Origin of the sequence: Acinetobacter sp. ANC 4558, assembly GCF_002135375.1 — a bacterium.
Classification (GTDB): domain Bacteria; phylum Pseudomonadota; class Gammaproteobacteria; order Pseudomonadales; family Moraxellaceae; genus Acinetobacter.
On the sequence record NZ_NEGH01000013.1, the window covers coordinates 57,672 to 105,399 of the forward strand.

The window sequence follows — 47,728 nt, forward strand, 5'->3', positions numbered from 1 at the left end:
AGGCAGACCGTCAGAGTCTGAAATGTTGTGATCGTGGATGCCATAGAAATCCCCATACAAAAACCTAAAAATAGAAGAAAAGCGATAATGGCAAGAAAAAAGCGCATACATTTAAGGTGCTAGCGATTATTCACAGTAAAACTCAGCAAATATTGAGTTTATGCATGAGCAAAGGTGCTGTACATGACTTTGAATTGTTCAAACGCAATCTTCATAGGGTATTTATAAAGTGTGTCCAAATAGCCTAATCCCACTAAAAGCAAAAAAGATATAAATTGGATCCTGCACTAAAAACTTATGATCAAGAAATTAATAAAAGAAGAATAGGTATTGAGCATGTATTTGGTAGTTTAAAATCCTTTCGGTGCATTATCGAAACCGTGGCAAAAGACTAGGTTTAAGATTCAATCTAATTACTGAAATTTACAACATGGAATTGAGTGATAAATGACTTATGAAAGAACTCTATTGGAAAACCAATTATTTAAAAACTATTTTGATAATATTGGAAAAAATATAAAACTAGATTGACTCAAAATACAAGGGAAAATATTGCAAGTCTATATAACTTAAAAAATGAAATTATAAAATTAAGTGATGGTAAAACACCCCCTATAAAGAGTCGTATATGGTCTTGTAGATGATTTTTGAAATATGGAAATATAACTAGCCATAATAGTGCTTTTATTAATAAGGGTGCCGAGTTAATTAATATTTTAAATTTTAAATTTTTGTTGGAAAAAATGAGTATAATCTTTAACCAATATTGCTTTTCAAAGCAGATGGATGTTTGAAAAACTTAAATAAGTGAGCTTTTTATTATAAAATAATGTGTTATTTATCATATTAAAAGTTAAATATGATAAATATTTTGTATGAATTTACTTCTGTGTTAATTTATTAAGTAAATGACTACTTAAAATTAAAATAAAAAATGATCACGAATATCTTTGCTATTTTAGAAAAAATAGGATTAGGCACACAGCGTCGTGCATTACATGTTCAATTTTCAAATATAGAACTCAATCATCAAGTCCTGTTACAACGGATTGAAGGCACACATGCCATTAATGATGGGCTTTTTTGCTGAACTGATTTGTTTATCCACCAATCCTTATCTTTCATTAAAGCAATTCATTGGTTGCCAAGTGGCTGTGGATCAAGTCACTGACTCAGGTCAATTGTTTCGAACATCGGGGATTGTGACTGAATGTGCCCAGGGTCATTCAGACGGAGCCTTGTCTATTTATTCAATCCGTATGCAGGATGCAACGGCACTTTGGTATAAACGACGCAATAGCCGCGTGTTTATGAATAAAACGGTGATTGAAATTGTTGAAACCATTTTCAAAGAGTGGCAAGAAAAAAGTCCGCTATTTGCTGCCAGTTTACAACTTGATCTCAGTGGTTTAACCCAAGAGTATGATGTTCGACCTTTTTCGATGCAGAGCTCAGAGAGCGAAGCAGAGTACGTATTTCGATTGTTCAGAGAAGCAGGGATTTCCTGGCTCATTGATGAAGCTAACTATTTGGTGGCCAGTCCATTACACAGCATAGAAGCACAAAAACTCCGGCTGATTGATGACAATGCACAGTATACTGCTTTAAATCGACGCGTGATTCGTTATCACCGCTCCAATGCCACAGAACAATTCGATAGTATCACCAGCTTTGTTGCACAGCGTCAATTACAACCCACGGCTATTCATGTACAACGTTGGCAAGCAGATGCCTTGGTGCAAGAAGATGGAGCAGGATCTGTCATCAGCTCACATCAACACAGTAGCCAACAAGGCAATGACAGTTTCAGCCTAGAACAGGCTTGGAATATTTCTCCAGCATGGATTAGTGATTTAAATGGCAATGATCAAGCGACAAAATCCAGTAATGCGCAAATTGAGAAACTAAATACCCAACTCAATCAATATCAAGCCTTACAATCGAAATATTTTAGTGCTTATAGCAGTGTTCGAGATACACAAGTCGGCTATTGGTTCCAACTCACAGAGCATCCAGAACTCGATCGAAACCATAATGGGCAAGATAAAGAATTCCTGATTCTCAGTAAGCGTTTTTATAACCAGAATAATTTACCGAAAGACTTACAAAACCAATTAGAAGGTTTACTCAAATATAGTCATTGGTCCAGTAGTAAAGACAGTGAACAAGAACGCCAAGCCAATGAATTGACCTTAATTCGTCGTAGCATTGATGTTGTGCCAGAATATGATCCTTTAAAACATCGTCCCACAGCGTATGTACAACGTGCACGTGTGGTGAGTGACGGTGAAGAAATTTATGTGGATGAATGGGGGCGAATTAAAGTGCGTTTCCTATTTACCCGAGCAGACGACCATGCTCATGATAGTGGTGCAGGAAGTAATAACAATGATACGGACTCCGCTTGGGTGGATGTACTCACGCCTTGGGCTGGTGAAGGGTATGGAGCACGTTTTTTACCGCGTAAAGATGAAATCGTCGTTATAGACTTCTTTGATGGCAATATCGATCGCCCATTTGTCACTGGGCGTATTCATGAAGCACAAAGAAATCCAACTAAGTTTGATATTAAGGGACAGTTACCCGATACCAAAAAACTCAGTGGTATTCGCTCTAAAGAGATAGATGGAAAAGGCTTTAACCAACTACGTTTTGATGATACGACAGGGCAAATCAGTGCCCAACTACACAGCAGTCATGGGGCAACACAGCTTAATCTTGGAAATCTTAGCCATCCGAAAGAACAAGCACAAAGTGATGGTCGAGGTGAAGGTTTTGAACTCAGAACGGACCTTGCAGGTGCTATACGAAGTAAAGGCTTGTACATTTCAACGTTTGAACAAACTCAAGCACAGAATACTCAATTAGAAGTTAAAGAAGCTTTAGATCAAGTTACAGAAAGCTTGGATAGTATGAAAGTGCTTTCAGAGTATGCAGAAAAACAAAAGGCTGAACCTGCGGATATGCTCAAAACCATCGAAAGCTATATCAACAAAGTAGAATCTCAATGGGCTGATTTAAAAGCAATGAAAGATGCAGTCATCTTTATGGCTTCACCTGAAAGTGTTGCTGTTGTGGCAGGTAAAGACATTCATGTAAATGCTTTAGAAAGTATTACGCTTGGCGGTGGTAAATCCATTAATGTCAGTACAGATGAGAACTTGATTATTAATGCGAAAAAGAAAGCAAGCATATTTGTTGGACAAGAAGATTTAAAAATATATACAGCGAAAGGAAAAATGGATGTTCAAGTTCAAGACAATACTTTAGATGTCGCTTCTCGATTAGATCTTAGCATTACATCATCCGAAGGTAAGGTTGAAATTAATAGTCCAACCGAAATTATATTAAGAGCAAGAGATAGTGCAATTCGTATAGATGGCAATGGCATTACCATTATTACGCCTAGAGAATTTAAAGCAAAAGCTGGGCAGCATCTCTTTGTTCAGGGTGCAACCGAATCCCCAAAACTTCCAATTTTCCCTAATAATATTTGTTGGGAATGTTTAGCAAGACGCGCAACACAAAAAGGAGCATTTATTAATAAAGGTGAGGGTATTTAATAATGATTAAAGAATACACGACTGTAGAATTGCTTGATATATTTACTACAAAAGTTTTAGAAGATCCTAATTTAAATATTTATGTTCTAGCAGATGCTGCACAAGAGTCTAAATTTCTTAAAGCATTTACACACCTACGCCAAAAGTGTTTAATTATTGAAGCTGCTGGAGAAAAAGCACGAGCTGTATCGCCACATCTTTTACAAATGCCAATAGATTTTTTTGCAAATGAGTGGCAGTGGATTCAAAAAAATGCTGCTGGTACGAGTATTATAACAATTATCGTATCAGGATTATCTTTTAAATCACTATTCGATCATTTAAGGTGTTTTTTAGAGATTCAGCTTGAAGGTGGGTTAGATTTATTTTTAGCGTTTTGGGACCCAGCTATTTTAGCAACATTGGTTGGAAATAAAGAAGATACAAGTTTATATGTACAAGGTTCTTTATTCAATGAAAAACAAATACAGGATCTATTAACACCTATTCATAGTTGGTGGTATTGGAATAGGGTGGCGCAATTACAAAAAATTATAGGATTTAATCAATATCTTGAAAAACGACCGATCATTAAAACTCCTATACAGTTTACTGTAGAACAAGAAGAGCAAATGATTGAGGCAACTTTACCAGATAATCTAATTTATTATTTGAAATTGAATAATGGCTTTTTAGTTGATCATCTTGATACACAAGCTTTATATAAAATGATTATAGATAATTTACCTAAGGCGAGAAAAATAGGTCTATCAGGTACTCGAGATCTCGTGAATTTTATGTGTTTAAAACTTGTATATAAGGATCAATTTGATACTGACACACAGTTGCAGAGTATTTTGAATGATGTAGAGAAGGCTAAAATATCAATGGATGATGCTATGCAAAAAATAATGAATATGAAATGAGAGAATAAAAATGAGTTTAAAAAAACGATTACTTTTACCTGTAAGTTTAGCATTGAGTATTGCTGGCTGTGCAGGAATTGGACCGAATGCGACGTATTATATGGCCACAACTTCTTTTAATTATGATCCAAGATATTCTGATTATATGTTAAAAGTAAATGGGCAAGAAATTGGAGGTGGATTTGGGGGAGCTATATCTACAAATTCTATAAAATTAGGTCCTCAAAAAATCACATGGAAAGATGCTAATACTGGGGAATTACACACAGCAAAAAATGAGCTTGTAATTAAAAGAGAACAATTAAAGGGTAAAAAATATTTAGCATTACATATTTATCCCGACGATACCGTTGAAATAGTTACCTCGATGAATTGGCCTGATGAAACTGAAAAGGGAATTAAATGGCGTGAAAAAATAAGGAATCAGAATAAATAATATAGGTTAAATAGCATGAGTGAAAATATTGGTCGTATCTTAGAAACTAATAGTGATATCTCAAATGAACCTCCTACAGTGAAGCAAGACTGTGCAGATGTAGTTCATATCTCTTTATTTTTTGATGGAACTGGTAATAATAAGGATGTGGATGAAGAGAAGAAAAAATGGTCGAATCCAGCACGTTTATGGCGAAATATGAATATATTAAAACTGGACATAGAAAAAAATGGAATTAAAAATATTTATCCAATATATATTTCAGGTGTTGGCACAAAATTTAATGGTGAACTTAATATTTTTCAACGAGTGTTGGCATCTGCTGAAGATAAAGTAATGGGATTAGGGGCAGGAACAGGTGGTACACGGCGTTTAGATTATGGTAAAGATCAATTTAATGATGCATTATCTCAAGCATTAATTCATGAAGCTAAAAAAGCCAATATAGATCTTGGGAAATATACAAATGAGAAAAAAACTATAGCTTGAGTCAAATTGATGAAAAAGTTGGAGCGCATCGACTGATTAAAAAAATCAATTTTTCTATTTTTGGTTTTTCACGTGGGGCTGCATTAGCCCGTGCTTTTACCAATCAATTGATGTGGAAATGTGAAGATGATAACGGGAATCTAACCTATGGCAAAAAAGGTCAATACCCAATGGAATTTAAATTTTTAGGTCTTTTTGATACGGTTGCATCTTTTGGTTTACCTGCAACAAATTTAAATAATAACCTAAGTTATGAAGGTCGTGATTTAGTTGTGGATGATCGAGTCAAAATGTGTGTTCATTATATTGCAGGTAATGAGCTTCGTTTTGCATTTCCTGTAGATCTAATAGAACAAGATGGAAAACTTGCAAAAGGGAATTGGAAAGAAGTTGTTTACCCAGGAATGCATTCAGATGTTGGCGGTGGATATATCCCAGGTAGTCAAGACGTTAATGATAACTATGCTCGGATTCCCCTTAAAGATATGCTTACTGATGCAATTAATGCAGGGGTAAAAATGTATAGTTATGATGAATTAAAAATTAAGCACAAAACTATATTTAAAGAGCAATATGAAATAACATCTGAAACATTACAATTTTATGAAGCAGTCAAGAAAGCAGTTTCATCATCAGGCGCTTCCATTAGAGACCAAATTAAAGAGCATATGAAAGTTTATTATAGTGCGTATGGCACTATGAATAAAAAAGGTATTGACTCTGTTAGCCAGCGAGCTCGCCAAAAAGATACAATTCGCAATTTTATTCCTTGGGGACCTGCAGATATGGCAACTGAAATGAAGCGCTTACAAACATTAAAACAAGGAAGTGCAACGTATAAAGTAATTTAGCCTGTTTCTACAAGTTATCATTATGCCATTCAAATGGATTCTTGGATTTTAGATAGTTGGAATAAAAATGCAGATGATGGAGTCATGAAATTTTATTTAGATTACATTCATGATTCTAAATATGGCTTTTTAAGTAATGTTGAACCTTTTAGTTATTTTCGTCAAAGGACCGTTTATGAGTCTAAACGTAGTTACAAAGGAAGGAATGTGGATAAAAAGCGTCAGATGAATTAACTCTAATAACTATGTAATATTCAGAAGTAAATTAAGACTTCTTAAAATTAACATAAGATGCATTATACAAAAAAATGGGAGCTATAAACTCCCATTTATTATATTAAACATGTTCCTTATAGAACTAGATCCAACTAAAACTGATTTTACCATTTAGGGCAAGTAGGGAAGTCTTTTAAGGATATTTCGGTTAGTAATAAAAATGCCACCAGTAGATATTACAGTAGGTTTAGGTATCGGTGGGTCACTCCAAGTTGGTACAGCTACAGACTAATAAGGAAATATTGGCGTTTTTATAACGTTAAATAGGTAAGCTATTGCAGCAGGTTCTCCTGATAGTGTACTTGATGGCGGAGTAATACTAACGAATGCTAAAAGCATACAGATCTAGTTGCTCAAAGTTATTCTGTTGGAGCAAAATTACATTTATTGGAATTAAATGAAGATTGCGTTTGAACAATTCAAAGTCATGTACAGTGCCTTTGCTCATGCATAAACTCAATATTTACTAAGTTTGACATGATTTTACTGTTATTACCCCAAAACCTTGATTCGATTTCAAATCTAAGATCAAATACGGAACATGAACTTAAAGCAAGTGTTTACAGGAATATATTATATCAATTAAGTATTCTAAAGGATTTTGAGGAAATATCAGGCAATCAGTTTAACGTTAGTGAAAAGATTATTAATAATGCACCGATGACAGTTAATAGATACTGTTTATTGAATAAATTTGTCCTTTCTTATGGAGAAAATATTCAAGTAATTCAACGTTATTTAAAGATGAAACAGTCAGTTGGATTAGTGAAAATCAAAAAAAGAATATTGCAAAATCTGAAAGAAAAGCCAATTTCATCATCATTAAATATAGCGAAGTTGAATTCAATCTATAATTTATACGGTGGTTTTAGACTCTAGCTAATAAAACATTTAGCTTTAACTCAGTCAAAAAATTAGTGCATATATTATTAAAATCGCAACATCTTATTTTAGTACAACATTTGTTTTTAAGTTATTGATATTTATTGAAGACACCTTAGGGTGCCTTTTTATTTTTAAGAAATCCTGCTTCTTCAGAGTTTGGATACTTTTTAAGTAATTCAGCTTTGTATTTATTCGCTAACGTTGAGTTTTGATCGACATTGAGTGAAATGCTATAAAGTCGATAAACAGCATTAGCAGCTTTTGAAGAATTTGGATACTTATTCATGACAATTTCAAAATTCTTTTTGGCTTCAATATAATTGGTTGGTTCTATTGCCAAATAAAATTCCGCAACCCAAAAATAAGCATTACTGATATAAACACTATTTGGGTTGTTTTTAATAAAATTTTGCATCGGTGCTAATGCTTTTTTTGCACCACCTTGTTTATATGCTTCTAGGGCAACTGTATAGGCCGCTTTATCTAGTTCAGCATCTGATGCCTTAGGCGATGCTGTTGCAGCTGTAGAAGGTGGGTTTACAGTTTTCTGTTGAGCGTTGTTGTTTATTGATACTGTCGGTGATTTTTGTGTTGTGGCTGCAGCTGTAGATGGCACTATGGCATTTTTTATGGGTTCTTTTGTGGGGCTGGGAGACTTATCTTTTTGATTATCCTCCTCTGATATTGTATCTTCTGTATCAGATTCCAATTTTTGTAATACTAATTCTAAGCGTTGATCTAAATCTGTATAGCGATTATTTAATTCATTCTTAAGTTGATTAATTTCATTGTCTTGTTCTTCAATTTTTCCTCGTAAGACACGAATATCATTTTCGAGTTGTTGTGCTTTTTGAGTTAATTGCCAATTAATATTTGTTGGAACTTCAGTCGGTGTATTTGGAATATTAATTGCTGTCGCAGTGTTATTGTTACTATATACAGATGGATTACTTAAACCTCTAGATTCAATAGGTACGTTTGCGTAAATAGACGATGAGCATAGCATAATGAAAATGCTTAAAGAATTTTTCAGCATCATAGTGAAACTTCCATTTGTAACTGATATTTCGTAGTGGGAGTTAACAAGTATTGTTATAAATACAATTCAAATTAGACATTAAAAACATCTCTTAGGGAAAAAGCAATAAAAATTTATGATCTAAGTAAATATTTTAATTTATTTTAACAACAATAAATGATAAGTCATAAGTCACTAAAATAGAATTTGTTTTAATAATAAACAAATGAAAAGATAATTGAGTTGAAAGGGGTTTAAGCACTTGCAACTTGAATAAAAATCTCTATACTCTGTTCCTGCAATGGTAGCCCTGCTGGTTACTTCGCAATTTTGCTCTACAAACCCCGCCAGGACCGGAAGGTAGCAACGGTAGTAGAGTTAGGATGTGCCGAAGTCTTGCTGGTGGGGCTGCCACCATAATTATAAAATTCTAACCTAATTCATCTTCATCAAATTTTCTGTTAATTGCCTGAATAATAGTATCCATTTCGAAGCCTCTGTACATTAAAAATCGAATTTGTTTTGCTTTTATTTTAGGGTCTTTTTCTACGTTTGTTCCAAATTTCTTGACTTTCAATTGATAGGCTTGTTCAGCCCAATTGGTTTCTTTAAGTTCTTCTTGTATTAATTGACTATCAATTTTTTTAGTTTTTAATGCAAGTTTAATTCGATTTGGACCTTTCCCTTTACGTTTTTGACTGGAAAGTACGATTTCAGCAACTCGTTGATCACTTTGATAGTGTTGATTCGATAATTCATCAACAAGTTCAAGGACTTCTTGACGATTCTCAGCATATAATGCCAACTTTTCTATTAATTCTGCTTTTGAATACTCCTTTCTTGTAAGTACGGCAAAAGCATATGAACGTAAGCGAGATCCTTTTAACCCAGGTTTTTGAGTGCTTTCTTGAGCATTAAATGATAAGGCGTCATCTGTATGACTGAATGGGTTTTGAGATGAGGGTTCATTTTCGCCATATTGTGCTTTTAAAGCTTCATAGTCGATGATTTTAGAGAATTTGGAATCGGTCATAGTTTTTGCTTATATCATTTAAAAACGCCCCATAGGGCGTTTTATTGAGTTAGTATGAAGAGAAGGGATTACTCGATTTATACATCTAATAAATCTGGCTCTTCTTCATTTTTATCTTCTATAGGTGCAGCGGTTATGGTTAATAAATTATCACGAATAATTTTCTCAATCGCTTGTACTATTTGAGGGTTTTCTTCAAGGTGACGAATGGTATTATTTTTACCTTGACCAATTTTGCTTCCTTGATATGAATACCATGCACCAGCTTTTTGTACAATTTCTTGTTGTACAGCTAAGTCTACAAGTTCGCCAAGGTGATTTACGCCTTTACCATATAAAATTTGGAAGACAGCTTCTCTAAATGGGGGCGCCATTTTATTTTTAACTACTTTAACTCGGGTTTCTGAGCCAACAATTTCATCCCCTTCTTTGACTTGTCCAATACGACGAATATCAAGACGAACAGAGGCATAGAATTTAAGCGCATTACCACCAGTAGTCGTTTCAGGGCTACCAAACATCACCCCAATTTTCATACGAATTTGGTTAATAAAAACCACCATACAATTTGAGCGTTTCGCATTACCCGTAATTTTACGTAATGCTTGACTCATTAAGCGTGCTTGGAGCCCCATGTGAGAGTCACCCATTTCGCCTTCAATTTCAGCTCTTGGTGTTAACGCTGCAACGGAGTCGACAACAATCATATCAATTGCACCAGAACGGACAAGCATATCGGCAATCTCTAAGGCTTGTTCACCATGGTCTGGCTGTGAAACCAAAAGATTATCAATATCTACACCAAGTTTACGTGCATATTGTGGATCTAAAGCATGTTCTGCATCAATAAAAGCACAGGTTCCACCCGCTTTTTGACATTCAGCAATAGCTTGTAATGTCATGGTTGTTTTACCTGAAGATTCTGGACCGTAAATTTCAATAATACGCCCTTTGGGTAAACCACCTATACCTAATGCAATATCTAGCGTTAAAGAGCCAGTAGAAACAGCTTCAACGGCTTGAACGGTATTGTCGCCTAAACGCATCACCGTGTTTTTACCAAATTGTTTTTCAATTTGACTTAAGGCTGCAGTTAAGGCCTTGCTTTTATTTTCATCCATCTTACAACCTCAAAACGATGTCACATAATACTTAGCGGAGTAGGTGTATTGATTGTAACTCTTTCCACAGCACTTATAGTGACAGAAAATTTCTTGATGTTCTATTAAAATCATATTATGTACGACATAATATGACGCTTGGTTTAATCATCATGATATGACCATGATTGGTCAAACATTTGATCATTTTCTTGTTTAAATTTATGTATATCTCGCCGATCTTTTTTACTTGGTCGATGATCAGGGCGCGCAAGATTATGCAATTTTCGCTGTGATGCAAACAGTTCACGACGTGCAATGCTTTGCTCAGTTTCATCATAAAGTGTTTGTGCTATGGGTGCAGGACCTCGGACATCTGAAAGGTCTTTAATGACAACAGTCTTTTTTTCAATGCCTTGTTGAATAGTCAGCTCCATTCCTACGCGGACTTCTCTTGAGACCTTAACACGTTCACCATTATGATGAACCTTACCACCCTCTATGGCATGTTTTGCAATAGAGCGGGTTTTAAAGAAACGTGCTGCCCAAAGCCATTTATCAATACGCATACCTACCGCATTTTCAGGTAGTGTTGATTTACGCATATTTTTGTGTTGCCTCGTGTTGTTGTAAATAAGAAACTAAATCAGTGAGTTTATCTAACATTGGATATGGAAATTCAATTCGTGGTGCCGTTTGTGAAGAAGGCTGTTGAATGCTGATTAAGTTTTCAATGCCAAACTGTTTTGCACCATTTAAAACCTTTTCCGTATCATCTATAAAATAACAAGTTTTTCGATTAAAAGGGTGCTTTTGATGTAAAGATTGCCAAAATTCTGGAAATTCTTTGGCATGTCCAATTTGTTCGGAGCAGATAATGACATCGAAATAAGATTGAATTTGCATTTCTTTCAGCTTAAATGTTAATCCTGCAAGATCTGCATTGGTGGCTAGCCAAATGGGGTAATTATTGTTCTTTAAATAATTTAAAAGCGCTAAACAGTCGTTTCTTAATGCGACTTTATGTTTAAACTCAAGTTGAAGGGATAAAACATCAACATGAACTTTGGATGTCCAAAATGTAGAGGAATACCAATTTAGTGTGTGATTATATTCTTGATAAAACTTAAAGAGCTGACGTTCACTTTGTTCTAAAGTGCAATGATGTGCTTTGGCATATCGAATGGGGAGTATATGATTCCAAATAAAGTCATCATAAGCAAGATCAAGTAAAGTACCATCCATATCAAAAATAACGGTCGGCTTAGTCATTTAATATTTCTCAACGATTTTTAAAGTATATCTATGCTTGTGTACATAGCCTATATCATGAGGGTATTATAACATTTAATATATTTTAAAGATCAGCAATTTTTTATATGTTAAAAAGGAACGAAAAGGTTGAAATTATAACTGACTGTGGTGGATTAGGTGTACAAATTTCACAAAAAGGGAAATGAATATTCACATTTATCTTGTGATTCGTGCTAAAAATTTTTCAATTAAAGGGAGGCAGATTAAAAGAACAGGATAGGCAAAGATCCAAGATTTCCCCCAATCTTTTAACCAAAAAATGATATCCCTATTATTATGCTCAAGAGTATTAATATAAGAAATAAAACTCGTCATAATACAAGAAAGTAAAAGAGGTTTAATCCAAACAATATGCTTATGATGAATTTTATTCATTAATATTTTACCATCTAATAGAGTATGTAACTAATTTTTAAAACATTTATTTTATAATATATTTGAGATAGAAAAACTATGAGTTATGTTAAAAATTAGAATGATATATTTTATTACTTTAAGGTCTTCAAAATAATAAGTAAGGATGTTCTCATTAATATTTTTGTAACATTGGTCACTGTTAATAAATAATTACAAGAATTTCACCTATAAATTACATGAAAGAATATATGTGTATAATAAAGATTACATAATTGATGAAGTAATAAATCCTATTTCTGTATAAAAAATAACTTATCAGATATATATGAAATAGGAATATATGTGAAAAAATTTATTTTGTGCACTTTGATCATGGTTTTAATGAATCAAGTACATGCACAGGAAACGAAGGGGTCCATTGAATTTACACAAACATTCTATGGCAATTCAGGCAAATACAAAACAGCAGCTTCTCACCCATCTATCGTATTTAATTATAATTTTTCACCTAAATTAAATGCATCATTAGAATGGGATCGTACATGGAATATGTATAATTTTAAAGGTGAAGAAAATCAACAAAATAATGCTTCTAGCATTCCTGAAGTTACGATTAATTATAATAATGGAAAAATATTCGATACAGATATTAACTGGTCCTCATCATTATTAATAAAAAATGAAGATAGTTTTAATGATAATAATCAATTATATACAATGATACAAACAGATTTAGATTTCTCAAATTATATTCCTAAATCTGACTATGTAAAAGCTACACAATTTTCCTTCGCACCTTTATATATATATGGGTCGAATGTACAAGGTCCTACGGGGCATTCTAATACTGCAGGAATAAGCTTATTAACGAACTGGAGTTTACCAGCAAACTTCAGTTTTACTTTGAATGCGTATGCATTTAGAGAATGGTATCAAGGTTCATTCATTATTAGTAATTCAAATGAATCTTTCAATAATGCAAATTACTTCATGATCTTGGCTTATTTAAACTACAACACTCAATTATACAAATTTAATGATCAAGCAAACCTGAATTTTAACTTTATAGGTGGTTTTGATCCTTGGATTTCGTCAAATAAAAAAGCAGCTTGGGATCCTTTTCTAGTTGGTGAGGAAATGTATGAGTGGTTAAGCCCAACAGTAATGAACGGTAATTATAAGAAGACGTATTCACTATTTGCTTTGCCTCAAATTAATTTGAGTTATCAATACGATAAATTTTTATCTTTCTCGATATTTATGCAGGCGAAATACTCTAACCAAGTTTGGGGTGATACAGAGAAAAATTGGCGGTTGCAGCCACAAGGTGGGTTCAACATAACATATAGTTTTTAAGAAAGAGAAGTATATGACTACAACTAAACAGATAGGACTAATCGCCTGCATTGGGATTGTTGCAGGAAATATGATGGGTAGCGGTATAGCACTATTACCAGCCAATTTAGCGAGTATAGGATCAATAGCCGTCATAAGTTGGGGTATTGCTCTAATCGGTGCAATTTCTTTAGCTTATGTTTATTCAAGGTTAGCAATTAAAGATCCTGAAGAAGGAGGGCCAATTGCTTACGCAGGTCAGGTCAGTAAAATTCTAGGGTTCCAAACAGGTGCACTGTATTATCACGCGAATTGGATTGGAAACTTAGCAATTGTTATTACAGCAGTGACATATTTATCAATATTTTTTCCCTCACTCAATACACCTATTCCAGCAGCAATTGTTTCCTTTGTAATCATTTGGTTATTCACAGGTCTAAATTTATTAGGGGCTTCTTGGATAAGTAAATTAACCACTATGGGGGTCATACTAATTCTTATTCCTGTTATCGGTACGGCTATTTTTGGGTGGTTCTGGTTTGATAAAGAAACATATATTGATAATTGGAATGTATCGCACAACCCTGATTATAAAGCTGTAATGAATGCAACATTACTATGTTTATGGGCATTTATTGGTGTTGAATCTGCATCTGTGAGTTCATCCTTAGTTAAGAATCCCAAACGAACTGTGCCAATTGCAACAATGCTAGGTACTTTAATTGCGGGAGTTGTTTATATTTCAGCGACACAAGTCATTAATGGAATGTATCCAGCTGCTCACATGGCTGCATCTGGTGCACCATTTTCTATGACAGCTTCAACGATGTTAGGCAGTTGGGCTGGACCAGTTGTATCTGTATTTACTGCGATTGCCTGTCTTACATCATTAGGCTCGTGGATGATGCTCGTCGGTCAAGCAGGGGCGCGTGCAGCTCATGATGGTAATTTCCCTAAGATTTATGGGGAAATTGATAAAAAAAGTGGGATTCCGAGAAAAGGTCTCATCTTATCTGCTATCCAAATGTCAATCTTATTAGTCATCGTGACAGCGATGAATTTAGAAGGTGGAACATCTGCCACGCTATTTGGAGAAATTATTAGTATTGCGGTTCTTTTGACAATGCTTCCATATTTTTACTCTTGTATCGATTTAATTCGTATGGATGGGGTAAATACAAAAAATATTTTAAGTCTAATCACCGCCCTATTCGGATGTGTTTTCTGCTTTATCGCAATTATGGGATCAAATTCAATTGAGTTAGCAGGAACATTCATTGTCAGTTTAATCATTTTAATCTTTTACTCAGCAAAACAAAGTAAAGCAAATTCTTAAAGGAGATGTAAGATGTCTATTATCGTCACGTTAATCAATGAGCATGATAAACTTAAATCAGAATTTCTAGATTGTATCTCTAATCATTTAGAAAAGTTAAATCATACAATGCTCATCGTATCCAATGAAAATGATTTGTATGACTCCGTAAAAAATAATGTGCGCATTTCTGGTGTAATATTTTTTGATGATCTTAAAAGTAAAGAAATATTTGAAACAATAAGTCATATCAATTCTGAGTTACCAGTATTTACTTTTATAAATAACAATACAGAATCAGATTATAGCTTATATAACATCAATAAAAGTTTTTACTTCTTCCAATATCAACTTTCTTCGACTGCTGATATTTCCGATCGTATTAGTCAAATTGTGGATGAGTATGTCGATAATCTTCTTCCTCCTTTAACTAAAGCACTTTTTAATTATGTTAAAAAAGATGAATATACGTTCTGTACACCAGGTCACATGGGAGGGACGGCATTTGAAAGCAGCCCAATAGGCGCAGTATTTTATGATTTTTATGGTCAAAATACGATGCGCTCTGATGTCTCCATATCGGTATCAGAATTAGGGTCGCTTTTGGATCATTCAGGTCCACATAGAGAGGCTGAGGATTTAATTTCTGAAACCTTTAATTCAGATCGTAGCTATATCGTTACCAATGGAACATCAACAGCAAACAAAATTGTAGGGATGTATGCCTGTCCAGCAGGAAAAACAGTCCTTGTAGATCGGAATTGTCATAAATCATTGACACATTTAATGATGATGACAGATGTCACGCCGATCTATTTAATTCCAACAAGAAATAGTTACGGAATTTTGGGAGGTATCCCTAAACAAGAGTTTGCTAAAGAAAATATAGAAAAAAAAGTAAAAGAAACTAAAAATGCAACATGGCCAGTGCATGCGATTATCACAAACTCGACATATGATGGTCTTTTCTATAAAACCGATTATATTAAAAAGACGCTGGATGTGAAATCAATTCACTTTGATTCAGCATGGGTACCATATACTAACTTCCATCCTATATACGCAAATAAAGCAGGGATGAGTGGTGAAAGAGTGGTTGGTAAAACAATTTATGAGACTCAGTCTACACATAAACTGTTAGCTGCATTTTCCCAAGCATCAATGATTCATGTAAAAGGTGATTTTAATGAGAGAACCTTTAATGAAACTTATATGATGCATACAACAACATCTCCACTTTATAGTATTGTCGCTTCATGTGAAGTTTCTGCAGCAATGATGAAAAGCAATGCTGGTAAGAAGATGGTCGATGAGTCAATTGAGCTAGCAATAGATTTTCGACGGGAAATTAAGAAACTTCATGATCAAACAAAAGACTGGTTTTTTGATGTTTGGCAACCAGAAAATATTGATAAGAAAGAATGTTGGCCACTTGATTCAATTAATAATTGGCATGGCTTTAAAGATATAGATGATGATCATCTCTTTTTGGATCCAATCAAAGTAACACTATTAACGCCAGGATTAGACAAGCACGGAAATTTACAAACAGATGGAATTCCAGCTTCAATTGTAGAAAAATTTTTAGCAGAACATGGAATCATTGTTGAAAAAACAGGGCCGTATTCACTGTTATTCTTATTTAGCATCGGTATTAATAGATCAAAAGCATTAACTTTACTTCATAAATTGGCAGAGTTTAAGATTCTTTTCGATGCGAATGAAACAGTAAGTAATGTACTTCCGAAATTATATAATTCTGATCCAGTATTTTATAAAACGATGAGAATTAAAGAATTAGCGGATGGAATTCATAAACTTGTTAAGCATTATAATTTGCCTGAGCTCATGTATAACGCCTTTGAGCACTTACCAATAATGGAACTTACTCCGCATGTTGCATTCCAACAAGAGATTTTAGGTAATGCGATTGAATGCCCACTGAGTGAGTTACTTAATAAAGTAAGTGCCAATATGATCTTGCCTTATCCACCAGGTATTCCAGTGATTATGCCGGGAGAAAAAATCACTGAGGATAATATCGAGATATTGAAGTTCTTAGAAATGCTTTGTGATATTGGCTCACATTATCCTGGATTTGAAACAGATATCCATGGCGTATATCTCAACGATGATGGGGAATATGTCGTTAAAGTCTTAAAGTAAAATCACATGAATTGGAAGCTAATCTATTTAGATTAGCTTCTACTATAACGACCAATATATTGAAATATAATAAATAGGCTAAGAAATGGCAGATAAAAAAGAGTTAGGATTAGTCACATTAATTGCGATAGTTGTAAGCTCCATGATCGGAAGCGGGGTGGATGGATTACCGCAGAACATGGCTGCTCATTCGGCACTAGGTCCAATTTTGATTGCTTGGTTTATTTGTGGTTTTGGTATTTTTTTTATTGCTCGGACTTTTATAATTCTCTCAAACATTAGACCCGATTTGCAGTCAGGCATATATATGTATGCTAGAGAAGGATTTGGTCCATTTATTGCCTTTATCGTCGCTTGGGGATATTGGCTGATGACTATTTTTAGCAATGTTGCCTTTGCTATTATGATCATGGATACACTAAATTATTTTATGCCCGGTGAGTTTAAAGGGGGAAATAATATCCCTTCAATCATTGGCGCTTCTATACTAATTTGGGGCTTTAATTTTTTAGTACTTTCTGGGGTTAAAGTTGCTGGATTATTGAATACAATTGGAACATTCGCAAAAATAATTCCTCTCATAATTTTCGTTTTTATTGTGGCTTATTTTCTAAATTTTCAACAATTAGGAAGTGACTTTTGGGGGCATAGTGCGGCTAAAGCATCCAATGATCTAGGTTCTCTTTCAAGTCAAATTTTGTCCCCTTTTTATGTGGCGTTATGGTGTTTTATTGGTATTGAAGGGGCAGTGGTTTTATCTGGTAGAGCAAAAAATACAAAAGATATTGGTAAAGCGACATTTTGGGGATTTGTAATTTCTTTAGTAATTTGTATTTTAATTTCTGTTTTACCTTTTGGCGTATTTACGCAACAACAGCTGAGTGTTATTCCTACACCTTCTACCGCTGGGATATTGAAATCACTGGTTGGAGATTGGGGAGAATGGATTATCAATATTGGTATATTGGTTTCTATTTTATCTAGTTGGTTAGCTTGGACGATTATTTGTGCAGAAATACCAATGGTTGCTGCGGTGAATAAAACATTTCCAAAAATATTTGCAAAAAAGAATAAAAATGAATCGGCATCTGTATCACTATGGATTAGTAGCATAATAATGCAAATTGTTATTTTACTGGTTTATTTTGCACAAAATGCATGGTTGACTCTACTTGCCATTTCAGCAATTACGGTAATTCCTGCATATTTTGCCTCTACGGCATATTTATTTAAAATCAGTATAAATAAAGAATATGATCGGTATGCATCTAAAGGAAGAATTGTAGCATTAATTAGTAGCTTTATTGGGGCTATATTTTGTCTTGTGATGGTATATGCCATTAATATTAAGTATGTAATATTCATACCTGTTATTTTGACACTAGGAATACCACTCTATATTTTTTCTAGAAGAGAAGAACATAGTAAATTCTCAAAATCAGATAAAGTATATTTAGCAATATTATTATTGGCAGACATACTCGCAATTTCTGTTTATTTAATTTTTATTCACTAGGTAGTATAAGAAGATACCAATTGATAATTTTGATGTTTTATATATTTAAAAATCAGCCGAAATCTTTTTAATATTTTGGTTGTTTTTTACTGTCTTATTTTTTGTAATTTTATTCAATAATTTATAAAATAAAATTACAAAAAAGAAAAAATGTGCAACATTAAATAATAAGAAAAAAATCACATAAAGTATATTCTATAAAATGTTGAGTTTAATGGTGTAATTATCTAAATATAAAGAATTTTTTTAATTTAATAGATATGTGAAAAATTAATTACCCCTATATTTGATGAGCAGGAAATTACAATGGATTTTAAAAATATAACAGTTGCTGGTAGTGGCGTATTAGGCTATCAAATTGCATTTCAAACAGCATTTCGTGGGTTTAATGTCACTGTCTATGATATTAATGATGAAGTATTAGATAAGGCTAAAGAAAAGTTTAGTGAATTGTCTAAAGCTTATAAGCGAGATATTCATGCAACAGATGACCAATTGGAAAATACTTTTAAAAACCTGAGTTATGAATCTAAGCTCGCAGATGCGGTTAAAGATGCAGATTTGGTTATAGAGGCAATTCCTGAAAATCTAGAAATTAAACGTGCTTTTTATGAAAATTTAAGTCAAGTTGCTCCTGAAAAGACAATATTTACAACGAATTCATCGACCATGCTACCCAGTCAATTTTCAGAATTTACTGGTCGCCCTGAAAAATTCCTTGCTTTACACTTTGCAAATCAAATATGGAAATTTAATACTGCTGAAATTATGGGACATAGTTCTACAGATAAAGCTGTATTTGAAAGTGTGGTAGAGTTTGCCAAAGCAATTGGAATGTTGGCTTTACCTTTGCATAAAGAACAACCAGGCTATATTCTAAATTCATTATTAGTACCATTCTTGATGGCAAGTTTAGATTTATGGTCTAAGCAAGTTGCGGATCCTGAGATTGTTGACAAAACATGGATGAAGGCTACAGGATCCCCCATGGGACCCTTTGCAATCTTAGATATTGTTGGCATTTCGACCGTATATAATATTGCGAAAATGAATGCAGAAAAAACTAAAGATCCAGCATTAGAGCGGGTTGTACTTCTTTTGAAAACAGAATTTATTGATAAGGGTATTTTAGGATTACAATCGGGTAAAGGTTTTTATAATTACCCAAATCCAGCATATCATTCTGAAAACTTTTTAAAGTCAATATGATAAAGCTTTAATGAATATTTCTTAATGAAATTAGTAATACTCTTATTAAGTAGGGTATTACGCTAATCCAATATCTAATTATGATTCATTAGGAAAATCTACATAAAAATTAGTACACGATTGAAATAATGGTGAATGCATAACTTGAAGAAGGAAAACCCTTTATTTATTGGATAAGTCACTTATTTTTAATAATAAAAAAAGCCCTTGAAGGGCTTTTTTCATTGCAACAAATTAGTTAGCCAAAGCTTTAACTTGTGCGTTTAAGCGGCTCTTATGGCGAGCAGCTTTGTTTTTGTGGATAATGCCTTTATCAGCCATACGATCGATAACTGGTACAGCAGTTTTGTAAGCTTCTGATGCAACAGCATAGTCGCCTGCAGCAATAGCCGCGATAGTACGTTTGATGTAAGTACGAACCATAGAACGTAAGCTTGCGTTGTGTTTGCGTGCTTTAACGTTTTGACGAGCACGTTTTTTTGCTTGAGCAGAGTTTGCCACTCGTGCACTCCTTGAATTAGATTGGTCTGGGCGGGCTGTCATTACATCTGAAAACCAACATCAGAAGAACTTATAAACCAGCCCGTAAACAAGTGCCATATTGTGATTAATCTACGTCATTAAGTCAAGTCTTGTCATGCTTTGACAACATTTTTGATGCAGAAAAATGTTAAAGAAAACGTTAGATTAGTCCATAGCGTATTGGAATGATTAAAAAATGATTCAACCTATGAAAAATGTTATTGTAATTGGAGCAACGGGTTTGGTTGGTTTAGAACTAATTAAACAGTTAAGTGAAATAGAACATTGTGAAAAAATTGTGGCGGTTGTCCGAAAAGAAAATAGCAGGCTGAATAAAATAAAAAAAGTGCAACAAGTGATTATTCAGGATTTCTTTTTTTTAAATGATCAAGATGTTGATGGGTTTAGTCATGCTTTTAGTTGTTTAGGAACAACATTGAAAAAAGCAGGATCTAAAGATAATTTTTACAAAACAGATTTTGAAATTAATGCACATTTTGTAGATCTTTTCGAACTAAAAGAAACTCACTATATTTTAGTAAGTTCTATGGGTGCAAATATGAATTCCTCTATTTTTTATAGTTGTGTCAAAGGAGAGCTGGAACAGCACGTTGTGCAGTCAAAATTATATAAAACATCTATAATTCGTCCATCTTTATTGTTAGGAGATCGTGGTGAGCAGCGTATTTTTGAGGGTTTAAGTCAAAAAATTTATCAAAAGATATCTAAATTCATGCCGAAAACATTTAAATATAAACCTGTAACAGCGCAGCAAGTCGCTCATACTATGGTCGTGGTTGCGCAATCTCAGCAAGATAAGTTGAAAATATATGATAATTTACAAATACAAAAAATAAACTGAGGAAATTCTCATGTCTTCAACTCCATTTGTAACATGTGACTTATTAGATGATCATCCAGATCAAAATATTCAAGTATTAATTCCTTCATTAGATGGTAAGTTTTTTCAAAGTTATGGTGCTCGTAAAAGCTTTGGTGGTGAAATTATTACAGTAAAATGTTTTGAAGATAACTCAAGGGTAAAAGAAGTATTAGCAACGAATGGAGCTGGTAAAGTTTTGGTTGTTGATGGAGGGGGTTCAATGCGCTGTGCTCTTATGGGAGATCTGATTGCAGAATCAGCTGTGCTTAATCACTGGAATGGTGTGATTATTTATGGTTGTATTCGTGATGTCGATGCTCTAGCGCAACTTGATTTAGGTGTACATGCTCTAGCTGCAATTCCACAAAAAAGTACTCGCAAAGGGGCAGGTGAAGTGAATGTGCCACTTAGCTTTGGAGGTGTAGTATTTAATTCGGGTGCTTATATTTATGCAGATAATAATGGCATTATTGTATCGCAAGATAAATTGATCAAATAAATAATACAAAATTTAAAAAGGAGCATTAGCTCCTTTTTAAATTCACATTTAAGATCAAATTAAAGTTCAGCTTTAATTTTTTCTGCTTGCGCTTTAATTTTTTCTTGGTCACCCATTGTTAATGCATGCTTACCTAGTTCATGAACAGAACTAGGAATAAGGTGAAAATGCACATGTGGTACAGTTTGCCCAGCAGCAACGCCTGACAATTGCATTAATACAATACCGTCTACATCAAAAGCTTTTTTCATTGCTCGCGCAACTTTTTGCACCACTTGAATGGTATATGCTGCATCATCACCATCTAAGTCAAGTAGGGTAACAGCCGGTGCTTTTGGAATAACCAAAGTATGACCATCGGCTTGAGGCATGATATCCATAAAAGCAAGAACTTTATCATCTTCATAGATTTTAATTGACGGTAATTCGCCTCGTAGAATTCTTGCAAAAATATTTTGATCATCGTAAGCCATGTCGATTCCTTTATTGACAATAAATAATGATTATTTACACTGCAATTCTTTTTGACGCGCTTTAATTTGATCTAAGCGGGCTTGTTCTGCATCTGAAAATTTAGGTTTCGATGTATAACAATCTGCATTGTTATTAAATCGAGATTTTGCATCAGGATCTTTAAAACAAAAACCTTTAGATGCGTAAATAACATCAGAGTCTTGCTGTAGTTTTTTACATTCTTGTTCAGATGCAAAAGCACTACCCATACTCATTAAGCTTAGGCAGCAGGTTAATGCTACAGTTTTAAATTTACTCATCAAATTATGCCCTCGATGTTTATTGCTTACTGCATGCCCATCATTTGGGTCGATTGTCATGGTATCACGGCATGCATTTAGTTCAATGTAATCTTACTCCAAGATTCATACAATTTAACAGCACCAGAAAAATCATTTTCACCTTCTAATGCTAAATTTGCAGCTTGGATTAGATTTTGAGTTAAAGATAACACAGGTGTTGGCAGTTTAGCATCATGTGCCAGATCAAGTGCAATTCCTGTATCTTTAGCCAATAGAGGTAAGGCAAAGGTTAAGGGGAAACTGCGATTTAAAATTCGTTGAGGTAAAATATTTTCTGTTACTGCACTTTTTCCACTTGATGCATTAATGCAGTCTAAGGCTTCATTTAAGTCAACACCATGTGCCTTCAATACACTAAAACCTTCAGCAACAGACCAGAGGTTAACGGCTAATAACATATTATTAATAGCTTTGACTGCAAAGCCTGCACCCGACTCTCCGACATGTTTAATCAATGAACCAAATGTTTCAATTGCAGGTAACGCATGTTCAAAAGCAGATTTTTCACCACCAATCATGACCGTGAGTGTCCCTTTTTCTGCGCCAATAGTTTGTCCACTGACTGGGGCATCGAGAAAATCAACACCGATCTTTTTTAATTGGGTGGAAATTTTTTTTGCTGAATCTGGAACACCGCTCGTGCAGTCAACCCAAATAGATCCTTTTTTTAGTTGTTGAGATTCAATAATGAGTTCAACTTCACGACTGGTTGGAAGACAAGAAAAAATAATATCTGCTTGAACAGCAATATTAAGATCGACGGCTTGTGTTCCAAAATCTTGAGCATGTTTTTTTGCTTTTTCAAAATTTCGATTCCAGACATAAACCGTTTCATATTTTTTTGTTAAATGTGCAGCCATGTGAACACCCATGGCACCTAATCCAATAAATGCAACAGTTTGAGTCATGAAGATATCCTTTTAAAAGGTTTAATTAAGTTAAATAAGGGGAGTATGCAATCAATATAACGAACACGTATCAAAGAAAAAAATGATATTTCATTAAAAAGTGATACATATAGGTGACCACTCTATTAGATAGAAGCTCATAATTCATAAATTTTAAAAGGTTATATACAAGTTTGAGTGATAAATAAAGTGCTATAAATAGTTTAAAAAATGATTAATTTATTGAGTATTTTGATATATAAGCAATGGGAATAATCTTATTTTTTTTGAAGAGTATTTATGTTGGATATATGTTATATATTGTGTAATATTTAACATTAAATTATAAAAATGATAATATAAAAACTTTCGTTCTAATAATGAAACATTCTGTATTGTAGACAGTATTTATATTGATACTCAGTCCATTATACTGATTCGATAATTGAATATAAGGTAAAAAGATGAACTTTAAAACATTAACTATAGGTTTAAGTATTGCGGCATTTGCGACAATTGCAGTGGCTAAACCAGTTCCGTATCAAATTGATCCAACACATACAGCAACAGTTTTCTCTTGGAATCATTTAGGTTTTTCTACCCCATCTGCAAACTTCCGTGATATTCAAGGAACAATTAATGTAGATGAAGAAGTACCTGCAAATTCATCTGTAAATGTGATTATTCCATTATCTAGTTTAAATACGAATGTTCAAGCCTTAGATGAACATTTACAAAGTGCTGATTTTTTTGATGCAGTAAAATATCCAACGATTACGTTCAAAAGTACAAAAGTAGAAACTAAAGATAAAAAGAACTTTAAAATTACTGGTGATTTGACCATTAAAGGGGTCACTAAACCTGTCGTTTTAGATGCAGTTTTAAATAAAAAAGCAGCGCATCCAATGTCTAAGGCTGAAACAGTCGGATTTAATGCAACCACATCTTTTGATCGATCAATATTTGGAGTAGGGGCATATGTTCCGAATGTTGGAGATAAAATTACTGTAAATATTACGACTGAAGCATCAGTTAAGAAATAATATAAATAGATACAGTTGTTTATAAGATAATAGCCACCTAACAAGGTGGCTTTCTTTTGTCTAAAATTACGATAAATACTTTTTATTTTTGCTATTTTTACAGCTTTTTGCGTAAAATGAAAAGAAATTTACGCCAAGATATGAAGATTCCAAAACCTAGAAAACGTGGACATGCTTTCCGTATAGAACTGATGTTTAACGGTCAAAGAATCAGTGCTACAAGAGATACTGAAAAAGAATGTGAGCAATGCAATGCGTAAAGGCGAAATTTTAGAAATTACATGAAGTAATATTAAAGGTGATTGCGATCACTTGCCAATGACTAAAAATGGTGATGCACGTAATGTCCCTTTATCAAAAAAAGCAAAGAGACTTTTATCATTAATATCTGCAGATCAAGAAATTATTGTACCTGTAAATGAAAAGTCATTTAGACGAACGTGGCGTCGTGTGTTCTTCAGTCCATGCTCGTGTGTATCTGCTGACGAATGCATTGGCTTCAAATGGTGTATCCGAACGGCCAGAAAGTTAAAAAAAGTGATACCTGTACAGATGCTCAAGCCAAACAGTACATGCAAAATGATTTAAAGAAATTTTAAAGTATTGTAAATGAAGCTGTTACTGTGCCACTATCAATGCGTGGCAGAACAAGCTGACAAGCACTCAGCTGATGTACGGCGATTGAGTGATGGGTGGCTTGAATCAAGAAAAACCCCCAATTGAGGGCTATATATTTACTATGATCACTTAGTTAACTTTATAACCATAAAAGTATTTACTACCAGGCTCCCATTTTCTTTTTGCAATATCCTGAATGTAATCTATAACTAAATTATATTCTCTCTCAGATATTAATTGTCCATAGGAAACAGGACACTTCTCGCCACTCCAAATAGATAATAGGCTAGATATAGTTGTATCTAAAAAATCTTCTTTTTTTTGCAATGACTGTACAACTAAAGGAAATAGCTCCTGAGTTAAATTACCAATAAAGGCTAATTTTCCATCATAATAATATAAGTTTTTATTTTGTTTATTAAAAAATTCATAGAATTCTTTTTCTAATTCATCTATATCAACTTTTTCACCTAAATAATATCCAAATTCCTCTGAATAATATCCAAATGGAAAAATGTAATCAATAGTGTGTAATATTTGTTCCTCTAAAAGGGTATCTTCATATTCTTCTAATAATGCAAATAATAAAGGAATTACATTATAGGATAGTAGATCAGGTGTACACATAATAAATAAAGAAACTTCATCATATTCCGCAGTTGTCAAAAATTCACTTAAAAAAGGAATATCACTATGAACAGCTACATGACAATAAAGACGAATAGCCTGTTTTTTCAAAAGGAAATTATTAGAATTTAACATAAAATTCATTAAATCCTTTTTCCTGTGAAAATGACCAGACTTAAGATCCAAACATATTTCTGATAATAATCGAGTATCATCATTTAAATATGTCATATTCAATGATTGATCTACAGTCAACTTTGGGCCAAACCAAATACCTGGTTTCAAAATATCAAATTCTTCTACATTAGTTTCCATTATCTTAAACCTTGTTTCCTTTGCCATATTATAATTGCATTATTAGTTCAATTTTGGAGTATTTTAAATTAATACATATATTTTTTCGATTTTTTATCTACTAAAATCCCGTCATTTAAGTCAATGAGAACTAGTCATAAAATTTCAGTTTTGCAAGGGTTTTGCTAAAATTTTGCTAACACAATATTTTGAATAAAAAATAAGTTTAATATTTCGATATTTTTCAGATAAAATAGTCGTCATAATAGCGATTGAATAATATTTATAGATTTTTATAAATGATTGATAATGAAATAGAAATACATCCACTAAAACCATTTTTACCGGCGAATGGAAAGCTTTTAATGCTCGGAAGTTTTCCACCACCTCAAACCCGTTGGAAAATGGATTTCTATTATCCGAATTATCAAAATGATATGTGGAGAATTTTTGGTCTATGCTTTTTTAATAATAAAGATTATTTTCTTGATTTACCAAATAAAAACTTTCATTTAGCTAAAATTGTAAGTTTTTTAAATGAAGTGGGAATTGGTATTTTTGATACAGCCTGTCAAGTAAAACGTTTAAAAGGAAATGCATCGGATAAGCATTTACAAATTATTAAAGTAACCGATATTCAAGCGTTATTAGATCAAATGCCGAGCTGCTATCATATTATGACAACAGGCGATAAAGCGACTGATACATTAATTCAATCGATGCCAAACGGCACGATAAAACCTGAAATTGGTCAATCTGAACAGTGTCAATTATCAGATAGAATCGTAACGTTACATCGAATGCCATCATCTTCTCGGGCATATCCTTTAGCGCTAGAATTAAAAGCCAAGGCTTATAAAGTGTTTTTTACTGAAATTGGTCTTATTTCATCAAAGTTTTAAAGCGATTGATATTCATTTAACAAGTAACATTAAAGTAAGCTCCTGATACTTGAAATTAAGCATATTTTTTTGCCATCATGATGCAAATAATAACTAAGATACAGACAATGAGCATACTTAACTCAATTTTTTCATGTAAAAGCCATGCAGAAAGGATTAAACCTAGAAAAGGCTGTATGAGTTGTATTTGACCAATTTGTGCAATTCCTCCTAGTGCTAAACCTTTGTACCAAAAGAAAAAACCAATAAACATGCTAAATAATGAAATATATAAAAGTCCGATCATCGATAAGATCGAAATTGAAGAATATGACTTATGCGGTAAATAATAAAAACTTAAAACGAGCATAAATGGAAGAGCAGTAATTAACGCCCAGCAAATCACTTGCCATCCTTTAAGTTCTCGTGAAAGCTTCCCTCCTTCAGCATATGCTAATCCACAAACGATAATTGCGATTAACATATAAAAGTCTCCCAATTGTAAAGAACTATATTGTTGATCTAAAAGCATAAATCCAGCGACAAACAAGCTTCCGAGTATAGCAAAGAGCCAAAACTTGGGTTGAGGAAGTTCTTTAGCACGGAGTACTGCAAAAATTGCTGTTGAAAGAGGGAGCATTGCTGTGAATACAATTGCTCGTGCGGTTGAAATACTTTGCAAGGCGAATGCTGAAAATAATGGAAATCCAACAACAACACCACAAGAAACAATGGCAATAGATTTAAATTGTTGCAGATTTGGTATTTTTTGATGTGTGATCACTAAACAAATGAAACTGATAATTCCTGCAATAGATGCACGTGCAAAGGTTGAAAATTCTGGGCTAAAATCAACGATTGCTAATCGTGTTGCAGGCAAAGAACCTGAAAATATTAATACACCCATCAAGCCGTAAATCCAGCCAGCATATGATTTATTCATGTTAAAAACTCAAAAAGTAATATGGATATTAAAGATGAGTTTTTAATATTTTATGATATACAATTCAGTACAATTTAAAGAAACTGTTATGCTGCTGTTAGCAATACAATTGATCGAAGATGGCGTTTAAAATGACGAAAACGGAAAAGATTATAGATTTTGTTTTAGATCAAATTTCAAAAAAAATATGGATAGATGGTTCTCGATTACCTTCTGTCAGACAATTGGCTCATCAGATGAATTGTTCAGTTTCTACCGTTGTTGAGGCATATGCAAGATTGGTGGCAGAGGGAGTTTTAGAGTCAAGAGTTGGCTCAGGTTATTATGTTTTAGCTCCACGTGTGCACTATCACATCATAGAGCAAGAACTGAGCTATCATCGAGAGGTTGATCCGTTATGGATTTCTAAACAATCTTTGGAGGCAAAATCGAATATTTTAAAACCGGGATGTGGATGGCTTCCAGAAGGCTGGATGCCAGAGCAAGCTATACGTAAAGCACTTAAATTAGTGGCAAAATCTGAAACAGCTTTACTGATGAATTATGCATTACCTCATGGACATTTAGCATTACGCCAATATATTGCTCGAAAAAAAGAAATCTATGATTTGCATCTTCATCCCAATCAAATTTTACTGACAGAATCTGCAACCAATTCAATTGACTTAATTTTTAGACATATATTACAAGCGGGCGATATCATTTTAGTTGATGATCCTTGTTATTTTAATTTTTCCGCACTAATTAAAACACATCAATTAAAAGCGATCGCAATCCCCTATACCAAACATGGTCCAGATATTGAAAAATTTGCACAAGCTTTGGTATTCAAACCCAAGTTATATTTAACCAATGCAGGCATTCATAATCCTACAGGCGCGGTATTGTCTTTACAGACGGCATATCAAATTGCCAAATTGGCCGAAAAAAATAATTTACTTATTGTTGAAGATGATATTTTTTCAGAGTTTGAATATACACCTGCACCAAGGTATGCATCATTATCTGGATTTGATCATGTGATTCAAATTGGTAGTTTTACGAAAACATTATCTGCTGCAATACGATGTGGTTATATTATTTCAAATTTAGATTTAATTGATCAATTAATTGATTTGAGAATTTCAACTAACTTTAGTGCAAATAACTTAAATGCTGAGATTATCTATCAAGCGTTGATGGATCCAAGTTACCCCAAATATGTTGAATGGTTAAAAAAGCAGTTGAATAAGACAACAAAAGATACCATTCAAAAATTAGCGATATTGGGTATCCAACCTTGGATTATTCCAAAAGCAGGCATTTTTATTTGGTGTAAGTTACCAGATAGAATAGAAGCATCTAAGCTTTCGCAATTGTGCCTACAAAAAAATGTTATTTTGGCACCGAGTAAAGCATTTAGCCAATCACAAAGTACAGATGAATATATGCGCTTTAATGTTGCACATTGTATTGATAAGAAAGTGTTTGATATTTTGGGTGATGCCATTCAAGCATTAAAATAAAAGATGCTTCACGCAGTATTCTAAATAAATAGCTAAACCTGAAGTGTACAGGTTTAGCTAAATACAATGACGATAAATCTTATTTGAGGAAACGTTGATAGCCTAAGTTATTGGTAATTTCTTCATAGGGATAGTGAATACTTTCTAAAGTTTCAACTAAGCCATCAGGATTTTGTTTGGCATCAGTTGCTTCCAAACCAACTAAAACACGACCTTCAGCAGCGCCATGGTTACGGTAGTGGAATAATGTAATATTATGAGTTGGACCTAAACGCTCTAAGAATGTTAATAATGCACCAGGGCGTTCAGGGAATTCTACGCGAAATAAACGTTCATTTTCGATATCTGCATGACCACCAATTAAATAACGAATATGAAGTTTTGCGACTTCATCATCGGATAAGTCATCGACATCAAATTGGGTTTTTAATGACTCATAAATATCATGACGTTCCTTTTCTCCATTTTTTAGGCTGATTCCAACAAAAACTTGCGCTGCAGAAGCATCACTTGCACGATAGTTGAATTCTGTAATATTTCGACCATGTAAAGCACGGCAGAAATTCAGGAATGATCCTTTTTCTTCAGGAATTGTCACTGCAAAAATAGCTTCTTTACGTTCGCCTAATTCTGTACGTTCAGCAATATAACGAAGACGATCAAAATTCATATTGGCCCCACATACAATCGAGACCATATTTTTATTTTCTAGACCGTGTTGCTCAACATATTTTTTTATACCTGCTAATGCCATTGCACCAGAAGGTTCAACAATACTACGATTTTCATCAAAGGTGTCTTTAATTGCAGCACAAATTTCATCGGTATTGACCAAAACCACGTTAGGTTCAACAATCGGTCCTGAATTATCTGATTTTTGTAAACGAATAACGTCAAACGGTTTCTCACCAATTTGAGCAACTGCTGTACCATCTGCAAATAAGCCAACTTGTGGTAAAACCACACGTTCATTAGTTTCAAGCGCGGCTTTTAAGCATGCAGATTCATCGTATTCAACAGGGATGATTTTGACATGTGGTGCAACATCGCCAAAATAAGCAGCGACACCAGCAATTAAACCACCGCCACCAACGGCAACAAAAACATATTCGACATCACGCCATTGACGTAAGATTTCATTGGCAATGGTTCCTTGACCTGCCATCACCAGCTCATCGTCATAAGGTGGGATGAACGTCATGCCATCTTCTTGTGCACGCTGAATTGCATATTTATTTGCAACATCAAATGAATCACCATGTAAAACAACTTCACCACCTAAACGCTTTGCAGCTTGTACTTTAATATCTGGTGTGGTTTTTGGCATGACAATAATGGCGCGAATACCCAACTTTTGACCAGATAAAGCCACGCCTTGAGCATGGTTACCTGCTGAAGCAGTAATAACGCCACGTTCTAATTGAGATTTCGGTAATTGACTAATACGGTTATAGGCACCGCGTAGTTTAAATGAAAAGACAGGTTGCAAATCTTCACGTTTAAAACGAATGTTATTTTTTAGCCTTTCACTAATTCGTGGCGCTGCTTCGAGTGGGGTTTCGATTGCAACATCATAAACAGTTGCTTGTAAAATTTGTCGAACCAAACGAGACAGCATGTTAATTTTCCATCTAACAGTTTAAAATAGGGCTTTATTGTAACAAACCCCATTCCATTTGCGGTTTAAAATTAATGCAAATGTAAAAAATAGTTGAGTGATGTCATGAGTCTATATGCAACCCAAGATGAGAAAAAACAAGCAGCCGCACAAGCAGCTTTAAAACACTTACCGAAAGGTGGCATTTTAGGGGTGGGTACTGGAAGTACGGTTAATTTCTTAATTGAACTTTTACCTGAGTTACAGCTAGAAGCGGCAGTTGCAAGTTCAGAGGCAACCGCACAGCGCCTAAAAAAACTCGGTATTGATGTTGTGGACATGAATCATGTCGGTGGTTTAGATGCTTATGTCGATGGTGCAGATGAAATCGATCGCCATTTACATATGATTAAAGGTGGTGGTGCTGCATTAACCCGTGAAAAAATCGTGGCTTCCATTGCAAAGAAATTTGTATGTATTGTTGATGATTCAAAATGGGTCGGACAATTAGGTCATGATTTTCCACTTCCAGTTGAAGTTATTCCAATGGCTCGTTCTGCTGTTGCTCGTAAATTGGTTGCTTTGGGTGGGGATCCTGTTTATCGTGAAGGTGTGGTTACTGATAACGGCAATGTGATTTTAGATGTTTATAATCTCAATATTTTAAATGCACTTGAACTTGAGAAAACAATAAATAATATTCCAGGTGTGGTCTGTAATGGTATTTTTGCATTAAATAAAGCAGATATTGCTATGGTGGCAACAGATAATGGCATTGAAGAACGTATTGCGATATAAAAAAATCGGAGTCGATTAAATTAAGGAGCTCATGGTAAATGAGCTTTTTATTTGATAAGAATACGGCATAATATGTTCAAAATGATAAAAAATCACTTCTCGTACATCGGTTGATAAAAGAGTAAATATGACATTCAATGATCTTCCCGAAATTCAAATTAAACGTCATATTCGAGCAACGCGATTAAAACTTCGAGTAGAACCGAATCAAATTCGTCTTACAGCACCTATTCTTTGTACTCAAAAGCAAATTCAAAATTTTATTGACCAATCTACGCCGTGGTTGATTGAAACGTGGCAAAAGTATCAAGTTCAGCTTCAAGCCAGTAATCAAGATAAAACACTACCTAGTGCGTTAACATTATTTAATATTCCACAAGCAATACAGATTATTTATCAACAACAAAAATTATCCTTTGAATGGCATGAGCATTCAAATACGCTTTATATCAGTGATCGACATCCAGAACAGTATTTAAAAGCATTTATAATGGCTTATGCTAAAACTCATTTACCTATATTTTTAGAAAAAGTCAGCCATGAGATTAATCTTCGTTATGGAAAGTGTAGTGTTCGTCAAGCAAAAACTCGATGGGGAAGTTGTTCTATGCGCCATGATATTATGTTGAATAGTGCCTTAGTATTCTTGAATCAAAAATTGGTGAAATATGTGTGTATTCATGAATTAGTACATACAAAACATTTTGATCATAGTGTCAAATTTTGGGCTGAGGTTCAAAAATATGATCAAGACTATCAGGATAATCGAAAAGCATTAAAACGTAGCGTGATGCCTTGGTGGTGGTTTTAATTTGTAGAATATTTTATATTTTTTAATAAAACATTACTGATTATACTTTTCATTATTTTAAACATACATTCAGTTAGCTTTGATGGTTGTAGATAAGATTTTAAACCGTTTAAGAAAAGCGAAATGACCATTACTTTCTAAACTTGAAGAACGCTGGTATTGAGCAGATTATGTAGAACATGGACAAAACAATTGTTAGTAAAAGATCCTGATGGTTATTTACTTCAAATTGTTGAGATATTTGCTGAAAGAGTAATTAAAAATTAAGTCAACGTATTTGTATATTGGATCATTTTTTGAAAATTAGAAATTTTAAAGCAACAGATCGTCAGGGGCTCAGTGAACTTTTTTTGCAAATACGAAAAGAGAGTTGGTTTTGGCTTGATGCATCTAAATGGAAATTAGATGATTTTTCAATATATACACAAGATGAAATGATTTTGGTGGCTGAAGCTGATCAAAAGTATATGGGGTTTGCATCAATTTATCGACAAGATCATTTTTTACATCATTTATTTGTTGCACCTGAATATCAGCATCAAGGTATAGGTTCTGCATTATTACATGCTGCAGAAGCCATGTTTACTGATGTAGGTTATCTAAAATGCTTGGTGAAAAATAAGCAGGCGTTGTCTTTTTATATTCGGCATCAATGGGATATTAAGAGCTTAGGTCATAGTGCTGAGGGTGATTATTTTCTGATGGAAAAGAAAATAAGTCCTGCAAAAGACAATAATGATCATCGATAAAATACTGTGTAGAGCTACATGATTATGTAAATTGAATATGAGAGTCTAGATAGTGCTATAACGCTAAATTCCTGTTAAAACCTATTGATAATACAGCAGAGAATATCAAGATTTTTTTTTAATATATCAGTAAAAATGTTTAGAAAAAATGAAGTTCCTGTCATACTATACCCTCAGTAAATGAATACATTTAAATTGAGGTAGTTGGTGTGATTACAGTAGGTATTGTTGGTGGGACAGGATACACGGGTGTTGAGCTTTTACGCCTTTTATTACGCCACTCAAATGTAAAAGTTACTGTACTTACCTCTCGAACAGAAGCTGGACGCCGTGTAGATGATATGTTCCCAAGTTTAAGAGGACATACTGATTTACAATACTCAGATTTAGATATTGATGTATTAAAACAATGTGATGTCGTTTTCTTCGCAACGCCGCATGGTGTAGCAATGAAACATGCACAAAATTTACTTCAAGCAAATACCAAAGTGATTGATCTCGCAGCAGATTTTAGATTACAAAATTTAGACCAATTTGAAAAATGGTATGGATTACAACATGAATGTCCAGACATTTTAAAGCAATCGGTCTATGGTTTATCTGAGTTAAATCGCGAAAAAATTCAAAACGCTAATGTTGTTGGTAATCCAGGGTGTTACCCAACGACAGTTCAATTGGGGCTGGCGCCTGTACTTAAAACAGAACATGCGCTGATTAAACCGGAATCTATTATTATTGATGCAAAATCTGGTGTGTCTGGTGCAGGACGAAAAGCTAGTTTGGGCATGATTTATTCTGAGAATGCCGATAATTTTAAAGCGTACGGTCTTGCAGGTCATCGCCACCATCCTGAAATTGTTGAAGCTTTAGAAAATATTTCAGGTCAAAAAAATGTTTTTGATCATATTTTATTTATTCCACATTTGGTTCCAATGATTCGCGGCATGTTTAGTACGATTTATGTCGATTTAACGGAACAAGGCGCTAATGTAGATTTACAAAGTTTATATGAAGAATTTTATAAAAATGAACCATTTGTTGATGTGATGCCAGCTGGTAGCTCACCTGAAACGCGTACAGTTCGTGGCGCAAATCAACTGAGAATTGCGCTTTATAAACCGCATTCGCATAAATTAGTGGTGTTAGTTGCGCAAGATAATTTAGTGAAAGGTGCGGCAGGTCAAGCTGTTCAAAATATGAATATCATGTTTGGCTTTGCTGAAAATCAAGGTCTGGACGGAATTGGTTTACTACCATAACAAGGGCTTATGCATGTATTTAAATAATGGTTCAAATACATGCATTGAAAATATTTAAAATATTGGAATGCTGATGGATCACTCTAAATCAAAAACATCTCGATCTGCGAAAGTTAAAAGATCATTTTTAGAAGGAAGTACGCCGTTAATCATTGGTGCTTTAGTGCTTGTTTTGGGTGGTGGACTTGTCGGCTATACAGTTGGACATCGGCAAGGATTATCTGTAACAGGTTATGGTGCAGATGCTGAGCAATTAGCAGAAGTTGTAAAAGTACAAAAGGAACGTCTTGACTTGCAAGGAAAGATGTTAAATTCAGCTACGCAAGAGCGTGATGTAGCTGTCGCAAATGCAGAAAGTTTATTTGATACAGTACAACAAGTAAAAGCAGATCAACAACAAGTTGATAGCATGTTAAATTTATATCGCACTGTATTAAAGCAAAGGGGTGGTATTAGCTTAACAGTACAAAATTTAGGCATAAGACCATTACCTGAAAATGCTTACGAATATCAAATTGATTTACTACAGGTTTCACCAAATAATCGACGTGCGTCTGGTAGTATTGAATTGCGTTTAATTCGTGGTACAGAAATATTGGTTGTTCCTTTAGAAAAAAGCCAATTTAATTTTGAAAATTTTGAACGTCTTACTGGAAGATGGACAATGCCAAAAGGTTTTACCCCTCAATTTATTGAAGTTCGTATGACGGGGGCAGTTCCAGTTGCAAAACGTTTTAATTGGGCACGTGGTGGAGCCGTTGTTGCACCATCAGCCTTTATATCAGAGATTCCACAAGTCAAGCCTAATGTCCAGTAATGGTCTAAAGTAATAGAGATTTATGCCAATATTTAAACAGCCAATTTGCTTAAATGAAATAAAGAAAACATTTGCACAATCTGGTCTAACCGATTGGCATTTAGATGTACATTTGAGTCAAAATGATGATACTTTACATGAAGATGGTGATGTTGTAATACAAACAGCACCACCACAGTTGAAGCGTCCACCATTATATATTGTTGTTTTATTAAACGATGACTATACACCTATGGACTTTGTTATTGAAATTTTACAACAATATTTCGCAATGAATCTTGACCAAGCGACTGAAGTAATGCTAACTGTACATTATGAAGGTAAAGGTGTCGCTGGAGAGTATCCTCGAGATATCGCAGAGACGAAAGCCAATCAAGTCAATAATTATGCTCGTTCACAAGGACATCCTTTATTATGTCAGATCGAGCCTAAAAATTAAGGGGGTTGCACATGCTAAGTAGACAATTAGAAGTATCATTACGCTTGGCAGTTAGCATGGCTCGTCAAAAGAGGCATGAGTTTTTGACGGTTGAACATTTATTATTAGCCTTATTAGACAATGATTCGGCTGTCAATGCATTAAAAGCATGTGGCGCGGATATTATTACCTTACGTAAAGAACTAGAAGAGTATGTAGAGCAGCATACACCGAAGCTTGCTGAAAATAGTGATCAAGCACCTCATCCAACTGAAAGTTTTGATCGGATTTTACAACGAGCAATTTTTCATGTGCAATCGAGTGGCGGTGATCGTACAGTAGAAGGTGCAGATATTCTTGTTGCGATGTATTCAGAACGAGATTCTTTTGCTGTTTATTTATTGAAACGTCATCAAATTAATCGTTTAACATTAACTCAATATCTTTCACATGGTGCACGTAAAGAAGAAGAGCATGTAGAGGAAGAGGTTGATGAATTAGAAGGTGAGCAGGCTGCTTCTGCAAATGCGGGTCCTTTAGAGTTATATACCACTAACCTTAATGTAGAAGCATTAAAAGGTAAAACAGATCCTCTCATTGGTCGCGAAAAAGAAATTGAGCGAGCAGCACAAATTTTATGTCGTCGCCGTAAGAATAATCCTCTATTAGTCGGTGATCCAGGTGTTGGTAAAACATCGATTGCTGAAGGATTAGCTTGGTTAATTGTAAATGGTAAAGCACCTAAACCACTTGCCGATGCAGTTGTATATAGCTTAGATATTGGTGCTTTAGTTGCAGGAACAAAGTATCGTGGAGACTTTGAGAAGCGTTTAAAACAATTACTGACTGTTTTAAAGAAAAAGCCAGATGCCATTTTATTCATTGATGAAATTCACATGATTATTGGTGCGGGTTCTAGCATGGGAAGCACAATGGATGCTTCTAACTTAATTAAACCTGCGTTGGCAAATGGTAATTTAAGATGTATTGGTTCAACAACGTTCCAAGAATATCGTCAAGTATTTGAAAAAGATCATGCTTTGTCACGTCGCTTCCAAAAAATTGATGTCAATGAACCTTCTATTTCTGAAACCATTGATATCTTACGTGGCTTAAAATCGAAGTTTGAAGAATTTCATCATGTTAAATATGATGACAAAGCTTTAGTTTCAGCAGTTGAATTATCAGCAAAATACATTAATGATCGCTTTTTACCAGACAAAGCAATTGATGTGATTGATGAGGCTGGTGCTCAACGCCGTTTGAAAGCTGAACAAGACGATACAACGATTAGCATTGAAAATATTGAAGATATTGTTGCTAAAATTGCGCGTATTCCACCAAAAACTGTTTCTAAAGATGATAAAACAGTTCTAGTCAATCTAGAGCGTGATTTAAAACGGGTAGTCTTTGGGCAAGATGAGGCAATTGAAGCACTTGCATCTTCAATTAAGTTATCACGTGCAGGATTGAAGACCCCTGAAAAGCCAGTAGGAAGTTTTGTTTTTGCTGGACCAACGGGGGTTGGAAAAACAGAAGTCACGAAACAATTGGCTAAAATTTTAGGTGTAGAACTCATTCGTTTTGATATGTCTGAATATATGGAGCGTCACGCTGTTTCTCGCTTAATTGGTGCGCCTCCTGGTTATGTTGGTTTTGATCAAGGTGGTTTATTGACCGATGCAATTCATAAACACCCGCATTCAGTGCTATTGCTAGATGAAATTGAAAAAGCGCATCCAGATGTGTTCAATTTATTATTACAAATTATGGATCATGGTTCTCTGACAGATAACAATGGACGTAAATCTGATTTCCGTAATGTTATTTTAGTTTTAACAACGAATATTGGTGCTGAAAGTATTTCTCGTGTGAGCATTGGCTTTAAGGATCAAGATAACAGTCGCGATAACCAAGAAGCGATGAAAAAAGCATTTTCACCAGAATTTCGAAATCGCTTAGATGGCGTCATTCAATTTCAAGCATTACCAACGACAGTGATTGAAAATGTGGTTGATAAATTCCTAACAGAATTACAAGCTCAATTGGATGATAAAAAAGTACTTCTAGATGTAGATAAGCATGCACGTGCATGGCTTGGTGAGCATGGTTATGACCGTTTAATGGGCGCTCGGCCAATGCAACGCCTCATTCAAGAGCAGTTAAAAAAACCACTTGCTGAAATGATTCTTTTTGGCGAATTGGCAGATCATGGCGGTAACGTGATTGTCTCTGTGAAAAAAGAAAAAGGCAAAGTGACTGGTTTAAAACTAGAAGTTTATGAAGATGAGACAGCTGCCCCAGCATAATATCAGAAGTTAAATCGTTAACCCATGTCAGCATGGGTTAACTGCTTTTAATGGTACTTTAAAATTTAGGTCAATAATGGATATTCAAGTAACAAAGTTAATCAGTACATTTGTACTGTTTTTTATTACAGCAGTAGCAGAAATATTAGGTTGTTATTTTCCATATTTAATTTTGAATCAGGGTAAAACACAGTGGCTATGGATACCTACTGCACTTAGTTTAGCGATATTTGTATGGCTTTTAACGTTACATCCAGCAGCTTCTGGTAGAATTTATGCAGCGTATGGTGGGATCTATATTTTTTCAGCATTATTGTGGCTTAAATATGTCGATCAAGTTGCGCTTACTAAATGGGATTTAATGGGGGGCGCTGTTGTTATCTTAGGTGCACTGATGATTATTATACAACCTCAAGGATTAGTTCGATAATTATAGGAATTCATCGTTCGGCTCTAAGATAAAAATATAAATGAATCTTAGAGCATCGAGCTTTAAATTATAATGCTCGTTTCAAATCTGATTTATGCGCTTTCACTTGTTTAGCATATTTTTTGCCTTGCTTCTTCATTTTTCTATTGGTGTTATATGCCGTTGGACCTACATTATAATGCCCTAATGCAACAGGCATACTTCCTGCGTTTTTTTCATATTTCTTAAGAATATATGCGCCACAATTAATATTGATTGATTCATTGAATAAATCTCCAGGACAGTCACTTTGCCAAAAACGTGGCATAATTTGCGTTAAACCAATAGCTCCTGCTGGAGAAGTAACTCGACTACGGTAAGAAGATTCTTGGCGAATTAAAGCGGCAAGTAATAAAGGGTCTAAATTATAGCGATCAGATGTTTGAACAATAATGGGGGCAACGCGATTGGCTGTGTTGGAATTTACAGAATAGGCTTTTTGTAAACCTACGGAAAGTTTCGCTGAGCGTTTTGCAGGTGAACCTGAACCTAAAGAAGAACAACCAGTAAAAATAAGGCCAGTAAGAAAAATGCTGAATATTTTTGTAGAGTTTAAGAGTGAAGACCATCTGCTAAACGAAGAGAGAGTTAAATTCAACAAAATTAAAACCATGAAGTATCAAATGTCACAAGATATTAAGTAATATAGGGAAATTCGTCAATTTATAAAAAAGTCATAATTTTAGGAATTATGTATATTTCTTATAAATTTCATCATTTAAATTGACTTAGAAATATTTTTATTGGTTTTTTTGAAAAGTATTTTATAATAAATAGATCAATAATTTAAGATAGATAGAAGTATGACACCCGCCTGTAAAGTCTTAAAGTCAAATAAAATTGAATTTTCAATGCATGAATATGAACATGATGTAAATGTTAAAAATTTTGGCTTAGAAGCGGCAGATAAGTTGGGTTTATCGGTTAATGTTGTTTTTAAAACCTTAATGGTCACGGATGATAAAAATTATTATATCGCAGTTTTACCAGTGAATCATCAACTAAGTTTAAAGAAAGTTGCACAAGTATTTGGATGTAAAAAATTACATATGGCAGACCCCAAAATTGCAGAACGCTTAACAGGGTATTTAGTAGGTGGGATTAGTCCAATTGGTCAAAAAAAGAGATTAAAAACAGTGATTTGTGCTAGCTCTAGGTCACTTGAAAAGATATATGTAAGTGGTGGTAAAAGAGGGTTGGATATAGGTTTAAATCCAAATGATTTAGCTCAGGTTTTAAGTGCTAATTTTGCTGATATAATAGATGAATAATGTGTATTTTTATTAACCAAAATTTTTTATTTTTATTTTTGTTACTCACAATATTACTCACAAATAATATTGCTAAATAAATAAGCCACCTATGAGGTGGCTTTGTGATTAGAGTCTACATCAAGTATTACTGATTGAACATAGGAGTTTAACCAATAGCTTTTTCTTCCGTCTTTATGCGGCTTAACATAGCGACCCTCCCTAATTCGAGCATCAAGCGTTTCTGGTTCGATATTTAATAATCTTGCAAACTCAGCACGACCAATCCGACTTTCGTTTTTAGTGAGTAACGCTCGCTTAAGATACTGCATCTCATTAAAAATAGCTTGAAGCAGATCATTATCACGTTCTTTCATAGCACCCATCAACAAATCTCCTTTAAACTTTCTACAACACCTTCAGGTAATCCAAACACTTCATTAAAAGCTTGATCAAAACCGCCGTCAGTAATGAACTGATCAATTGAGTTTATTTGTTTGTCGGTTTCCAATTCTTCAACTTCAGAGCATTGTTTAGTCATGGGTTGGCTCCTGATTGAAATTATTCAGGGCATTTTCACAAGCTTCTTCGGTTGTTGATCCTTGCCCATTTAATAAAACTTTTCGATTAGGATCTTGTTCTCGGTTCTTACTGCAAATCCAAACCATCCATTCTGTAGAACGTGTATAAGCTAACTCAAAATAGCAGTAAGGATTGGTTTCAAGCATCTCAGCATGAATTGCCACAACTTTAGATAAATTTGGTCCACTCATTTTTTTATTCCCCCTTACAGAATTTAATTATTTGACTTTAGTGATTCGGGTAATCGTTGCCAGCGATCTACATCTAGTGAATCATGAATATCAACAATTCCATTATTATGATCAGCATACCAATCACCTTGAAATATTTGAGCTTGTAAAACCAAATATGAGCAAACATCATTACCATCTTGCAATACCAATACAGATTCTTCCTCTTTTGGTAATCCATCTTTTACGCTAATCCAGTTACTCACTTATCTTGCTCCTGTGCTTCGATCATGGCTTTGTAGGCAACTTTGAAGCTTTGTGCTGTATTTCCTGCATTAGCAGAGTTAAAAGCATCGTAAAATTTACGATAAATTTCTTGTGTCGGTTCTCTTGGCACTAATACATAAATATTTGACGTAAGGCTCTCTTTTTTACTATTCCACATTGATCCTTCACGATTATTTTCTTTCATAAGTTTGAGGGGATTCTTAGTTTTGCATTTTTCACAAAGAACAACACCATCGTCACGTAAAAGCCACGACTCTTTTTTGTCTTCATCTTTTTTCATGAGGTGAATAACATCTTGATAAGTTTCAACACCTATGCCATTCACCTCACAAAAATCATTACAGCAATCACAATAAAAGTGAGCATCATATCCGCCAACCATACCCATCACACCACCTTTTCCTGTGCTTCGATCATGGTTTTTTGTTTTACGTGATCTTCCTCAACAAACTTCTTAGCAGATTCTTTAAACTCAGAAGTCATATAGTTTAAGTGGTAAAGAACAGTGTCTTTTTGATCTTGGTGTTTAAATTCCAATTCAGGCACAATATTAAAAAGAAAATTTGCTGATAATTTAGGCACCAAAACAAACCCATCAGGCACAGCCACTTTTTTAGCTCTTAACCACATTACCCACCCAGTATTTAATGCTTCGTATGCAACCTTTCGATCTTCGTCATCGCTATTGTTTACACACTCACTTTTGATTTCATAATCACCAGTGTTTTCATTAAAATTGAAAAATGGTAGAAGGTGAGAGTGAATAAATTCAGCTTCAAATAACGGTTTTTCTTTAAGCCACACAGCCTGTTTTTTTTGAATATCCATCACGCCACCTTAAAATTTTTTGCCATTTTCAGTAAGCCGATTCTGAATCTTGTGATCAGCACGATGTTTATTAAACTCAAGCTTTTCCTGAATAGCTCCATGTAGGTCTAAACCTAGACCTCCAGCCATATCACAAATACGAATAACAGCATCTGCAAGTTCAACTTCTAGCATTGTGCGATTTGGAAGTTTGTCATCCATTAAATTTTTACGATGACCTTCCATTGCTTCTGATATTTCAGAATGAATTAAGCAGAGCATTTCAGGGATATTTCGTTTTGGTTTTTCGCCATTTTTAGATGTAAGGTCGTCGCCTGTCACTAGGTCTGTCCACCACCCAGCTTGAACATTTTGTTCATGAATTTGTTTAATAAGCTTTTCCATCACATCACCTTCAACATAATTGCTTTAGCTTTAAGGCGAAGAATGAAATCCTTGCCATGTCTTAACCAGAGATTTAAGAAAACCTCATATTTCTTTTGAGCTTCTTTATTTAAGTTGCCATGACTATCCATTTTTAGACTTGGCTTTTTAGGCTTAGTAAAAACAACTTCACCTTGAGATTTATGGATAGAGCATTTGTAGTCATCATTTGCCACAAACACAGTAAATAAAGGTTGTAGATTCGAAGGAATAATCATGCTGTCGCCCCATATCTATATGTCACGTTGTAGCAACGAACATAATTAGGTTTATATTTTTCCTTGTAACAAGCCTTACAAAGAGTTTCTAACAGTGGCTCACCAGTGATAGTGCTGTTGTAACCAGTGCCATAGAAAAATTGCTTTGTTGCTGGAAAATATTCATCACAGCCTTTGCAGTATTTTTCATTACCAAGTTCGGTCTTAATAAATAAAATATGTCTTGGGGTTGGATTTGATTTCATGACATGCTCTCCAATTCTTTACGACGCTTGATAACGTAAGACATTAGTTTTGGCTGTATATCTTGATGACGCCCAGCAACATCAATTTCCAAAGCATCCAACTCGGTCAGATCTACTGCATTTTGAATTTGGACCATTAATGATGGTGGCTCGTCATTCTTAGTTTTATTTAGTTCATCAAGCTCAACCAAACGTGCATGAATAGCTTGCATAAGTGGTTTGCGCTGTTCTTCAGTCCATGAACGTGTGTATCTGACTAATGCATTGGCTTCAACTGGTATAGATGCTTTTCTCGCACGATCGACGAGGTCATTTAAATCATTTTGGTATTGTTCATCATCTTTAGACTCGTTGTTTTCAATAGCCACATCACTTACCAGACTATCTTCAACAACATGAATAGGACCTTGTTCAATGATAGTAATTTTGGATGAGTTGATGTCTTCAACTATTTCTTGCTCAACAGTCGGTTCTGAAGCCTCAATTTTTTTACGATTTACTTTTTTTGACTTGGAAACAGGTTTCATAAATTCTTGAAAATCTACGACCTTTAAAATCAAATCATTATTAATACCCAATAAACTATGAATGGCTTTTGCTTGTTTCTGAGCATTCTCAAAGTCACGTTGAACTGAGCCGTTTTTAACAGCTGACACAAGTTCATCATATTCAGGAATAAATTGACCTTTCAAAATACTGCCAGCATTGCCAAGCAAAAATACATCCTGTCCTTCAGAGAGCTCATCCAGTGAAAATGGTTTTAAGAATGTATAGCCATTAATAGTAATTTCATCAATCTTGATGCAAAACTCATGATCACCTGTGAAAAATACAGTAGCAGGGAATTGGCTCAACTCATCAAAATCAAGCAAACCACCAATTGAGCGACATAAAACAGTTTTACCAACTTGCATTGCATTAATAGCGTCTTGAGCAGAGATTAAATTATTCATGTTCATTATCCTTTTAATGCTTTGCGTAAATATGGGTCTAGATCTGGTTGCATAATTAGCCAACGCTTGTAATCAGGCGGTAAAAACTTAATTTCTGTACCTTTGTGTTTACCAAACGTTATGTGAGTAGGGATTCGCGCAACTTCAGAAGCCTGATAAAGATCGTCAAGATTTTGAATATCAAGTTCACGTACAATGCTTTTTAGCAGCATGCCAGTGAGAAGTACGTCTTGCTTGGCATTGTGTGCTGAGCGTAATTTTTGACGAGCTAAATCACTGCCACTCAACAGCATGTAAATAAGTGCTGATAAAGAATGAGATTGAGCATCTGGCCAAGCTTTGCGAGCTAAAGCTAATGTGCAGATAACTTTGATATTTTGAGTAGAAACGCTACACTTATTGATTGCTTCAATATCGTAGTCAATGTTATGACCAACGATGTATTTAACATCGTCAGGCAAAGTGAAAGTTGTATAAAATGGCTTACCTGCAATATCTGATTCAAGGATGTGGTGCACAGCCATAGCGCCGTATGCAATCGCTGCATTGATAGAAAAATATTCATCAAATGCTTGATCAGCAAAGATAGAAACCTCACGGTTGTTTAACTGAAAGGGCACGTACGCAATTTCAATAGGAAGACCTTTAAGATCATGTGTTTCAGTATCTAAAATAATTGCGTTCATGCAGTCATGCTCACTTTTGCTAATTTTTCGATTTCCGCTTTTGCGTTATCCAGTGTGTTTTGATCAATTTCAGTGAGTGCATCAATTCCTAAATGTTCACATACCGATTTAGTATCTAAACCACGTTCAGAAATAAAGTCTTGGAGTTCATCACGCTGAGCATCCGTAATTCCTGTAAATTCAGGTGGATCTATCCAACGATTGGCATTTATGTCAAAGGTACAGCCAAGTTCTGTTGCACGATTCTTCATGGCTAAACGCATGTTTTGATAATAGAAATGCTGTTTATCCAATGCCTCAGTAAGCTGATTAACATCACTTGAATATTGAGCTTCAGCACAGCTTTGCATGAAGTTTTCTAATTCTTCATTGGCTTTAATAAGTGCAAGTTGATCAGGTGTAAGCGTATTAATATGATCCTTAGCTTGTTTAATTAGATCGGCTAAAAATGTAGGATTGGTTTTTAAGTCAGGCACCCAGACATCACCTGTCTCACCACCTAAAGCACCTGCATTCTTAGCATGATGGGTGGGGCAAGGCTTAAAGTTAATAACACGTTCATGTTTACCGTCACTGGTTGAGACCGTGGTTAGATATCCCATGATGTCGGCAATACGATAAAGCTCATTGCGGTTTTTACCGCCTAAATCAGGACGATAAATAATTTGTTCGCCGTTTTGATCTTCAGAAGCATGTGCGATAAAGACTACATCTTTACCCATACTGATTAGGGTATTCACATACTGCTTAAATGTTTGGTTTGCCAGTCCTTGAGCTTTTAACTTTAGTGCACCATCTTTTTGACGATTGGTTGCATTTAATAAGAGGTGAGTCTTAATACTTTCAAGCATTGCACCTACGGTATCAATCACAATGGTATTAAAAGGAGCTAAATCTTGTGGGGTTAAATCAGCAACATCAGACCATTGTTGAACAGGAACCACAGCACCACGACGTAATTCACCAGTACGATGAGCACCACGATCGAAGTCAAAAGAAATAGCTTTGTCACCTGTAAAGCCCATTGAGGTTTTACCTAGACCAGGATCAGCATAAATATAAGTAATAATGGCACTTACATTAAGTGTTTGGTCTGCAGCAATAATATTTAGCGCCATTACACAGCCTCCACTAAGTTATTCTTTTCAATAAACGTCGCTAACAATAAATTGATATTGCGGTGATCGTTGTAATCAGTGAAATCGTTATATGACTTGCCTTTTGAATCTGTGATGCTATCAATGGCAAGGTCAGTGATATCAATTGCTGTGAATTCAGAACCAGTTACGCCGTAACTATCAGGGTGTGATTCAAATTTGAAATTAACTGCAATGCGAAAACCATCAACATTAACAATTGCGGTACCTGAATTTTTACCTGTAATTTGAACAGACTGAACGCCGTATGACTCGGGTTGAGTAATGCTATATGTGGGTGTGTATTCAGTAGAATGAGAAAGAGCAGTAATGCTAGTAGGAATTGCAATCAAGACGCTAAAGGTGACAGCAGCAGTAAGCACTATTGTCGTAGGCTTGAAAGATTGAGTGTTTAAGTTCATAATGACCTCGTTAGTTTGAAAAAGCACACATGATTTCGCCGTCGGTGTGCTTTTTTGTTGTCTATGAGATAAATACTAACTTCTGTTACTACTATTAGTCAATACTAAAGTTAGTAAAAAGTTAACTTAATATTAGGTTAAGTTTCCAATTGTGCTGCAAAAAATAAAAAAGCCCACTTGGAGTGGGCTTGATAAGAAATAAATACACTTTTGTTAAGTGGTGATCAAAACAATGTTTTTTTTGATTAAGTTATTGTTTATAAATAATTACAGGGTGGTGACCAAAACCCTGCAAAGCGAGGAGGGCACCACTAAATCAATCCTTAGAATACTTTTCCAAAAACTCATCAACCCATCCTTGTGCTACATCAAGATTAGTGATGTCAGTTAGCTTTAGATTAGTACCTTCTGCTTCGTTAAAACCCTCAATAATGGCTTCAAAAATATTTGCTTCGTTAATGACTTCCTGTGCCATTTCCGCAGCGTCATAGCTTTGTTTAGCTTTTTTAAGTGAGGCTATTTGTTTGTTAATTCCTTCATCAATTTTACCTAATGCTAATTTAAATTCTTGACGATTAATCGTTAGCGCCGTTTTGGATTTATTGAGTGTTGCGATCATAATATTCTCTTTTCTTTAAGAAATTTTAATTCCCCAGTTTGTTGAACTGACGACTTTCTTTCTAAAACAGGTTAACTCTATTTTTATTCATGAGAGTTTCTTAAATATCACCATCATAGGAATGGGATACATATCTCCCAATAATGCCTATATGTTCAAGTTGATCAGGTTCTACAATCTCACGTTTATACAAGGGATTATCACTATCAATAACTAAAGCACCATCAAATCTTTTAGAAAGACGTTTAATTTTTAGCTCATCACCATATCGAATAGCATAAACGCGTCCACTTTGGACTTGCTCAAGTGTATTGATTGACTTATCCAACATCACAACACTTCCATTCCTGATGTTTGGTTCCATGCTGTCTCCATCAATATCCACCGTGACTAGATTCTTAGGTGATATTTTTTTCTTATGAACCCAACTCAAGGGTTGAGCAGAACCTGCATTACACTGACTTGGCTCATATGCAGCAGTTCTACCATTTCCAGCCGAAAACTTAACCTCTACATGGGGAATAATAACATATAGATTTGGGTCTAGGTCTTCTGGTGACTCCCACGCAAAAACAGGAGTGCCTTCTTGATTATGATGAGGTTTAGGCTCTTTCCCAGTCAACAGCCACTCATCTGAAACATCTAACAACCTTGCAATTTCTTTCAAGGAATCAGCCTTGGGAATATTTTCACCACGCAACCACTTTGTTACAGCCGCAGTTGATTTTTTGGTAGCTCTAGCAATATCTGCTTGTTTAAGTTTTTTTTCATCAAGCTTTGACTGAATGCGTTCATGCAAAAACATTATGCAATCCTTTAAAAAAATACTAACTAATGTTAATACATAATATTGAAACTTAGGTAAGCATGTGCTAACTTGCATTAGTAATTATTGCTAACTTAAATAAGTCGAATGAAAACTTTAGATTTAATGGTTCACTACCAATGCAAAACACGACGTTCTTTATCTAAAAAAACAGGATTCTCCGAAGTAACCCTATGGAAATGGGAGAAGTTCGGTATTCCACTCAAAACCCAAGCAATGTTTGAGGTGCTTTCTAAAGGGGAGCTTAAGGCTGATCTACAAGTTCTAAGCGCCTAAACCCACCCACAAATTATCGTTCACGGCGACTCGAATAGAAACGTGAATAAATTTAAGGATTCACATATGGAAATAAGTAAAGAAACTAAAACTGCCATACATAAGATGATCAGACATACACCAGGCATTTCACCCAAAGATATTTCTGAGCTTACAGGTGATTCACATAACACTATGTGTAATTACGCGAATCCAAACATGCCTGATCACTTGCCAAGTCTTAAAAAGCTAGAGGCAATGATGATGTTTACTCAAAATCCAGCTGTTTTAAAGGTTTGGGCGCATAAATTAGGT

Annotated in this window: 54 protein-coding genes, 1 other RNA gene and 3 pseudogenes; 29 read left to right on the forward strand and 29 right to left on the reverse strand. The window is 34.5% G+C overall.

Annotated elements, in window-relative coordinates:
* Nucleotides 1–349: 349 nt before the first annotated feature.
* The 5 genes and pseudogenes from B9T31_RS17710 to B9T31_RS17820 form a co-directional block, all read left to right on the forward strand.
* Nucleotides 350–451: pseudogene (locus B9T31_RS17710) on the forward strand (IS5/IS1182 family transposase); the annotation flags it as partial.
* A 483-nt stretch (nt 452–934) separates the two neighbouring features.
* Nucleotides 935–3,563, forward strand: a pseudogene (locus tag B9T31_RS14555) (type VI secretion system Vgr family protein).
* A 2-nt stretch (nt 3,564–3,565) separates the two neighbouring features.
* Nucleotides 3,566–4,468: a DUF4123 domain-containing protein gene (locus B9T31_RS14560; protein ID WP_086182664.1), complete on the forward strand. Its 903-nt coding sequence runs from the start codon at nt 3,566–3,568 to the stop codon at nt 4,466–4,468.
* Between the two features lie 10 nt (nt 4,469–4,478).
* Nucleotides 4,479–4,904: a hypothetical protein gene (locus B9T31_RS14565; RefSeq protein ID WP_086182665.1), complete on the forward strand. Its 426-nt coding sequence runs from the start codon at nt 4,479–4,481 to the stop codon at nt 4,902–4,904.
* A 15-nt stretch (nt 4,905–4,919) separates the two neighbouring features.
* Nucleotides 4,920–6,463 (forward strand): annotated as a pseudogene (locus tag B9T31_RS17820) (T6SS phospholipase effector Tle1-like catalytic domain-containing protein); the annotation flags it as partial.
* Between the two features lie 1,054 nt (nt 6,464–7,517).
* On the opposite strand, the gene B9T31_RS14585 reads toward B9T31_RS17820, so the two are convergent.
* Nucleotides 7,518–8,444 (reverse strand): YbgF trimerization domain-containing protein, encoded by a 927-nt coding sequence (locus tag B9T31_RS14585; RefSeq protein WP_086182668.1) that lies wholly within the window; start codon nt 8,442–8,444, stop codon nt 7,518–7,520.
* 290 nt (nt 8,445–8,734) lie between these two features.
* Between B9T31_RS14585 and ffs the strand changes: the two genes are divergently transcribed.
* Nucleotides 8,735–8,831, forward strand: an RNA gene (gene ffs / locus B9T31_RS14590) — signal recognition particle sRNA small type.
* Nucleotides 8,832–8,853: 22 nt separating this feature from the next.
* On the opposite strand, the gene B9T31_RS14595 is transcribed toward ffs, so the two are convergent.
* From B9T31_RS14595 to B9T31_RS18260, 5 genes are all read right to left on the reverse strand, one after another.
* Nucleotides 8,854–9,456, reverse strand: a complete 603-nt coding sequence (locus B9T31_RS14595; RefSeq protein WP_086182669.1) for a regulatory protein RecX — start codon at nt 9,454–9,456, stop codon at nt 8,854–8,856.
* 77 nt (nt 9,457–9,533) lie between these two features.
* The gene (gene recA / locus B9T31_RS14600) at nt 9,534–10,577 is read right to left on the reverse strand and encodes a recombinase RecA (protein WP_086182670.1); all 1,044 of its coding nucleotides are present in this window, start codon (nt 10,575–10,577) and stop codon (nt 9,534–9,536) included.
* Between the two features lie 143 nt (nt 10,578–10,720).
* Entirely contained in the window at nt 10,721–11,161 is a 441-nt protein-coding gene (locus tag B9T31_RS14605) for an RNA-binding S4 domain-containing protein (RefSeq protein ID WP_086182671.1), read from the reverse strand.
* Nucleotides 11,154–11,828 (reverse strand): HAD-IA family hydrolase, encoded by a 675-nt coding sequence (locus B9T31_RS14610; protein ID WP_086182672.1) that lies wholly within the window; start codon nt 11,826–11,828, stop codon nt 11,154–11,156. Before B9T31_RS14610 ends, B9T31_RS14605 begins: the two co-directional genes overlap by 8 nt.
* 198 nt (nt 11,829–12,026) lie before the next feature.
* Complete coding sequence (locus B9T31_RS18260; protein ID WP_086182673.1) at nt 12,027–12,245, reverse strand: DUF2798 domain-containing protein; 219 nt, start codon at nt 12,243–12,245, stop codon at nt 12,027–12,029.
* Between the two features lie 324 nt (nt 12,246–12,569).
* Here B9T31_RS18260 and B9T31_RS14620 point away from each other — a divergent pair, with 324 nt between their 5' ends.
* The 5 genes from B9T31_RS14620 to B9T31_RS14640 all read left to right on the forward strand — a co-directional run bounded on the left by B9T31_RS14620 (nt 12,570) and on the right by B9T31_RS14640 (nt 19,768).
* The gene (locus tag B9T31_RS14620; protein ID WP_086182674.1) at nt 12,570–13,583 is read left to right on the forward strand and encodes a hypothetical protein; all 1,014 of its coding nucleotides are present in this window, start codon (nt 12,570–12,572) and stop codon (nt 13,581–13,583) included.
* 13 nt (nt 13,584–13,596) lie between these two features.
* On the forward strand, nt 13,597–14,898 hold the full coding sequence (gene cadB, locus B9T31_RS14625) for a cadaverine/lysine antiporter (RefSeq protein ID WP_086182675.1): 1,302 nt from the start codon (nt 13,597–13,599) through the stop codon (nt 14,896–14,898).
* A gap of 12 nt (nt 14,899–14,910) precedes the next feature.
* Nucleotides 14,911–17,043, forward strand: a complete 2,133-nt coding sequence (cadA, locus tag B9T31_RS14630) for a lysine decarboxylase (RefSeq protein ID WP_086182676.1) — start codon at nt 14,911–14,913, stop codon at nt 17,041–17,043.
* Between the two features lie 85 nt (nt 17,044–17,128).
* Complete coding sequence (locus tag B9T31_RS14635) at nt 17,129–18,559, forward strand: basic amino acid/polyamine antiporter (protein ID WP_086182677.1); 1,431 nt, start codon at nt 17,129–17,131, stop codon at nt 18,557–18,559.
* A 306-nt stretch (nt 18,560–18,865) separates the two neighbouring features.
* Entirely contained in the window at nt 18,866–19,768 is a 903-nt protein-coding gene (locus B9T31_RS14640) for a 3-hydroxyacyl-CoA dehydrogenase (RefSeq protein WP_086182678.1), read from the forward strand.
* A 234-nt stretch (nt 19,769–20,002) separates the two neighbouring features.
* On the opposite strand, the gene rpsT is transcribed toward B9T31_RS14640, so the two are convergent.
* A complete protein-coding gene (gene rpsT, locus B9T31_RS14645) occupies nt 20,003–20,269 on the reverse strand; it encodes a 30S ribosomal protein S20 (RefSeq protein ID WP_054581792.1) in 267 nt (88 codons plus the stop codon).
* A gap of 217 nt (nt 20,270–20,486) precedes the next feature.
* Here rpsT and B9T31_RS14650 point away from each other — a divergent pair, with 217 nt between their 5' ends.
* Nucleotides 20,487–21,152: a nucleoside-diphosphate sugar epimerase gene (locus tag B9T31_RS14650; RefSeq protein WP_086182679.1), complete on the forward strand. Its 666-nt coding sequence runs from the start codon at nt 20,487–20,489 to the stop codon at nt 21,150–21,152.
* Nucleotides 21,153–21,162: 10 nt separating this feature from the next.
* Nucleotides 21,163–21,672, forward strand: a complete 510-nt coding sequence (gene rraA, locus B9T31_RS14655) for a ribonuclease E activity regulator RraA (RefSeq protein WP_086182680.1) — start codon at nt 21,163–21,165, stop codon at nt 21,670–21,672.
* Nucleotides 21,673–21,731: 59 nt separating this feature from the next.
* Here rraA and B9T31_RS14660 read toward each other — a convergent pair whose 3' ends face one another.
* From B9T31_RS14660 to B9T31_RS14670, 3 genes are all read right to left on the reverse strand, one after another.
* The gene (locus B9T31_RS14660) at nt 21,732–22,145 is read right to left on the reverse strand and encodes an HIT family protein (protein WP_086182681.1); all 414 of its coding nucleotides are present in this window, start codon (nt 22,143–22,145) and stop codon (nt 21,732–21,734) included.
* 30 nt (nt 22,146–22,175) lie between these two features.
* Nucleotides 22,176–22,445, reverse strand: coding sequence for a YARHG domain-containing protein (locus tag B9T31_RS14665; RefSeq protein ID WP_139840927.1), 270 nt, complete (start codon nt 22,443–22,445; stop codon nt 22,176–22,178).
* A 77-nt stretch (nt 22,446–22,522) separates the two neighbouring features.
* Nucleotides 22,523–23,395 carry an NAD(P)-dependent oxidoreductase gene (locus tag B9T31_RS14670; protein ID WP_086182682.1) on the reverse strand — a complete coding sequence of 291 codons (873 nt, stop codon included), beginning with the start codon at nt 23,393–23,395 and terminating at the stop codon, nt 22,523–22,525.
* Nucleotides 23,396–23,838: 443 nt separating this feature from the next.
* Between B9T31_RS14670 and B9T31_RS14675 the strand changes: the two genes are divergently transcribed.
* The 3 genes from B9T31_RS14675 to B9T31_RS18265 are packed head-to-tail and all read left to right on the forward strand — an operon-like array spanning nt 23,839 to nt 25,005.
* Nucleotides 23,839–24,417 (forward strand): YceI family protein, encoded by a 579-nt coding sequence (locus tag B9T31_RS14675; RefSeq protein WP_086182683.1) that lies wholly within the window; start codon nt 23,839–23,841, stop codon nt 24,415–24,417.
* Nucleotides 24,418–24,473: 56 nt separating this feature from the next.
* On the forward strand, nt 24,474–24,677 hold the full coding sequence (locus tag B9T31_RS18075; protein WP_228146056.1) for a hypothetical protein: 204 nt from the start codon (nt 24,474–24,476) through the stop codon (nt 24,675–24,677).
* Between the two features lie 52 nt (nt 24,678–24,729).
* Nucleotides 24,730–25,005, forward strand: a complete 276-nt coding sequence (locus B9T31_RS18265) for a hypothetical protein (protein WP_171264771.1) — start codon at nt 24,730–24,732, stop codon at nt 25,003–25,005.
* 159 nt (nt 25,006–25,164) lie between these two features.
* Here the strand turns inward: B9T31_RS18265 and imm47 are convergent, their stop codons facing one another.
* Nucleotides 25,165–25,977 carry an Imm47 family immunity protein gene (gene imm47, locus B9T31_RS14685; protein ID WP_086182684.1) on the reverse strand — a complete coding sequence of 271 codons (813 nt, stop codon included), beginning with the start codon at nt 25,975–25,977 and terminating at the stop codon, nt 25,165–25,167.
* 278 nt (nt 25,978–26,255) lie between these two features.
* Between imm47 and B9T31_RS14690 the strand changes: the two genes are divergently transcribed.
* Nucleotides 26,256–26,858 carry a uracil-DNA glycosylase family protein gene (locus tag B9T31_RS14690; protein WP_086182685.1) on the forward strand — a complete coding sequence of 201 codons (603 nt, stop codon included), beginning with the start codon at nt 26,256–26,258 and terminating at the stop codon, nt 26,856–26,858.
* Nucleotides 26,859–26,913: 55 nt separating this feature from the next.
* Here B9T31_RS14690 and B9T31_RS14695 read toward each other — a convergent pair whose 3' ends face one another.
* A complete protein-coding gene (locus tag B9T31_RS14695; protein ID WP_086182686.1) occupies nt 26,914–27,780 on the reverse strand; it encodes a DMT family transporter in 867 nt (288 codons plus the stop codon).
* 131 nt (nt 27,781–27,911) lie between these two features.
* Here B9T31_RS14695 and B9T31_RS14700 point away from each other — a divergent pair, with 131 nt between their 5' ends.
* Entirely contained in the window at nt 27,912–29,285 is a 1,374-nt protein-coding gene (locus tag B9T31_RS14700) for a PLP-dependent aminotransferase family protein (protein ID WP_086182687.1), read from the forward strand.
* 79 nt (nt 29,286–29,364) lie between these two features.
* Here B9T31_RS14700 and ilvA read toward each other — a convergent pair whose 3' ends face one another.
* The gene (gene ilvA, locus B9T31_RS14705; protein ID WP_086182688.1) at nt 29,365–30,903 is read right to left on the reverse strand and encodes a threonine ammonia-lyase, biosynthetic; all 1,539 of its coding nucleotides are present in this window, start codon (nt 30,901–30,903) and stop codon (nt 29,365–29,367) included.
* A 105-nt stretch (nt 30,904–31,008) separates the two neighbouring features.
* On the opposite strand from ilvA, the gene rpiA reads away from it, so the two are divergent.
* The 8 genes from rpiA (at nt 31,009) to B9T31_RS14745 (ending at nt 38,473) form a co-directional block, all read left to right on the forward strand.
* Nucleotides 31,009–31,680 (forward strand): ribose-5-phosphate isomerase RpiA, encoded by a 672-nt coding sequence (rpiA, locus tag B9T31_RS14710; protein WP_086182689.1) that lies wholly within the window; start codon nt 31,009–31,011, stop codon nt 31,678–31,680.
* Nucleotides 31,681–31,807: 127 nt separating this feature from the next.
* Nucleotides 31,808–32,491, forward strand: coding sequence for a YgjP-like metallopeptidase domain-containing protein (locus tag B9T31_RS14715; protein ID WP_086182690.1), 684 nt, complete (start codon nt 31,808–31,810; stop codon nt 32,489–32,491).
* A 296-nt stretch (nt 32,492–32,787) separates the two neighbouring features.
* Nucleotides 32,788–33,240: a GNAT family N-acetyltransferase gene (locus tag B9T31_RS14720; RefSeq protein ID WP_086182691.1), complete on the forward strand. Its 453-nt coding sequence runs from the start codon at nt 32,788–32,790 to the stop codon at nt 33,238–33,240.
* 209 nt (nt 33,241–33,449) lie between these two features.
* Nucleotides 33,450–34,499 carry an N-acetyl-gamma-glutamyl-phosphate reductase gene (argC, locus tag B9T31_RS14725; protein WP_086182692.1) on the forward strand — a complete coding sequence of 350 codons (1,050 nt, stop codon included), beginning with the start codon at nt 33,450–33,452 and terminating at the stop codon, nt 34,497–34,499.
* Between the two features lie 73 nt (nt 34,500–34,572).
* Entirely contained in the window at nt 34,573–35,316 is a 744-nt protein-coding gene (locus B9T31_RS14730) for a DUF6776 family protein (RefSeq protein ID WP_086182693.1), read from the forward strand.
* Between the two features lie 22 nt (nt 35,317–35,338).
* Nucleotides 35,339–35,755, forward strand: a complete 417-nt coding sequence (gene clpS / locus B9T31_RS14735; RefSeq protein ID WP_086182694.1) for an ATP-dependent Clp protease adapter ClpS — start codon at nt 35,339–35,341, stop codon at nt 35,753–35,755.
* Between the two features lie 11 nt (nt 35,756–35,766).
* On the forward strand, nt 35,767–38,043 hold the full coding sequence (clpA, locus tag B9T31_RS14740) for an ATP-dependent Clp protease ATP-binding subunit ClpA (protein ID WP_086182695.1): 2,277 nt from the start codon (nt 35,767–35,769) through the stop codon (nt 38,041–38,043).
* A gap of 76 nt (nt 38,044–38,119) precedes the next feature.
* Complete coding sequence (locus B9T31_RS14745; protein ID WP_086182696.1) at nt 38,120–38,473, forward strand: YnfA family protein; 354 nt, start codon at nt 38,120–38,122, stop codon at nt 38,471–38,473.
* A gap of 67 nt (nt 38,474–38,540) precedes the next feature.
* Here the strand turns inward: B9T31_RS14745 and B9T31_RS14750 are convergent, their stop codons facing one another.
* Nucleotides 38,541–39,125 carry a lytic transglycosylase domain-containing protein gene (locus tag B9T31_RS14750; protein WP_086182697.1) on the reverse strand — a complete coding sequence of 195 codons (585 nt, stop codon included), beginning with the start codon at nt 39,123–39,125 and terminating at the stop codon, nt 38,541–38,543.
* Nucleotides 39,126–39,315: 190 nt separating this feature from the next.
* Here B9T31_RS14750 and ybaK point away from each other — a divergent pair, with 190 nt between their 5' ends.
* Nucleotides 39,316–39,783 carry a Cys-tRNA(Pro) deacylase gene (ybaK, locus tag B9T31_RS14755; RefSeq protein ID WP_086182698.1) on the forward strand — a complete coding sequence of 156 codons (468 nt, stop codon included), beginning with the start codon at nt 39,316–39,318 and terminating at the stop codon, nt 39,781–39,783.
* Nucleotides 39,784–39,872: 89 nt separating this feature from the next.
* On the opposite strand, the gene B9T31_RS14760 is transcribed toward ybaK, so the two are convergent.
* The 15 genes from B9T31_RS14760 to B9T31_RS14825 form a co-directional block, all read right to left on the reverse strand.
* A complete protein-coding gene (locus B9T31_RS14760; RefSeq protein WP_086182699.1) occupies nt 39,873–40,148 on the reverse strand; it encodes a hypothetical protein in 276 nt (91 codons plus the stop codon).
* Nucleotides 40,148–40,303 (reverse strand): hypothetical protein, encoded by a 156-nt coding sequence (locus tag B9T31_RS17830; RefSeq protein WP_171264772.1) that lies wholly within the window; start codon nt 40,301–40,303, stop codon nt 40,148–40,150. Before B9T31_RS17830 ends, B9T31_RS14760 begins: the two co-directional genes overlap by 1 nt.
* Nucleotides 40,296–40,535: a hypothetical protein gene (locus B9T31_RS14765; protein ID WP_086182700.1), complete on the reverse strand. Its 240-nt coding sequence runs from the start codon at nt 40,533–40,535 to the stop codon at nt 40,296–40,298. Before B9T31_RS14765 ends, B9T31_RS17830 begins: the two co-directional genes overlap by 8 nt.
* Before the next feature lie 23 nt (nt 40,536–40,558).
* Nucleotides 40,559–40,780: a DUF551 domain-containing protein gene (locus B9T31_RS14770; RefSeq protein ID WP_086182701.1), complete on the reverse strand. Its 222-nt coding sequence runs from the start codon at nt 40,778–40,780 to the stop codon at nt 40,559–40,561.
* Nucleotides 40,777–41,190, reverse strand: a complete 414-nt coding sequence (locus B9T31_RS14775; protein ID WP_086182702.1) for a hypothetical protein — start codon at nt 41,188–41,190, stop codon at nt 40,777–40,779. The genes B9T31_RS14770 and B9T31_RS14775 overlap by 4 nt, the downstream gene beginning before the upstream one ends.
* Nucleotides 41,190–41,630, reverse strand: coding sequence for a hypothetical protein (locus B9T31_RS18085; protein ID WP_228146057.1), 441 nt, complete (start codon nt 41,628–41,630; stop codon nt 41,190–41,192). Before B9T31_RS18085 ends, B9T31_RS14775 begins: the two co-directional genes overlap by 1 nt.
* A gap of 9 nt (nt 41,631–41,639) precedes the next feature.
* Nucleotides 41,640–42,014 carry a hypothetical protein gene (locus B9T31_RS14785; protein ID WP_086182703.1) on the reverse strand — a complete coding sequence of 125 codons (375 nt, stop codon included), beginning with the start codon at nt 42,012–42,014 and terminating at the stop codon, nt 41,640–41,642.
* On the reverse strand, nt 42,014–42,271 hold the full coding sequence (locus tag B9T31_RS14790; protein WP_086182704.1) for a hypothetical protein: 258 nt from the start codon (nt 42,269–42,271) through the stop codon (nt 42,014–42,016). The genes B9T31_RS14785 and B9T31_RS14790 overlap by 1 nt, the downstream gene beginning before the upstream one ends.
* Nucleotides 42,268–42,516 carry a hypothetical protein gene (locus tag B9T31_RS14795; protein ID WP_086182705.1) on the reverse strand — a complete coding sequence of 83 codons (249 nt, stop codon included), beginning with the start codon at nt 42,514–42,516 and terminating at the stop codon, nt 42,268–42,270. Before B9T31_RS14795 ends, B9T31_RS14790 begins: the two co-directional genes overlap by 4 nt.
* On the reverse strand, nt 42,513–43,469 hold the full coding sequence (locus tag B9T31_RS14800; RefSeq protein WP_086182706.1) for a hypothetical protein: 957 nt from the start codon (nt 43,467–43,469) through the stop codon (nt 42,513–42,515). Before B9T31_RS14800 ends, B9T31_RS14795 begins: the two co-directional genes overlap by 4 nt.
* A gap of 5 nt (nt 43,470–43,474) precedes the next feature.
* Nucleotides 43,475–44,155, reverse strand: a complete 681-nt coding sequence (locus B9T31_RS14805; RefSeq protein ID WP_086182707.1) for a 3'-5' exonuclease — start codon at nt 44,153–44,155, stop codon at nt 43,475–43,477.
* A complete protein-coding gene (locus B9T31_RS14810; protein WP_086182708.1) occupies nt 44,152–45,273 on the reverse strand; it encodes an ATP-binding protein in 1,122 nt (373 codons plus the stop codon). The genes B9T31_RS14805 and B9T31_RS14810 overlap by 4 nt, the downstream gene beginning before the upstream one ends.
* Nucleotides 45,273–45,713: a hypothetical protein gene (locus B9T31_RS14815; RefSeq protein ID WP_086182709.1), complete on the reverse strand. Its 441-nt coding sequence runs from the start codon at nt 45,711–45,713 to the stop codon at nt 45,273–45,275. Before B9T31_RS14815 ends, B9T31_RS14810 begins: the two co-directional genes overlap by 1 nt.
* 316 nt (nt 45,714–46,029) lie before the next feature.
* Nucleotides 46,030–46,332, reverse strand: a complete 303-nt coding sequence (locus B9T31_RS14820; protein ID WP_086182710.1) for a hypothetical protein — start codon at nt 46,330–46,332, stop codon at nt 46,030–46,032.
* A gap of 100 nt (nt 46,333–46,432) precedes the next feature.
* A complete protein-coding gene (locus B9T31_RS14825) occupies nt 46,433–47,137 on the reverse strand; it encodes a S24 family peptidase (protein ID WP_086182711.1) in 705 nt (234 codons plus the stop codon).
* Between the two features lie 108 nt (nt 47,138–47,245).
* Here B9T31_RS14825 and B9T31_RS14830 point away from each other — a divergent pair, with 108 nt between their 5' ends.
* Nucleotides 47,246–47,434, forward strand: coding sequence for a hypothetical protein (locus B9T31_RS14830; RefSeq protein ID WP_086182712.1), 189 nt, complete (start codon nt 47,246–47,248; stop codon nt 47,432–47,434).
* 66 nt (nt 47,435–47,500) lie between these two features.
* On the forward strand, nt 47,501–47,728 hold a 228-nt coding region (locus B9T31_RS14835; RefSeq protein WP_322853503.1), incomplete at its 3' end, for a phage regulatory CII family protein.

Coding starts and splice junctions, on each gene's coding strand:
- B9T31_RS14560 (WP_086182664.1), top strand. CDS start 3,566: ATGATTAAAGAATACACGACTGTAGAATTGCTTGATATATTTACTACA.
- B9T31_RS14565 (WP_086182665.1), top strand. CDS start 4,479: ATGAGTTTAAAAAAACGATTACTTTTACCTGTAAGTTTAGCATTGAGT.
- B9T31_RS14585 (WP_086182668.1), bottom strand. CDS start 8,444: ATGATGCTGAAAAATTCTTTAAGCATTTTCATTATGCTATGCTCATCG.
- B9T31_RS14595 (WP_086182669.1), bottom strand. CDS start 9,456: ATGACCGATTCCAAATTCTCTAAAATCATCGACTATGAAGCTTTAAAA.
- recA (WP_086182670.1), bottom strand. CDS start 10,577: ATGGATGAAAATAAAAGCAAGGCCTTAACTGCAGCCTTAAGTCAAATT.
- B9T31_RS14605 (WP_086182671.1), bottom strand. CDS start 11,161: ATGCGTAAATCAACACTACCTGAAAATGCGGTAGGTATGCGTATTGAT.
- B9T31_RS14610 (WP_086182672.1), bottom strand. CDS start 11,828: ATGACTAAGCCGACCGTTATTTTTGATATGGATGGTACTTTACTTGAT.
- B9T31_RS18260 (WP_086182673.1), bottom strand. CDS start 12,245: ATGAATAAAATTCATCATAAGCATATTGTTTGGATTAAACCTCTTTTA.
- cadB (WP_086182675.1), top strand. CDS start 13,597: ATGACTACAACTAAACAGATAGGACTAATCGCCTGCATTGGGATTGTT.
- cadA (WP_086182676.1), top strand. CDS start 14,911: ATGTCTATTATCGTCACGTTAATCAATGAGCATGATAAACTTAAATCA.
- B9T31_RS14635 (WP_086182677.1), top strand. CDS start 17,129: ATGGCAGATAAAAAAGAGTTAGGATTAGTCACATTAATTGCGATAGTT.
- B9T31_RS14640 (WP_086182678.1), top strand. CDS start 18,866: ATGGATTTTAAAAATATAACAGTTGCTGGTAGTGGCGTATTAGGCTAT.
- B9T31_RS14650 (WP_086182679.1), top strand. CDS start 20,487: ATGATTCAACCTATGAAAAATGTTATTGTAATTGGAGCAACGGGTTTG.
- rraA (WP_086182680.1), top strand. CDS start 21,163: ATGTCTTCAACTCCATTTGTAACATGTGACTTATTAGATGATCATCCA.
- B9T31_RS14660 (WP_086182681.1), bottom strand. CDS start 22,145: ATGGCTTACGATGATCAAAATATTTTTGCAAGAATTCTACGAGGCGAA.
- B9T31_RS14665 (WP_139840927.1), bottom strand. CDS start 22,445: ATGAGTAAATTTAAAACTGTAGCATTAACCTGCTGCCTAAGCTTAATG.
- B9T31_RS14670 (WP_086182682.1), bottom strand. CDS start 23,395: ATGACTCAAACTGTTGCATTTATTGGATTAGGTGCCATGGGTGTTCAC.
- B9T31_RS14675 (WP_086182683.1), top strand. CDS start 23,839: ATGAACTTTAAAACATTAACTATAGGTTTAAGTATTGCGGCATTTGCG.
- imm47 (WP_086182684.1), bottom strand. CDS start 25,977: ATGGAAACTAATGTAGAAGAATTTGATATTTTGAAACCAGGTATTTGG.
- B9T31_RS14690 (WP_086182685.1), top strand. CDS start 26,256: ATGATTGATAATGAAATAGAAATACATCCACTAAAACCATTTTTACCG.
- B9T31_RS14695 (WP_086182686.1), bottom strand. CDS start 27,780: ATGAATAAATCATATGCTGGCTGGATTTACGGCTTGATGGGTGTATTA.
- B9T31_RS14700 (WP_086182687.1), top strand. CDS start 27,912: ATGACGAAAACGGAAAAGATTATAGATTTTGTTTTAGATCAAATTTCA.
- ilvA (WP_086182688.1), bottom strand. CDS start 30,903: ATGCTGTCTCGTTTGGTTCGACAAATTTTACAAGCAACTGTTTATGAT.
- rpiA (WP_086182689.1), top strand. CDS start 31,009: ATGAGTCTATATGCAACCCAAGATGAGAAAAAACAAGCAGCCGCACAA.
- B9T31_RS14715 (WP_086182690.1), top strand. CDS start 31,808: ATGACATTCAATGATCTTCCCGAAATTCAAATTAAACGTCATATTCGA.
- B9T31_RS14730 (WP_086182693.1), top strand. CDS start 34,573: ATGGATCACTCTAAATCAAAAACATCTCGATCTGCGAAAGTTAAAAGA.
- clpS (WP_086182694.1), top strand. CDS start 35,339: ATGCCAATATTTAAACAGCCAATTTGCTTAAATGAAATAAAGAAAACA.
- clpA (WP_086182695.1), top strand. CDS start 35,767: ATGCTAAGTAGACAATTAGAAGTATCATTACGCTTGGCAGTTAGCATG.
- B9T31_RS14745 (WP_086182696.1), top strand. CDS start 38,120: ATGGATATTCAAGTAACAAAGTTAATCAGTACATTTGTACTGTTTTTT.
- B9T31_RS14750 (WP_086182697.1), bottom strand. CDS start 39,125: ATGGTTTTAATTTTGTTGAATTTAACTCTCTCTTCGTTTAGCAGATGG.
- ybaK (WP_086182698.1), top strand. CDS start 39,316: ATGACACCCGCCTGTAAAGTCTTAAAGTCAAATAAAATTGAATTTTCA.
- B9T31_RS14760 (WP_086182699.1), bottom strand. CDS start 40,148: ATGGGTGCTATGAAAGAACGTGATAATGATCTGCTTCAAGCTATTTTT.
- B9T31_RS17830 (WP_171264772.1), bottom strand. CDS start 40,303: ATGACTAAACAATGCTCTGAAGTTGAAGAATTGGAAACCGACAAACAA.
- B9T31_RS14765 (WP_086182700.1), bottom strand. CDS start 40,535: ATGAGTGGACCAAATTTATCTAAAGTTGTGGCAATTCATGCTGAGATG.
- B9T31_RS14775 (WP_086182702.1), bottom strand. CDS start 41,190: ATGGGTATGGTTGGCGGATATGATGCTCACTTTTATTGTGATTGCTGT.
- B9T31_RS18085 (WP_228146057.1), bottom strand. CDS start 41,630: ATGGATATTCAAAAAAAACAGGCTGTGTGGCTTAAAGAAAAACCGTTA.
- B9T31_RS14785 (WP_086182703.1), bottom strand. CDS start 42,014: ATGGAAAAGCTTATTAAACAAATTCATGAACAAAATGTTCAAGCTGGG.
- B9T31_RS14790 (WP_086182704.1), bottom strand. CDS start 42,271: ATGATTATTCCTTCGAATCTACAACCTTTATTTACTGTGTTTGTGGCA.
- B9T31_RS14795 (WP_086182705.1), bottom strand. CDS start 42,516: ATGAAATCAAATCCAACCCCAAGACATATTTTATTTATTAAGACCGAA.
- B9T31_RS14800 (WP_086182706.1), bottom strand. CDS start 43,469: ATGAATAATTTAATCTCTGCTCAAGACGCTATTAATGCAATGCAAGTT.
- B9T31_RS14805 (WP_086182707.1), bottom strand. CDS start 44,155: ATGAACGCAATTATTTTAGATACTGAAACACATGATCTTAAAGGTCTT.
- B9T31_RS14810 (WP_086182708.1), bottom strand. CDS start 45,273: ATGGCGCTAAATATTATTGCTGCAGACCAAACACTTAATGTAAGTGCC.
- B9T31_RS14815 (WP_086182709.1), bottom strand. CDS start 45,713: ATGAACTTAAACACTCAATCTTTCAAGCCTACGACAATAGTGCTTACT.
- B9T31_RS14820 (WP_086182710.1), bottom strand. CDS start 46,332: ATGATCGCAACACTCAATAAATCCAAAACGGCGCTAACGATTAATCGT.
- B9T31_RS14825 (WP_086182711.1), bottom strand. CDS start 47,137: ATGTTTTTGCATGAACGCATTCAGTCAAAGCTTGATGAAAAAAAACTT.
- B9T31_RS14830 (WP_086182712.1), top strand. CDS start 47,246: ATGAAAACTTTAGATTTAATGGTTCACTACCAATGCAAAACACGACGT.